53 protein-coding genes (1 of these 53 running past the window's edge) are annotated in these 56,024 nt (G+C 61.8%); 29 read left to right on the plus strand and 24 right to left on the minus strand.

Features of this window, described 5'->3' with window-relative positions:
• Window positions 1–107: 107 nt before the first annotated feature.
• From Q7C33_RS26625 to Q7C33_RS26635, 3 genes are read left to right on the plus strand one after another with little or no spacing between them, the layout of a single operon-like run.
• Window positions 108–896 (plus strand): ABC transporter ATP-binding protein, encoded by a 789-nt coding sequence (locus Q7C33_RS26625; protein ID WP_407684417.1) that lies wholly within the window; start codon window positions 108–110, stop codon window positions 894–896.
• Window positions 893–1,840: an ABC transporter substrate-binding protein gene (locus tag Q7C33_RS26630; RefSeq protein ID WP_407684418.1), complete on the plus strand. Its 948-nt coding sequence runs from the start codon at window positions 893–895 to the stop codon at window positions 1,838–1,840. The genes Q7C33_RS26625 and Q7C33_RS26630 overlap by 4 nt, the downstream gene beginning before the upstream one ends.
• Window positions 1,837–2,847, plus strand: coding sequence for a FecCD family ABC transporter permease (locus Q7C33_RS26635; protein ID WP_030140101.1), 1,011 nt, complete (start codon window positions 1,837–1,839; stop codon window positions 2,845–2,847). The genes Q7C33_RS26630 and Q7C33_RS26635 overlap by 4 nt, the downstream gene beginning before the upstream one ends.
• Here the strand turns inward: Q7C33_RS26635 and Q7C33_RS26640 are convergent.
• Entirely contained in the window at window positions 2,822–4,357 is a 1,536-nt protein-coding gene (locus tag Q7C33_RS26640) for a class I SAM-dependent methyltransferase (protein WP_407684419.1), read from the minus strand. The genes Q7C33_RS26635 and Q7C33_RS26640 overlap by 26 nt on opposite strands.
• A 273-nt stretch (window positions 4,358–4,630) precedes the next feature.
• Here Q7C33_RS26640 and urtA point away from each other — a divergent pair, with 273 nt between their 5' ends.
• The 11 genes from urtA to ureC all read left to right on the plus strand — a co-directional run bounded on the left by urtA (window position 4,631) and on the right by ureC (window position 14,882).
• Complete coding sequence (gene urtA, locus Q7C33_RS26645) at window positions 4,631–5,896, plus strand: urea ABC transporter substrate-binding protein (RefSeq protein WP_025211599.1); 1,266 nt, start codon at window positions 4,631–4,633, stop codon at window positions 5,894–5,896.
• Window positions 5,897–6,057: 161 nt separating this feature from the next.
• Window positions 6,058–7,560, plus strand: coding sequence for an urea ABC transporter permease subunit UrtB (urtB, locus tag Q7C33_RS26650; protein WP_407684420.1), 1,503 nt, complete (start codon window positions 6,058–6,060; stop codon window positions 7,558–7,560).
• Window positions 7,560–8,636 (plus strand): urea ABC transporter permease subunit UrtC, encoded by a 1,077-nt coding sequence (gene urtC / locus Q7C33_RS26655; RefSeq protein ID WP_407684421.1) that lies wholly within the window; start codon window positions 7,560–7,562, stop codon window positions 8,634–8,636. The genes urtB and urtC overlap by 1 nt, the downstream gene beginning before the upstream one ends.
• On the plus strand, window positions 8,636–9,496 hold the full coding sequence (gene urtD / locus Q7C33_RS26660) for an urea ABC transporter ATP-binding protein UrtD (protein ID WP_407684422.1): 861 nt from the start codon (window positions 8,636–8,638) through the stop codon (window positions 9,494–9,496). Before urtC ends, urtD begins: the two co-directional genes overlap by 1 nt.
• Before the next feature lie 118 nt (window positions 9,497–9,614).
• Window positions 9,615–10,313 carry an urea ABC transporter ATP-binding subunit UrtE gene (gene urtE, locus Q7C33_RS26665; RefSeq protein ID WP_030140107.1) on the plus strand — a complete coding sequence of 233 codons (699 nt, stop codon included), beginning with the start codon at window positions 9,615–9,617 and terminating at the stop codon, window positions 10,311–10,313.
• A gap of 30 nt (window positions 10,314–10,343) precedes the next feature.
• Window positions 10,344–11,186: an urease accessory protein UreD gene (locus Q7C33_RS26670; RefSeq protein WP_407684423.1), complete on the plus strand. Its 843-nt coding sequence runs from the start codon at window positions 10,344–10,346 to the stop codon at window positions 11,184–11,186.
• Between the two features lie 168 nt (window positions 11,187–11,354).
• Window positions 11,355–11,657: an urease subunit gamma gene (gene ureA, locus Q7C33_RS26675; protein ID WP_003197350.1), complete on the plus strand. Its 303-nt coding sequence runs from the start codon at window positions 11,355–11,357 to the stop codon at window positions 11,655–11,657.
• A gap of 9 nt (window positions 11,658–11,666) precedes the next feature.
• Window positions 11,667–12,200, plus strand: coding sequence for a GNAT family N-acetyltransferase (locus Q7C33_RS26680; RefSeq protein ID WP_407684424.1), 534 nt, complete (start codon window positions 11,667–11,669; stop codon window positions 12,198–12,200).
• Window positions 12,201–12,205: 5 nt separating this feature from the next.
• The gene (locus Q7C33_RS26685; protein ID WP_198797194.1) at window positions 12,206–12,739 is read left to right on the plus strand and encodes a GNAT family N-acetyltransferase; all 534 of its coding nucleotides are present in this window, start codon (window positions 12,206–12,208) and stop codon (window positions 12,737–12,739) included.
• Window positions 12,736–13,041, plus strand: a complete 306-nt coding sequence (locus Q7C33_RS26690) for an urease subunit beta (protein ID WP_407684425.1) — start codon at window positions 12,736–12,738, stop codon at window positions 13,039–13,041. The genes Q7C33_RS26685 and Q7C33_RS26690 overlap by 4 nt, the downstream gene beginning before the upstream one ends.
• Window positions 13,042–13,181: 140 nt before the next feature.
• Window positions 13,182–14,882, plus strand: coding sequence for an urease subunit alpha (ureC, locus tag Q7C33_RS26695; RefSeq protein WP_198797196.1), 1,701 nt, complete (start codon window positions 13,182–13,184; stop codon window positions 14,880–14,882).
• Window positions 14,883–15,029: 147 nt separating this feature from the next.
• Here the strand turns inward: ureC and Q7C33_RS26700 are convergent, their stop codons facing one another.
• Entirely contained in the window at window positions 15,030–15,329 is a 300-nt protein-coding gene (locus Q7C33_RS26700) for a chaperone modulator CbpM (protein WP_030140113.1), read from the minus strand.
• 51 nt (window positions 15,330–15,380) lie between these two features.
• The gene (locus Q7C33_RS26705) at window positions 15,381–16,319 is read right to left on the minus strand and encodes a DnaJ C-terminal domain-containing protein (protein ID WP_030140114.1); all 939 of its coding nucleotides are present in this window, start codon (window positions 16,317–16,319) and stop codon (window positions 15,381–15,383) included.
• Between the two features lie 296 nt (window positions 16,320–16,615).
• On the opposite strand from Q7C33_RS26705, the gene Q7C33_RS26710 reads away from it, so the two are divergent.
• On the plus strand, window positions 16,616–17,881 hold the full coding sequence (locus Q7C33_RS26710; RefSeq protein ID WP_217861135.1) for an Hsp70 family protein: 1,266 nt from the start codon (window positions 16,616–16,618) through the stop codon (window positions 17,879–17,881).
• Window positions 17,882–18,026: 145 nt separating this feature from the next.
• Here the strand turns inward: Q7C33_RS26710 and Q7C33_RS26715 are convergent, their stop codons facing one another.
• The 4 genes from Q7C33_RS26715 to Q7C33_RS26730 form a co-directional block, all read right to left on the minus strand.
• Window positions 18,027–19,040 carry an AI-2E family transporter gene (locus tag Q7C33_RS26715; RefSeq protein ID WP_030140118.1) on the minus strand — a complete coding sequence of 338 codons (1,014 nt, stop codon included), beginning with the start codon at window positions 19,038–19,040 and terminating at the stop codon, window positions 18,027–18,029.
• Window positions 19,041–19,179: 139 nt separating this feature from the next.
• A complete protein-coding gene (locus Q7C33_RS26720) occupies window positions 19,180–19,476 on the minus strand; it encodes a PsiF family protein (RefSeq protein WP_030140119.1) in 297 nt (98 codons plus the stop codon).
• Window positions 19,477–19,692: 216 nt separating this feature from the next.
• Window positions 19,693–20,583, minus strand: coding sequence for an esterase/lipase family protein (locus tag Q7C33_RS26725; RefSeq protein WP_030140120.1), 891 nt, complete (start codon window positions 20,581–20,583; stop codon window positions 19,693–19,695).
• A gap of 101 nt (window positions 20,584–20,684) precedes the next feature.
• Window positions 20,685–21,323 carry an FMN-dependent NADH-azoreductase gene (locus Q7C33_RS26730; RefSeq protein WP_217861132.1) on the minus strand — a complete coding sequence of 213 codons (639 nt, stop codon included), beginning with the start codon at window positions 21,321–21,323 and terminating at the stop codon, window positions 20,685–20,687.
• A gap of 129 nt (window positions 21,324–21,452) precedes the next feature.
• Between Q7C33_RS26730 and Q7C33_RS26735 the strand changes: the two genes are divergently transcribed.
• Window positions 21,453–22,394 carry a LysR substrate-binding domain-containing protein gene (locus Q7C33_RS26735; protein WP_407684426.1) on the plus strand — a complete coding sequence of 314 codons (942 nt, stop codon included), beginning with the start codon at window positions 21,453–21,455 and terminating at the stop codon, window positions 22,392–22,394.
• 56 nt (window positions 22,395–22,450) lie between these two features.
• Window positions 22,451–22,981: a ferritin-like domain-containing protein gene (locus tag Q7C33_RS26740; protein ID WP_030140123.1), complete on the plus strand. Its 531-nt coding sequence runs from the start codon at window positions 22,451–22,453 to the stop codon at window positions 22,979–22,981.
• 130 nt (window positions 22,982–23,111) lie between these two features.
• Here the strand turns inward: Q7C33_RS26740 and Q7C33_RS26745 are convergent, their stop codons facing one another.
• Entirely contained in the window at window positions 23,112–25,187 is a 2,076-nt protein-coding gene (locus Q7C33_RS26745) for an AsmA family protein (RefSeq protein WP_198797200.1), read from the minus strand.
• A gap of 390 nt (window positions 25,188–25,577) precedes the next feature.
• Here Q7C33_RS26745 and Q7C33_RS26750 point away from each other — a divergent pair, with 390 nt between their 5' ends.
• From Q7C33_RS26750 to Q7C33_RS26780, 7 genes are all read left to right on the plus strand, one after another.
• On the plus strand, window positions 25,578–26,030 hold the full coding sequence (locus Q7C33_RS26750; RefSeq protein WP_407684427.1) for a hypothetical protein: 453 nt from the start codon (window positions 25,578–25,580) through the stop codon (window positions 26,028–26,030).
• Between the two features lie 155 nt (window positions 26,031–26,185).
• On the plus strand, window positions 26,186–26,818 hold the full coding sequence (locus tag Q7C33_RS26755) for a TetR family transcriptional regulator (RefSeq protein ID WP_030140126.1): 633 nt from the start codon (window positions 26,186–26,188) through the stop codon (window positions 26,816–26,818).
• 272 nt (window positions 26,819–27,090) lie between these two features.
• Window positions 27,091–27,591: an urease accessory protein UreE gene (ureE, locus tag Q7C33_RS26760; RefSeq protein ID WP_030140127.1), complete on the plus strand. Its 501-nt coding sequence runs from the start codon at window positions 27,091–27,093 to the stop codon at window positions 27,589–27,591.
• Window positions 27,588–28,262 carry an urease accessory protein UreF gene (locus Q7C33_RS26765; RefSeq protein ID WP_407684428.1) on the plus strand — a complete coding sequence of 225 codons (675 nt, stop codon included), beginning with the start codon at window positions 27,588–27,590 and terminating at the stop codon, window positions 28,260–28,262. The genes ureE and Q7C33_RS26765 overlap by 4 nt, the downstream gene beginning before the upstream one ends.
• A 9-nt stretch (window positions 28,263–28,271) precedes the next feature.
• A complete protein-coding gene (gene ureG, locus Q7C33_RS26770) occupies window positions 28,272–28,886 on the plus strand; it encodes an urease accessory protein UreG (RefSeq protein ID WP_003197309.1) in 615 nt (204 codons plus the stop codon).
• Window positions 28,887–28,918: 32 nt separating this feature from the next.
• Window positions 28,919–29,491 carry a HupE/UreJ family protein gene (locus tag Q7C33_RS26775; protein ID WP_407684429.1) on the plus strand — a complete coding sequence of 191 codons (573 nt, stop codon included), beginning with the start codon at window positions 28,919–28,921 and terminating at the stop codon, window positions 29,489–29,491.
• Between the two features lie 181 nt (window positions 29,492–29,672).
• Window positions 29,673–30,806 carry an AGE family epimerase/isomerase gene (locus Q7C33_RS26780; RefSeq protein ID WP_407684430.1) on the plus strand — a complete coding sequence of 378 codons (1,134 nt, stop codon included), beginning with the start codon at window positions 29,673–29,675 and terminating at the stop codon, window positions 30,804–30,806.
• Between the two features lie 137 nt (window positions 30,807–30,943).
• On the opposite strand, the gene Q7C33_RS26785 is transcribed toward Q7C33_RS26780, so the two are convergent.
• The 8 genes from Q7C33_RS26785 to amaB form a co-directional block, all read right to left on the minus strand.
• Window positions 30,944–31,708 carry an SDR family oxidoreductase gene (locus tag Q7C33_RS26785; protein WP_030140131.1) on the minus strand — a complete coding sequence of 255 codons (765 nt, stop codon included), beginning with the start codon at window positions 31,706–31,708 and terminating at the stop codon, window positions 30,944–30,946.
• A gap of 851 nt (window positions 31,709–32,559) precedes the next feature.
• On the minus strand, window positions 32,560–33,276 hold the full coding sequence (locus tag Q7C33_RS26790; RefSeq protein WP_030140132.1) for an ABC transporter ATP-binding protein: 717 nt from the start codon (window positions 33,274–33,276) through the stop codon (window positions 32,560–32,562).
• Window positions 33,273–34,145 (minus strand): ABC transporter ATP-binding protein, encoded by an 873-nt coding sequence (locus Q7C33_RS26795; protein ID WP_030140133.1) that lies wholly within the window; start codon window positions 34,143–34,145, stop codon window positions 33,273–33,275. The genes Q7C33_RS26790 and Q7C33_RS26795 overlap by 4 nt, the downstream gene beginning before the upstream one ends.
• A complete protein-coding gene (gene livM, locus Q7C33_RS26800; RefSeq protein WP_030140134.1) occupies window positions 34,142–35,422 on the minus strand; it encodes a high-affinity branched-chain amino acid ABC transporter permease LivM in 1,281 nt (426 codons plus the stop codon). The genes Q7C33_RS26795 and livM overlap by 4 nt, the downstream gene beginning before the upstream one ends.
• Window positions 35,423–35,424: 2 nt before the next feature.
• Entirely contained in the window at window positions 35,425–36,339 is a 915-nt protein-coding gene (locus Q7C33_RS26805; protein WP_030140135.1) for an ABC transporter permease subunit, read from the minus strand.
• Window positions 36,340–36,502: 163 nt separating this feature from the next.
• The gene (locus Q7C33_RS26810; RefSeq protein ID WP_030140136.1) at window positions 36,503–37,639 is read right to left on the minus strand and encodes a branched-chain amino acid ABC transporter substrate-binding protein; all 1,137 of its coding nucleotides are present in this window, start codon (window positions 37,637–37,639) and stop codon (window positions 36,503–36,505) included.
• A 370-nt stretch (window positions 37,640–38,009) separates the two neighbouring features.
• On the minus strand, window positions 38,010–39,293 hold the full coding sequence (amaA, locus tag Q7C33_RS26815) for an L-pipecolate oxidase (protein ID WP_030140137.1): 1,284 nt from the start codon (window positions 39,291–39,293) through the stop codon (window positions 38,010–38,012).
• 92 nt (window positions 39,294–39,385) lie between these two features.
• On the minus strand, window positions 39,386–40,876 hold the full coding sequence (amaB, locus tag Q7C33_RS26820; protein WP_407684431.1) for an L-piperidine-6-carboxylate dehydrogenase: 1,491 nt from the start codon (window positions 40,874–40,876) through the stop codon (window positions 39,386–39,388).
• A 180-nt stretch (window positions 40,877–41,056) separates the two neighbouring features.
• Between amaB and Q7C33_RS26825 the strand changes: the two genes are divergently transcribed.
• The 3 genes from Q7C33_RS26825 to nadE all read left to right on the plus strand — a co-directional run bounded on the left by Q7C33_RS26825 (window position 41,057) and on the right by nadE (window position 44,139).
• Window positions 41,057–41,965, plus strand: coding sequence for a LysR family transcriptional regulator (locus Q7C33_RS26825; protein ID WP_407684432.1), 909 nt, complete (start codon window positions 41,057–41,059; stop codon window positions 41,963–41,965).
• A gap of 115 nt (window positions 41,966–42,080) precedes the next feature.
• Window positions 42,081–43,307 carry a nicotinate phosphoribosyltransferase gene (gene pncB / locus Q7C33_RS26830; protein WP_030140140.1) on the plus strand — a complete coding sequence of 409 codons (1,227 nt, stop codon included), beginning with the start codon at window positions 42,081–42,083 and terminating at the stop codon, window positions 43,305–43,307.
• Between the two features lie 4 nt (window positions 43,308–43,311).
• Entirely contained in the window at window positions 43,312–44,139 is an 828-nt protein-coding gene (gene nadE / locus Q7C33_RS26835; RefSeq protein ID WP_030140141.1) for an ammonia-dependent NAD(+) synthetase, read from the plus strand.
• 184 nt (window positions 44,140–44,323) lie between these two features.
• Here nadE and azu read toward each other — a convergent pair whose 3' ends face one another.
• On the minus strand, window positions 44,324–44,770 hold the full coding sequence (gene azu, locus Q7C33_RS26840) for an azurin (RefSeq protein WP_030140142.1): 447 nt from the start codon (window positions 44,768–44,770) through the stop codon (window positions 44,324–44,326).
• Window positions 44,771–45,111: 341 nt separating this feature from the next.
• Between azu and Q7C33_RS26845 the strand changes: the two genes are divergently transcribed.
• Window positions 45,112–45,699, plus strand: a complete 588-nt coding sequence (locus tag Q7C33_RS26845) for a TIGR00730 family Rossman fold protein (RefSeq protein WP_407684433.1) — start codon at window positions 45,112–45,114, stop codon at window positions 45,697–45,699.
• Between the two features lie 69 nt (window positions 45,700–45,768).
• Complete coding sequence (locus Q7C33_RS26850; RefSeq protein WP_198797208.1) at window positions 45,769–45,954, plus strand: hypothetical protein; 186 nt, start codon at window positions 45,769–45,771, stop codon at window positions 45,952–45,954.
• Window positions 45,955–46,038: 84 nt separating this feature from the next.
• Here Q7C33_RS26850 and Q7C33_RS26855 read toward each other — a convergent pair whose 3' ends face one another.
• The 7 genes from Q7C33_RS26855 to Q7C33_RS26885 all read right to left on the minus strand — a co-directional run.
• On the minus strand, window positions 46,039–46,416 hold the full coding sequence (locus Q7C33_RS26855) for an NUDIX hydrolase (protein ID WP_030140145.1): 378 nt from the start codon (window positions 46,414–46,416) through the stop codon (window positions 46,039–46,041).
• A gap of 72 nt (window positions 46,417–46,488) precedes the next feature.
• Window positions 46,489–47,382, minus strand: a complete 894-nt coding sequence (locus Q7C33_RS26860; RefSeq protein WP_030140146.1) for a transglutaminase family protein — start codon at window positions 47,380–47,382, stop codon at window positions 46,489–46,491.
• Window positions 47,382–49,868, minus strand: a complete 2,487-nt coding sequence (locus Q7C33_RS26865; protein WP_407684434.1) for a circularly permuted type 2 ATP-grasp protein — start codon at window positions 49,866–49,868, stop codon at window positions 47,382–47,384. Before Q7C33_RS26865 ends, Q7C33_RS26860 begins: the two co-directional genes overlap by 1 nt.
• Window positions 49,869–50,092: 224 nt before the next feature.
• Window positions 50,093–53,386, minus strand: a complete 3,294-nt coding sequence (locus Q7C33_RS26870; protein ID WP_407684435.1) for a transglutaminase family protein — start codon at window positions 53,384–53,386, stop codon at window positions 50,093–50,095.
• 176 nt (window positions 53,387–53,562) lie between these two features.
• Window positions 53,563–54,024 (minus strand): hypothetical protein, encoded by a 462-nt coding sequence (locus tag Q7C33_RS26875; protein WP_217861125.1) that lies wholly within the window; start codon window positions 54,022–54,024, stop codon window positions 53,563–53,565.
• Window positions 54,021–54,947: a hypothetical protein gene (locus Q7C33_RS26880; protein WP_030140150.1), complete on the minus strand. Its 927-nt coding sequence runs from the start codon at window positions 54,945–54,947 to the stop codon at window positions 54,021–54,023. Before Q7C33_RS26880 ends, Q7C33_RS26875 begins: the two co-directional genes overlap by 4 nt.
• Before the next feature lie 301 nt (window positions 54,948–55,248).
• Window positions 55,249–56,024: the end of a YgiQ family radical SAM protein gene (locus tag Q7C33_RS26885; RefSeq protein WP_030140151.1), read on the minus strand. The gene runs 1,537 nt beyond the window's last position; 776 of the gene's 2,313 nt are visible here — the last part of the coding sequence; the start codon falls outside the window, past its right edge; the stop codon is at window positions 55,249–55,251.

Here is a 56,024-nt window from a genome sequence, read left to right on the forward strand (position 1 = left end):
CGCGAATGCGGTGTGTCAGTCAGCATTTATATGTCTGACACACCGCATTCGCGAGCAAGCCCGCTCCCACAGGGGCTGTGTGTCGATCCGATAATTTGAGTAACCGCATGACCTCCCTAACCCTCTCCCACCTCGCCTGGACGCCCTTGGGCCATGGCCACTGCCATCACCAGTTCCAGCTGCGTGACGCCACGCTGCAGGTGACGGCCGGGGAGTTTGTCGGCTTGATCGGGCCCAACGGCAGCGGCAAGACCAGCCTGTTGCGCTGCGCCTATCGCTTCAGTCGACCGGAACATGGCGAGGTCAGACTCGAACATCACAACCTCTGGAAACAGTCCGCGCGTTGGTGCGCCCAGCGCATCGCGGTGGTGCTGCAAGAATTTCCCGACGCCTTCGGCCTGACCGTTGAAGAAGTCGTCGCCATGGGCCGCATGCCTCACAAGGGTTTGTTCGACAGCGACAACCATGAAGACCGCCGGCTGGTAAACCAGGCATTGGCATCGGCCGGGCTCGAAGGCTTTGGCGACCATGCCTTCGCCACGCTCTCGGGCGGTGAGAAGCAACGGGTAATCCTCGCCCGCGCCCTCGCCCAGCAGCCGCAATTGCTGATCCTCGACGAACCGACCAACCACCTCGACCCGCGCTATCAATTGCAACTGCTGCAACTGATCAAGGGCCTGGGCATCGGCACCCTCGCCAGCCTCCACGACCTGAACCTGGCTGCCGCTTTCTGCGATCGCCTGTACGTGATCGAACACGGGCGCATCGTCGCCAGCGGCACGCCCAAGGATGTCCTCACCGCCGAACTGTTGCGCGAGGTGTTCGGCGTCGAAGCCCTGGTGGACGAGCATCCGCTGTCCGGCTACCCACGAATCACCTGGATAACCCAACCATGACCTTGCGTTTCCTGCTGTTGCTGCCCCTGCTGCTGGGCAGCGCCGATGCCCTGGCCGAAGCCACCCGCTACCCGTTGACGATCCAGAGCTGCAACCGCCAGGTGGTATTCAATCAGGCCCCTCGCCATGCCGTCAGCCATGACATCAACATGACCCAGATGATGCTCGCCCTGGGCCTCAAGCCCCGCATGGTCGGCTACAGCGGCATCAGCGGCTGGAAATCGGTGACGCCCGAGATGGCCAGGATCCTCGACGGCCTGCCGGAACTCGCCGCCAAATACCCCTCGGTGGAAACCCTGCTCAATGCCAACGTCGATTTCTTCTTCGCCGGTTGGGACTACGGCATGCGCGTGGGCGGCGACCTGACGCCGCAGACCTTGCGGCCGCTGGGCATCAACGTCTACGAGTTGACCGAATCCTGCGCGTTCGTAATGAAGCGCCCGGCGGCCTCGCTGGAGGACACCTACAACGACTTGCGCAACCTGGGGAAAATCTTCGACGTGCAGGATCGCGCCAACGCGCTGATCGCCACGATGCAGGCCCAGGTGGCCGAAGTGCGCAAGCACCTGCCAGCCGACCAGCCGCGGGTGTTCCTGTATGACAGCGGCGAAGACCGCGCCATGACCTCCGGTCGCCTGGGCATGCCCCAAGCCCTGATCGACGCGGCCGGCGGGCGCAACATCCTCGATGACGTGGAAACCAGCTGGACGCGGGTGAACTGGGAAAACGTGGTCGAGCGCAACCCGCAGGTCATCGTGATCGTCGACTATGGCGAAGTCAGCGCCGAGCAGAAGCAGCAATTCCTGCTGGACAACCCGGCCCTGCAATCAGTCGATGCGATCAAGCACCGGCGCTTCATCGTGATCCCCTACGTGCAGGCCACCCCGGGCATCGACAACGTGCTGGCGGTGCAAACCCTGGCACGGGGTTTCCACGGCCAATGAACAACCGTCGCTACGCCGCCCTGCTGACGGTCCTCGGCGCGCTCCTGCTGGTGTCGTGCGTGGTCTCCCTCGGCTTCGGCCCGGCCCGGGTGCCAGTGGCTGTGGTCTGGGACATCCTGTTGAGCAAGACCTTGGGGGTCGGCGAGGTCCATTGGACAGCCGGCCAGGAACATATCGTCTGGCTGATCCGCGTCCCTCGCCTGTTACTCGGTGCCTTGGTCGGCGCCGGGCTGGCGTTGATCGGCGCGGTGCTGCAAGCGGTGACGCGCAATCCGCTGGCTGATCCGCACCTGTTGGGCGTCACTTCCGGCGCGACCTTGGGGGCGGTCATCGTGGTGTTGCATGTCGGTGAGGTCATTGGCCTGCTGACCCTGCCCCTCGCCGCCTTCATCGGCGCACTGCTGAGCATGTTGCTGGTGCTGGCGATCGCCGCCCGCCAGGGTCGTCTGGAGAGTGATCGGCTGTTGCTGTGTGGCGTGGCGGTGTCCTTCGTGATGATGGCGGCAGCCAACCTCTTGTTGTTCCTCGGTGACCATCGTGCCAGTTCGGCGGTGATGTTCTGGATGCTAGGCGGCCTGGGCCTGGCACGCTGGGAACTGCTGGCCGTACCGGCCGCCAGTGTGCTGCTGGGATTGGTGTTGCTGCTGGGCATGGCCCGGCCACTGAACGCGCTGATGGCCGGTGAACAGACCGCCGTGACCCTGGGCCTGAACGCGGCCAAGGTGCGGTTGTGGATCTTCTTGATCGCGTCACTGATGACCGGCGTGCTGGTGTCCATCAGCGGCTCGATTGGCTTTGTCGGGTTGATGGTGCCGCACATTGCCAGGCGCCTGGTGGGCGCCGAGCATCGCCGACTGCTGCCAGCCTGCGTGCTGCTGGGCAGCCTGTTCCTGGTGTGGGTGGACGTGGCAGCCCGCACGCTGATTGCGCCGGAGGACCTGCCGATTGGGGTCGCTACGGCAGCCATCGGCGGGTTGTTCTTTATTGGCCTGATGCGCCGTCGTTGAAAAGATGCTTTTTCTTGTAGACGCCGAATAGCTCGGTCCCAAGGCCTCCATTACGAAAATGTTCAAGCTCCGCTCGAACCAGATCAATGATCAACGCCCGGTCTTCAGCTTTTTCAAGGTTGAAATTCCCGCTGTAGGCAAGGTTGACCATTCGCCAGAGGAAGCAATTGGTTCGGTAAACATCGACGGGCGTCAGCCAACGTTCGAGGAGCGCGGTAATTTCCTCGCTTCGAATCCCCTCGAAGCACCCAATTGAGTGGTCCTTGTCTGGAATGACAGCATCGACCACCTGAGTATCGGCATTCAATCGGTAACGCGCCGGCAAGGTCGAGAACGCTGCATCGGCGGCAATTATGGCGTCGGGCCACAAGCGATTGCCGTTACGCCCCACGGCCTCACCCACGCTCCAGAACTCCCCGTCATCTTTCAGACTACGGGAGATAAAGAGCATTACTTTTTCCAGCTCTACCAAATGGTGCAATGCCGAAACACACATAATGACATCCCACTGTTCACCGGTAGGCGCCAGGTCATTCGCATCCGCCACGATCAAATCGAGGCAGGTTTGCGGCGAAAACTGTTTTGCCGCGATTTGGAGCAGGTCTTCATTGATATCCAGCAGTGACCATTGCACGCCTTCGGGAATAGCCGCTGAAAAACCAGCCTCTATCCGCGCGGCACCGCTGCAGATGGACAAAACCTTTATCGCCCCGTGGTCAGTGACTTTCTGGCGTAGCCTCGCTTGAAAATCAGGCGGGGTTTGCGGGACGTTCGCCCTCAGGAGACGAGTCGCATAGGAGTAGGCGGCCTCCCCGGCCAACGGTTCCTGAATGACCATGTCGGCCTGCGCATCATGCCCTTGCGCATGGGCCAGTCCATTCAATGGGCGAACCTTGCGAGCGACGCCCCTTGCAGTTTCACTCTGTCGCTGCTGGACGGTTGAGTAGAACTCGCTCCGGTAGACGCTGCTGAAGTGCGCTATCTCGTTTTTCATGCGCATTGAATGATGCGTCCTGGCCAGGAGCGCCTTTCTCTCTCCTTCCCTGGCGACGCATAAATCTGCTATCGCCAGCCAGTCCGCCGTGGGATCGTTCTGCGCCCCGGGCCCACACTCGATCAAGAGGCGGCCACGCTTGCCCGTCAACCAGGCCAGGTCCAAATCCACCGTCCTCCATTCCGGCAGCGGATTTCTTCCGCAGACATGAAACGCTCCAATCTGAAAGTCGGCCTGAGTTTCGTCTTCAAGAAAAATAACTGAACAAGTAAGCCCATCCCTGCTGATGCTGGGTAGAGCGGCCGAAAAACGAAGGAATAACATTGAATCGGCAAACACATTCATCTGGCTGCTTCGAAGGCGCTCCCCAGCGGTGAGAATCAGTGAATACCTTTCTTCCCTCAGATGCGCTACAGGCATCCATTGCGGATGCTCGGCCAGTTTGACTTCAGGCAACACGTCGAAAACCGCCGTCTCATCGAGAAGAAAAAAGCTTGCAACGCCAGAGTCATTCAAACCGGCTTCCCCACTTCAGAATTCAGAAGAACCAGCATAGACGTGCGGTTGAAAATCTCACCTTGGATTAATCCCACTCCGCGCCCCAATGCGGAGCGCCACATTGCACCAGCACCCGCGATACGGTCACTGATGGTGCATCGCCATTTTCCACTCACGCCGCCAACCCCGCGTTTCAAAGCCTTTCTTCAACCGGGCACACCCCTTGCAAAAGCCCCTTCCAGCGTCTGCATCTGCCATCCAGAAAAACATAAAGACCACGGAGATCGCACCATGAAGCGTCGTAGCTTGATCAAGGCTTTTACACTCTCGGCAAGCATTGCCGCGATGGGCATGGCTTGGACCGTCCAGGCCGCCGAGACCATCAAGGTTGGCATCCTGCATTCGCTGTCCGGGACCATGGCGATCTCCGAGACGTCCCTCAAGGACATGGCGCTGATGACCATCGATGAGATCAACGCCAAGGGTGGGGTCAACGGCAAGAAGCTCGAAGCGGTGGTCGTGGACCCTGCGTCGAACTGGCCGCTGTTCGCCGAAAAGGGCCGGCAGTTGCTGACCCAGGACAAGGTCGCCGTGGTGTTCGGCTGCTGGACTTCGGTGTCGCGTAAATCCGTGTTGCCGGTGTTCGAAGAACTCAACGGCCTGCTGTTCTACCCGGTGCAGTATGAAGGCGAAGAAATGTCGCCGAACGTGTTCTACACCGGCGCAGCGCCAAACCAGCAGGCGATTCCTGCCGTGGAATACCTGATGAGCGAAGAAGGCGGCAGCGCCAAGCGTTACTTCCTGTTGGGCACCGACTACGTCTACCCGCGCACCACCAACAAAATCCTGCGTTCGTTCCTGCACTCCAAAGGTGTGGCGGACAAGGACATCGAAGAGGTCTACACCCCGTTCGGCCACAGCGATTACCAGACCATCGTCGCCAACATCAAGAAGTTCTCGGCTGGCGGCAAGACCGCGGTCATCTCCACCGTCAACGGCGACTCCAACGTGCCGTTCTACAAAGAGCTGGCGAACCAGGGCCTGAAGGCCACCGACGTGCCAGTCGTGGCGTTCTCGGTGGGCGAGGAAGAACTGCGCGGCATCGACACCAAGCCACTGGTGGGCAACCTGGCGGCGTGGAACTACTTCGAGTCCGTGGATAACCCGGCGAACAAGAAATTCGTCGATTCCTGGAAAGCCTACGCCAAGGCCAAGAACCTGCCGGGCGCCGACAAAGCGGTGACCAACGACCCGATGGAAGCCACGTATGTTGGCATCCACATGTGGGCCCAAGCGGTGGAAAAAGCCAAGTCCACCGACGTCGACAAAGTCCGCGAAGCCCTGGCCGGCCAGACCTTCGCCGCACCGTCGGGCTACACCCTGACCATGGACAAGACCAACCATCACCTGCACAAGCCGGTGATGATCGGCGAGATCCAGGCCGACGGTCAGTTCAACGTGGTCTGGCAGACCGAAGGGCCAATCCGCGCGCAACCGTGGAGCCCCTTCATTGCCGGCAACGACAAGAAGCCTGACTACGCGGTGAAGAGCAACTGAGCCCATGGGTGTCGGCCCGAGCATGACGCTCAGGTCCGACACAACTCCCTGTGGGAGCGAGCTTGCTCGCGATAGCGGACTCACATTCAACACTGACGTGACTGACCCACCGCCATCGCGAGCAAGCTCGCTCCCACATTGTCCGCGCAAGGCGACTCTCTATGCCCACCGCCCTTTACCGCCTCATTCTCGCCCTGGTGCTGCTGTTGCCACTGGAGGCCCACGCCGGCGACGCCGAAGACTTCGTCGCCGCCAACCCGACCCAGCAGGCCAAGCTCCTGGAAGCCTGGGCTGCGCAGCCGGAGCCTGAGCGCGTCGAACTGATCAACGCCCTGCAACAAGGCCAGTTGACCGTCGATGGCCAACCCAAGACCCTGCGCCTGAACAACCGCTTGCGAGGGCTGATCGAAACCGCCTTGGCCAGCCATCAACTGCTCGCCGTCGATGCCCGCGTACGCCTGGGCGCCGCGCAACAACTGCAGAAAAGCGCCCGCCCGGCGCAACTGGCGTTTCTTGATCGGCAACTGGCCGGCGAGCAGGACGAAGACGTCCACGCCGCCCTGAGCCTGGCCCTGGCGAACCTGCAACTGGTGGACAGCAACCCGAGCGTGCGCCTGGCCGCCGTTCGACTGCTGGGAGAAACCGGCGACCCGCTGGCCCGCACCCGCCTCGAAGGCCTGCTCGAACCCGGCGTTGAAACCGATGCCGCGGTGCGCACCGCCGCTGAGACCAGCCTCAGCCAGGTCAAGCGCAAACTCCTGGTTGGCGAGTTGCTGGGCCAGGCGTTCAGCGGCATGTCCCTGGGCTCGATCCTGCTGCTGGCCGCCCTTGGCCTGGCGATTACCTTCGGCCTGCTGGGGGTGATCAACATGGCCCACGGCGAGATGCTCATGCTCGGCGCCTACTCCACCTACGTGGTGCAGATGCTGTTCCAGCGCTTCGCCCCGAACGCAATCGAGTTCTATCCATTGATCGCCCTGCCGGTGGCGTTTTTCATCACCGCCGCCATCGGCATGGCCCTGGAACGCACGGTGATCCGTCACCTCTACGGGCGGCCGCTGGAAACCTTGCTCGCCACCTGGGGCATCAGCCTGATGCTGATCCAACTGGTGCGCCTGGTGTTCGGCGCGCAGAACGTCGAAGTCGCCAACCCGGCCTGGCTGTCGGGCGGGATCCAGGTGTTGCCCAACCTGGTGCTGCCGTACAACCGCATCGTGATCATTGCCTTCGCGCTGTTCGTGGTGGTGCTGACCTGGTTGCTGCTGAACAAGACGCGCCTGGGCCTGAACGTCCGCGCGGTAACGCAGAACCGCAACATGGCAGCCTGCTGCGGCGTGCCCACCGGGCGCGTGGACATGCTCGCCTTCGGCCTCGGCTCGGGCATCGCCGGCCTCGGTGGCGTGGCCCTGAGCCAGATCGGCAACGTCGGCCCGGACCTGGGCCAGAGCTACATCATCGATTCGTTCCTGGTGGTGGTGCTCGGCGGCGTCGGCCAGTTGGCCGGTAGCGTGTTCGCTGCGTTCGGCCTGGGCATCGCCAACAAGATCCTCGAACCGCAGATCGGCGCCGTGCTCGGCAAGATCCTGATCCTCGCGCTGATCATTCTGTTCATCCAGAAGCGTCCGCAAGGCCTCTTCGCGCTCAAAGGACGGGTAATCGACTGATGAACCAGCCCCTGATGCTCACGGCCACGCAAAAGGCCGGTCCCAAAGTCACTCTCGCCGTCGGCGCGCTGATTCTCGCCGTGCTGTTGAGCCTGCCCTTGCTGTCGTTATTGGCGGCGGACAATCCGCTGCACGTCTCCGCGTACACCCTGACCCTGGTGGGCAAGATTCTCTGCTATGCCATTGTCGCCCTGGCGCTGGATCTGGTCTGGGGCTACGCCGGCTTGCTCTCCCTGGGCCACGGTTTGTTCTTCGCCCTGGGCGGCTACGCCATGGGCATGTACCTGATGCGCCAGGCCGCCGGCGATGGCCTGCCGGCGTTCATGACCTTCCTGTCGTGGACCGAGCGGCCCTGGTACTGGGCCGGCACCGACAGTTTCCTCTGGGCGATGTGCCTGGTGGTGCTGGCGCCGGGTTTGCTCGCGCTGGTGTTCGGCTTCTTCGCCTTCCGTTCGCGGATCAAGGGCGTGTACTTCTCGATCATGACCCAGGCCCTGACGTTCGCCGGAATGTTGCTGTTCTTCCGCAACGAAACCGGGTTTGGCGGTAACAACGGCTTCACCAATTTCCGTTCGATCCTGGGCTTTGGCATCACCGAGCCGGGCACCCGCGCGGTGCTGTTTTTCGCCACAGTGTTGTTGTTGGTGGCGAGCCTGTTCATTGGCTGGCGCCTGGCCCGCAGCAAATTCGGCCGGGTGCTGACCGCCCTGCGCGACGCGGAAAACCGGCTGATGTTCTGCGGCTACGATCCGCGTGGCTTCAAGCTGTTCGTCTGGGTGTTGAGCGCGGTGTTGTGCGGCCTCGCCGGGGCGTTGTACGTGCCGCAAGTGGGCATCATCAACCCCAGCGAAATGTCGCCGACCAACTCCATCGAGGCCGCCGTCTGGGTGGCCCTCGGCGGGCGCGGCACGTTGATCGGGCCATTGCTCGGCGCCGGGGTGGTGAACGGCATGAAAAGCTGGTTCACCGTGGCGTTTCCTGAGTATTGGCTGTTCTTCCTCGGCGCCCTGTTCATCGTCGTGACCCTGTACCTGCCCAAGGGCGTGATCGGCCTGCTGAAGAAAAGGAGCGAATGATGCGCATCACACCCACGGCGGATTTCATGCTCGAACCCATCCTTGAACCTAATAAAGACCAAGGCAGCAGCCGCGACGCCATCGGCCTCGGTCAGGCTGCCGGCGTTGGCCTGAACACCCGCCACGGCACCATCCTTACCCTGGAAGACATCAGCGTCAGCTTCGATGGCTTCAAGGCGCTTAACGATCTGAACCTGTACATCGGCGTCGGCGAATTGCGCTGCATCATCGGCCCCAACGGTGCCGGCAAGACCACGTTGATGGATGTGATCACCGGCAAGACCCGCCCCAGCCACGGCAAGGCCTGGTTCGGCGAGACCCTCGACCTGACAACGATGAGCGAAGTGCAGATCGCCCAGGCCGGCATCGGTCGCAAGTTCCAGAAGCCGACGGTGTTCGAAGCCCTGAGCGTGTTCGAGAACCTGGAGCTGGCGCTCAAGACCGACAAATCGGTGTGGGCCAGCCTGCGGGCGAAACTGACCGGCGAGCAGCACGACCGCATCAGCGAAGTGCTCGAGACAATCCGCCTCACCACCTCCGTCAACCGCGCCGCCGGGCTGTTGTCCCACGGCCAGAAACAGTTCCTGGAGATCGGCATGCTGCTGGTGCAGGACCCGCAACTGTTACTGCTCGACGAGCCGGTGGCGGGCATGACCGACGCCGAGACCGACTTCACCGCCGAGCTGTTCAAGTCCCTGTCGGGCAAGCATTCGCTGATGGTGGTAGAGCACGACATGGGCTTCGTCGGCGCGATCGCCGACCACGTCACCGTGCTGCACCAGGGCAGCGTGCTGGCCGAAGGGTCGCTGGAACAGGTGCAGGCCGATGAGCGGGTGATCGAGGTGTATTTGGGTCGATAAATCGGCCAGCGCCAAGCCGCAAGCTTCAAGCGGCAAGTTGAAAGCAAAGCCGTACACCATCCTGCTCTTACTTGCAGCTTGAAGCTTGCCGCTTGAAGCTCTAAAAAACGGAGTTCAAATGCTACAAGTCCAACACCTCCACCAATACTACGGCGGTAGCCACATCCTGCGCGGCCTGTCGTTCGACGTGAAGGTCGGCGAGGTGACGTGCCTGCTGGGTCGCAACGGCGTGGGCAAGACCACCCTGCTCAAATGCCTGATGGGCCTGCTGCCGGCCAAGGAAGGCGCGGTGAATTGGGAAGGCAAGGCCATCACCACGTTCAAGCCGCACCAACGGGTGCACGCCGGCATCGCCTACGTGCCCCAGGGCCGGGAGATTTTCGGTCGGCTGACGGTGGAAGAAAACCTGCTGATGGGTCTGTCGCGTTTTCCCGGTTCCGAAGCCAAGGAAGTGCCAGCCTTCATCTACGAATTGTTCCCGGTGCTGCTGCAGATGAAACAGCGCCGGGGCGGTGACCTTTCCGGGGGCCAGCAACAACAGCTCGCCATTGGCCGGGCCCTGGCCAGTCGGCCACGCCTGCTGATTCTCGACGAGCCCACCGAAGGCATCCAGCCGTCGGTGATCAAGGAAATCGGCGCAGTGATCAAGAAACTGGCGGCGCGAGGCGACATGGCGATTTTACTGGTGGAACAGTTCTACGACTTCGCCGCCGAGCTGGCCGATCAGTACTTGGTGATGTCCCGGGGCGAGATCGTGCAGCAGGGCCGCGGAGAAAATATGGAAGCCGAGGGTGTGCGCGGGCTGGTAACGATCTAGGCTTAGCGTCCCGACGATAATCAGAAAATCATGAATCTACCTGTTACGTCTTCAGCCCTGTTCACACCCAGCTGGCACGCCGAGCTGGACTTGGGCTATGCCCGCTTCGGCGATTGCACACGCCCGGTACAGCGCCGCCACAAGGGCCCGCTGCGGGTGCAGAAGCACTTGTACGCCGAAGGCCCCGAAGTGTGCCAGCACATCATCGTCCACCCGCCCGGCGGGATTGCCGGTGGGGATCGGCTGGACATCTCGGCCCACGTCGGCCCTGGCGGCTGGGCACAATTGACCAGCCCCGGCGCGGCCAAGTGGTACCGCGCCGTCGGCCCGGCGTACCAGCAACTGACCCTGAGCGTGGCCCCCGGCGCGACCCTGGAATGGCTGCCCCAGGAAACCATCGTCTTCAGCGCGGCCCAGGCCGAACTCAGCACAAGCATTGACCTGCTGGGCGATGCCCGGTTGTTCTATTGGGACATGGTTGCCCTCGGCCGGCCAGCCAGTGGTGAGCGATTCGACCTGGGACATTTCCAGTCGCGGCTGGACATCCGCCGCGACGGCCAGTTGTTGTGGCATGAGCGCCAGCGCATCGTCGGTGGCGATGGGCTGCTGGACTCGCCCATCGGCCTGGGCGGTGATCCGGTATTCGCCACGTTGCTGGTGACCGGCGAGATCGACAGCGAATTGCTGGAACGTTGCCGATCCCTGGGCCATGCCGTGCGCGGCGACCTGAGCCAATTGCCCGGTTTGCTCGTGGCCCGCTGCCTGGCGAGCGAGGCGCTGCTGGCGCGGGGGTGGTTGATTGAATTGTGGCGGCTCCTGCGCCCGGCGTTGCTTGGAAGAGAAGCCATGCCACCAAGAATCTGGAGCACCTGAATTTGCTTTTCCTGTGGGAGCGAGCTTGCTCGCGATAGCGGTGTATCAGCCAACGGTTATGTTGAATGTTCGATTGCTATCGCGAGCAAGCTCGCTCCCACAGAGGATCCCCCACAAGGGGACCTGTGTTTACCGCAAGAAATTTTTATCTGCCCTTATGGATTGCACATGGACCTGACCCCACGCGAAAAAGACAAGCTGTTGATCTTCACCGCCGGCCTCGTCGCCGAACGACGACTGGCCCGGGGCTTGAAACTCAACTACCCGGAAGCCATGGCCTATATCTCCGCCGCGCTGCTCGAAGGCGCCCGTGACGGCCAGACCGTGGCCGAGCTGATGCACTACGGCACCACGTTGCTGAGCCGCGAGCAGGTGATGGAAGGTATCCCGGAGATGATCCCGGAGATTCAGGTCGAAGCGACGTTTCCCGACGGCACCAAACTGGTCACCGTCCACCAGCCCATCGCCTGAGGCCACGCCATGACTGCCCATGTTCGTGACGCACAGCCCGCCGACCTGGCGGCGATCCGCGAGATCTACAACGACGCCGTGCTCAACACCACGGCGATCTGGAACGAGCAGGCCGTGGACCTGGGCAACCGCCAGGCCTGGTTCAGCGCCCGGCAAACCCAGGGCTACCCGGTGCTCGTCGCCGTTGACGCCGAGGACAACGTGCTCGGCTACGCTTCCTTCGGCGACTGGCGGCCATTCGATGGCTTCCGCCATACCGTGGAGCATTCCGTGTACGTGCGCAGCGACCAGCGCGGCAACGGCCTTGGCCCGTTGCTGATGGCTGTCCTGATCGAGCGCGCCAGGTCCTGCGATAAACACGTCATGGTCGCGGCCATCGAGAGCGGCAACGCGGCCTCGATTCGCCTGCATGAGCGGGCCGGTTTCGTCACCACCGGGCAGATGCCGCAGGTGGGCACCAAGTTCGGCCGCTGGCTGGACCTGACTTTCATGCAGTTGGACCTCAATCCCGGGGCGCCACCGCCCGCTATCGACAAGGAGTGATACCGATGAACGCCGCCCAGTTGCGTCGAGTCCACGCTGAAAGCTTTGCGCACTATCGCCAGGGCCTGATCGATCTGTTGCTCGACGCCGTGGGTTATGGCGCCAGCGTCGGGTTCATGGCCGACCTCGATGCGGTCCAGGCCCGGACCTATTTCGATGAAGTCCAGGCCAGTCTCAACCAGGGCCACCTGCTGTTGTGGGTTGTGGTCAAGGATGAGCAGGTGCAGGCCAGCGTCCAGCTTGCCCTGTGCCAGAAGCCCAACGGCCGCAACCGCGCCGAGGTGCAAAAGCTGTTGGTGCGCGGCGAGGCCCGCCGCCGGGGCCTCGGCCAGCAGTTGATGAGCGCCCTGGAGCTTGGCGCCCGCCAGCACAAGCGTGGCCTGTTGTACCTCGACACCGAGGCCGGCTCCGAGGCCGAGGCGTTCTACCGCGCCATGGGCTACACCCGCGTCGGCGAACTGCCCGACTACTGCCAGAGCCCGGACGGGACCTACACCCCGACCGCCATCTACTACAAGCTTTTGGGGCAACCGCAATGATTCCAGGGCAATACCAGGTCCAACCCGGCGACATCGAGCTCAACGTCGGCCGCCGCACGCTCACGTTGAATGTCGCCAACAGCGGCGACCGACCGATCCAGGTCGGCTCGCACTATCACTTTTTCGAGACCAACGACGCCCTCGCCTTCGACCGCGCCGCCAGCCGTGGCATGCGCCTGAACATCCCGGCGGGCACGGCGGTGCGCTTCGAGCCGGGGCAGAGTCGGGAAGTCGAACTTGTCGAACTGGCCGGGCATCGCCGGGTGTTCGGGTTTGCCGGGCGGGTCATGGGCGACCTTTAAGTCATGGGGGCCTGTACTGGCCTCATCGCGAGCAAGCTCGCTCCCACAGTTGATCGCGGTCCCCTGTGGGAGCGAGCTTGCTCGCGATGAGTGAGCGCAGCGAACGGTTTCAAAATTCAATTGAGTTTCAAGGCGAGCACATGAAGATTTCGAGACAAGCCTACGCCGACATGTTCGGCCCCACCGTCGGCGACAAGGTCCGCCTGGCCGACACCGAGTTGTGGATCGAAGTGGAGAAGGACTTCACCACCTACGGCGAAGAAGTGAAATTCGGCGGCGGCAAGGTGATTCGCGACGGCATGGGCCAGAGCCAATTGTTGGCCGCCGAGGTCGTCGACACGCTGATCACCAACGCGCTGATCATTGACCATTGGGGCATCGTCAAGGCCGATGTCGGCCTCAAGGACGGGCGCATCGCGGCGATCGGCAAGGCCGGCAACCCGGACATCCAGCCCGACGTGACCATCGCCATCGGCGCCAGCACCGAAGTGATTGCCGGTGAAGGCATGATCCTCACCGCTGGCGGGATCGACACCCATATCCACTTCATCTGCCCTCAGCAGATCGAAGAAGCGCTGATGAGCGGCGTCACCACCATGATCGGTGGCGGCACGGGCCCGGCCACCGGGACCAACGCCACCACCTGCACCTCCGGGCCGTGGCACCTCGCGCGGATGCTGCAAGCCGCCGATGCCTTTGCGATGAACATCGGCTTCACCGGCAAGGGCAACGCCAGTCTGCCGGAGCCGCTGGTCGAACAGGTCAAGGCCGGCGCCATCGGCCTGAAGCTGCACGAAGACTGGGGCACCACCCCGGCGGCCATCGACAACTGCCTGAGCGTGGCCGACCAGTACGACGTGCAGGTGGCGATCCACACCGACACCCTCAACGAATCCGGTTTCGTCGAGACCACCCTGGCCGCGTTCAAGGGCCGCACCATCCACACCTACCACACCGAAGGCGCCGGTGGCGGTCATGCGCCGGACATCATCAAGGCTTGCGGCTTCCCTAACGTGCTGCCCAGCTCCACCAACCCGACCCGGCCGTTCACCCGCAACACCATCGATGAACACCTGGACATGTTGATGGTCTGCCATCACCTGGACCCGAGCATCGCCGAGGACGTGGCATTCGCCGAAAGCCGCATCCGCCGCGAGACCATCGCCGCCGAAGACATCCTCCACGACCTCGGCGCCTTCTCGATGATCAGCTCCGACAGCCAGGCCATGGGCCGTGTCGGCGAAGTCATCACGCGCACCTGGCAGACCGCCGACAAGATGAAAAAGCAACGCGGCGCCCTGCCCGGCGACGGCGAAGGCAACGACAACTTCCGCATCAAGCGCTACATCGCCAAATACACCATCAACCCGGCGATCACCCACGGCGTCAGCCATGAAGTGGGTTCCATCGAGGTGGGCAAGTGGGCCGACCTGGTGCTGTGGCGCCCGGCGTTCTTTGGGGTCAAGCCGACGCTGATCCTCAAGGGCGGGGCGATTGCCGCGAGCCTGATGGGCGACGCCAACGCCTCGATCCCGACGCCACAACCGGTGCACTACCGGCCGATGTTCGCCAGCTTCGGCGGCTCGCGACACGCCACCAGCCTGACCTTCATCAGCCAGGCTGCTGCCGAGGCCGGGTTGCCGGAACAGCTTGGGCTGAAGAAAAAAATCGCAGTGGTCAAAGGCTGCCGCGATGTGCAGAAAACCGACCTGATCCACAACGACTACCTGCCGAGCATCGACGTCGACCCCCAGACCTACCAGGTCAAGGCCGACGGCGTGCTGTTGTGGTGTGAACCGGCGGAAGTGTTGCCGATGGCGCAGCGCTATTTTCTGTTTTGAGGTGATTCAGGCTTGATTCGCTGGATGGGCACATAACCTTGTGGCGAGGGGATTTATCCCCGTTCGGTTGCGCAGCAACCGCAAAAAAAGCAGGGCCGCTGCGCAGCCCAACGGGGATAAATCCCCTCGCCACAGTTTTTTAACAATCTACTCCACCAACCGCCCCAACCGCTGCTTGAGCATGCGGTTTTCACTGCGCAGTTGCTGGACTTCTTCCAGCAGGTCCAGCGCCAGGGCGACGCCTTCCCATTCCAGCTCCAACTCCCGGCGCAGCTTGGCTGCACGCCGGGCCAGGACCAATTCGTAATCAGTAAAGCGCCAGTCCGTGGGGGCCGTGCCGTGAGGTTCGAGGATGCCATGTTCGACGATTTCGATTACATGGACATCGGCCAATGCGGCGGCCTCACAGAATTCCATCAGGTTCAGTTCAATGATCGGGTTGTTCATGGTCTGCTTCTCCCAATGCTTCAGCTGTCGAGTCTAGCCATGATCCTCGGTTCAGAAGTTCTCCCGCGGGTCGAACGCGGCTTTCTTCGCCAGCTCGGCCCACAATGCCTTGACCGACTCATCGCTGGCCTTGGGCATCACGGCCTTGAGCTGAACAAACAAATAGCCGCGCTCACCGGCCTTGTTGCGCAAGCCGTGGCCCTTGGCGCGCATGCGCTGGCCGTTCTGGCTGCCGGCCGGGACCTTGAGGTTGATCTTGCCGGTGAGGGTCGGCACTGCCACCTCCGTGCCCAGCGCCAATTCCCATGGCGCAAGGGGCAAGGTGATGATCAGGTCCTGGCCTTCGACGTCGAACTTGGGGTGCGGGGCGAAACGAATGGTCAGGTACAAGTCGCCATTGGCACCGCCGCCGATGCCCGGCGCGCCCTGGCCCTTGAGGCGGATACGCTCGCCGTCGGTCACCCCCAGCGGGATCTTCACGTTCAGGCTCTTGCTGGTATTGCTCACGTGCTGGCCCGCCGCGTTGTATTGCGGCACCTGGAAGCTGACCTTTTTCGATTCGTTCGACAGGGTTTCTTCCAGGAAGATCGGTAATTCCATTTCCACGTCTTGTCCCCGACGGCCGGCACTGCGACCCGATTGTCCGCCGCCGAAACCCGGCCCGCGATTACCAAAGATCGAACTGAAGAAGTCCGAGAAATCCCCGGTGTCCTGGCCACCAAAACCGCCACGGCTCTGCCAACCCGGTGGGCCCTGGAACGGCTGGCCGTGCTGGCCGTACCGGCGCAAGTCGTCGTATTCGGCGCGCTTGTCAGCGCTTTTCAGCGCTTCATAGGCTTCGGAGACGTCCTTGAATTTGGTCTCGGCGTCTTTCTCCTTGCTCACGTCCGGGTGGTATTTGCGCGCCAACTTTCGATAGGCGGCCTTGATCGTGGCATCGTCGGCCGTCGGCTCGACACCCAGGATCTTGTAATAGTCTTTGAAGTCCATCTTAAGCATCACCATCCGTTATCGATGTTGCACCGCCACGCACAGCATGCCCGAATGTCCGGACAAGGGGTTGACCGGCCTCAAGAGTGTGACCGGACGGTGCATCAGAAGTTTATCGGCAGCGGGTGGCGGTTCTTGTGTCCGCCCGATGGCTGCCAGGCTCATGCCAGCAAGTTTGGGGGTGTGACGTCGTCTTTCAAGGCCAGTGTTTGCGAATTAGCGGATAACCGGCCTTCGAATCCGCTTCGCACTGGCATACACTGCGCGGCCGTTTTTTCGACCGGAACCTGAAAGACATGAAAAACGTATCCCCGGCCCGTGCCTGCGGCATTGACTTCGGCACGTCCAACTCCACCGTCGGCTGGCTGCGCCCCGGCATGGAAACGTTGATCGCGCTGGAGGACGACAAGATCACCCTGCCCTCGGTGGTCTTTTTCAATCAGGAAGAGCGCCGTCCGGTGTACGGCCGCCTGGCCCTGCACGAATACCTGGAAGGCTACGAAGGCCGGCTGATGCGCTCGCTCAAGAGTCTGCTGGGCTCCAAACTGATCAAGCACGACACCAGCGTCCTTGGCACGGCCATGCCGTTCAAGGACTTGCTGGGATTGTTCATCGGCCAGTTGAAGAAGCGTGCCGAAGCCGCCGCCGGTCGGGAATTCGAGGAAGTGGTGCTGGGCCGCCCGGTATTTTTCGTCGATGACGATGAGCTGGCGGACCAGGAAGCGGAAAACACCTTGGTCGACGTGGCCCGCGCCATCGGTTTCAAGGAAGTCTCCTTCCAGTACGAGCCCATCGCGGCGGCCTTCGATTATGAATCGACCATCGAGAAAGAAGAGCTGGTGCTGATCGTCGACATCGGCGGCGGTACATCGGACTTTTCCCTGGTGCGCCTGTCGCCCGAACGGCGCATGCACGACAACCGCCACGCAGACATCCTCGCCACCGGCGGCGTGCACATCGGCGGGACCGACTTCGACAAGCAACTCAGCCTGCAAGGCCTGATGCCGCTGTTCGGCTACGGCAGCCGCATGAAAAGCGGCGCCTACATGCCCACCAGCCACCACATGAACCTGGCGACCTGGCACACCATCAACGCGGTGTATTCGCAGAAATCCACCCTGGCCCTGGGCAGCATGCGCTACGACATCGAAGACACCGGCGGCATCGACCGGCTGTTCAAGTTGATCGAACAGCGTGCCGGGCATTGGCTGGCGATGGAAGTGGAAGAAACCAAGATCCAGCTGACCCACGCCGACCAGCGCCACGTGGCCCTGGACCGGATCGAACCGGGCCTGAGCGTGGACCTGAGCCGAGCCTTGTTCGAGTCGGCCATCGATGGCCTGCTTGAGCGGGTACGCGGCAGCGTCACGCAGTTGCTCAACGATGCCAACGTGCGGGTTGATCAGGTCGATACGGTGTTCTTCACCGGCGGCTCCAGCGGCATCCCGGCGCTACGCAACAGCGTCTCGGCGATGCTGCCCCAGGCGCGGCATGTGGAAGGCAATATCTTCGGCAGTATCGGCAGCGGGTTGGCGATCGAGGCGATGAAGCGGTATGGGTGAGGGGCAGCTTTGAGCTTTGAGCTGCAAGCTTCAAGTAAGAGCGGTCAGGCGGTGTGGCTGGCTTCACTTGAAGCTTGCAGCTTAGCCAAGCGACACGGATTAGCTTTTACTTGCCGCTTGAAGCTCAAAGCTTGCAGCTGCTCCTCTACACCATCCCCACCTGCTTCAACTCACTCTTGAGATACGCATAGTAGATAGGCCCCGCCACCACCCCCGGCAGGCCGAACGCGGCTTCGAACACCAGCATTGCCATGAGCAATTCCCACGACTTGGCGCTGATCTGCCCGCCGACGATGCGGGCGTTGAGGAAGTATTCGAGCTTGTGGATCACGATCAGGTAACCCAGCGCCGCCACCGCCACCCAGATCGATAGCGACAGCGCGACGATGGTGATCAGCGTGTTGGACATCAGATTGCCGATCACCGGCAGCAGCCCCAGCAGGAACGTCATCACGATCAGCGTCTTGGTCAGCGGCAGGTGGATACCGAACAGCGGCAGCACCACCGCCAGGAAGATCCCGGTGAAGAACGTGTTGAGCATGGAAATCTTGATCTGGGCGAATACGATGTTGCGAAACGCCTTGACCAGCAGGTTCAAGCGATCGAACAGCGCGGCGGCCAGGGGTTTGCGCTTGGTCAGGTCGGGGATGCGCTGCAAGGCAATGATCGCTCCCAGCACCATGCCGATCAGCAGCGTCACGAACATGTGGGCCGCGTCCTTGCCCACCAACTGCAAGTCGCTCAGGTGTTTGCTCACCCAATCACTGATCGCCACCCGGAACTCGGCCGCGCTGGCCGGCAGGTAGGCATCGATGAACGGCGGCAATTGGCCGCGGGCGCGGTCGACCACGCCCATGAATTTATCGAGGGATGCGCCTGGGTTCTCTGCTTCATGCAGCAGGAAGCTGATGGCTCCGGCGAAGATCAGCGACAGCACGCTCACCACCAGCGTGCCCAGCAAGGCCACCGCCAGCCAGCGGGCACGCCGGCCTTCGATCAGTCGTTGCAACTGCGGGGTGAGCATGTTGACCAGTTCGAACACCAGCAACCCGGCCAACAGGCTCGGCAACAGGCGCAGCGGCAACACCAGCAACAACCCACCAAAAATGATCACCCAACTGATCACCAACAACACATGACGCTGAGAAAACGTTGGCATACAGCCCCAGGACAAAAAACGGCGTGAAAGGATTGGCAGTCTGCCAGCGATCCACTGGCAGCACTAGGGATTGTATCGGCCGACCTTGGTCGCAGTTCAGGTGTTTTTTTGCAGTGGCTGTGCCGGCCCCACGAATCGATTATTTTTTCTTCAGGCACTCGCTCATGAACGTCTTGCGAGCGTCACCCTTCAGCGCCTGCTCGGTGGCGGTGGCGTTGCAGGACTTCATGCGCTCCTGGGGCGTGCTAGGGGTAGCGGCGGCCGGAGCGGCCTTCAGGCAGTTGCTCATGAATGCTTTGCGTTCGTCGCCCTTGAGCGCCTTGGCGGTGGCGTCCGCGTTGCAGGTGGTCATCTTGGTTTGCTGGGCCGTGGCGGCGAAGCCTTGGGAACAGAGCAGCAAACCGATCATCAACAAAGGCACGCGGAGCATCTTCATGGTGTTTCTCCTGGTTGCCGCACAAGGGTACGGCGATGGGGTGCAGTGTAGACAAAGCCTGTTACACCTTCATCCATCTCATTGTTCGGTGCCAGGTCCATCGCTTTCGCGAGCAGGCTCGCTCCCACAGTTTGAGCGCGTTTTTCCAGACAGAACGCGGTCATCTGTGGGAGCGGGCTTGCTCGCGAAGAACGATAACGCGGTCCTCCTGACGATCTACACCCCAGCAGCCTTCAACCGCTCGGCATGCTCGACAAACAACCGGATCGGCTCCGCCCCCCGGCCCACCAACCCCAGAGACTGATTGACGATGTCGAAATGGTCCAGTGGATAGTCATCACGAATCACCGTGCCCAGGTGCGAACTGTAGCGCCCGACCATGCCATCACACTGCCCCGCCTCGCGCACGAAGGTCCGGGCAAACAGCCGGCAACTTCGGTTCGTGCCGTCGAACAGGTTGCGGCCCCTGTCGGTCTTGCCCGGCTGCAACGTTCCGGACCAGGAGTAATAACGCACGCCATTGACCTCTTCCGGGCCGTGCCCACCCCAAGTGGAAGGCAAGCCCTGTGGATAACGTTCATTGAACAGCGCCACCCCGGCGGTTGTCAGCGACGCGTGGGAGGCATCGAGGTCAGCCGGCAATCGTGGCCCGCGATAGCCGGTGTCCAGCAAGCACATCAGCACGTTGATCAGTCGCAGCAGGGCACTGAGCAACCGCCCCTTGGCGCTGTCGGCCGGGTAGTGGGTCTGCAGGTAATCGGCCAATTCGGAACCGTGGTTGGTGCCGGCCACCGACGTGACCGACGCCACCAGGTCCGGACGCTTGGCGGCGGCATAGCGAGCGGTCAGACTGCCTTGGCTGTGGCCGATCAGGTTGACCTTCTGCGCGCCGGTTTGCTTCAGCACTTCTTCAATCCGCGCCAACAACTGCTCACCGCGCACCTCGGAGGAATGCAGGGGTGAGACCTTCACCGGGATCACCACCGCCCCGCCCCGGCGCAACGCCTCCACGATGCCATACCAGTACGGATACAAGACCAGGCGAATGAAACCGAGCATGCCCGGGACCAGTACCAGCGGGTAGCGAGTGGCACAGCGTTGCGACATGGCGACATCCTTGCGATCAAGAGGGGTCAGCATCAGTACCGATGATGACCAGTCTATGACAGCAATGTCACTTCAGCCCGATCACAGCAGGACCCAGGCCATCAGAACGTCCGGGCCAGCGCCAGCAAGCGCTGCTCGGCCTCGGCGCAGGACCGCGCGAAGCTGTGCTCGGTCGACTCTTCGCCTTCGGCCGCCACCACCGTCACGTCATTGATGCCGATAAAGCCCAGGACGGTTCGCAGCCACGTGTCAGCATGGTTCATGGCTTCCAGCGGACCGCCGGGACCGAAGCCAAAATCGCCACGGCTGGTCACGATCAGCGCCTTCTTGCCCAGCACCAGCGGCTCGTACTGCGAAACACCATTATCCAGGCTGTGATTGAACGTCAGGCCGATGCGCACGATCTGGTCGATCCAGGCCTTCACACCGCTGGGCACGCCAAAGTTGTGCATGGGCGCCGAGATCACCAACCGGTCGTGGGCCTTCAGCTCCGCCACCAGGCTGTCGCTCAACGCCAGGTCGGCCTGCATGGTCAGCGGCCGCGCCTGAGGCTCTGGATAAAACGCCGCGGCGATAAAGGCTTCATTCACCGCAGGCATGACGGTGCGGCCGACTTCACGGCGGGTCGGCAAGGACTGAGGATTGGCGGCCTGCCAGGCCGTTATGAACGCTTCCGTCAAGCGCCGGGAATGGGAACGCTCGCCGCGCGGGCTGCCGTGTACGACAAGAATGCTGCTCATCTGTAACTCCTTGATAGCGACTACAATCGGAACTGCTTGTGGCTTGCAGCTTGAGACGTTGTAGCGCTCAGGCTCAAATGAGCGTTAATTGATCCGGATGAGTTGTATTCATCCATTGGAGATTTTCCGATGTTCGCCACCCTGCCACTCAATGCCTTGCGTGCCTTCGAATCCGCAGCCCGGCTGCTCAGCTTCAAGGCCGCGGCCGAAGAGCTTTCAGTCACGCCAACGGCGATTTCCCACCAGATTCGCTCGCTGGAAACCTGGCTGGGGATGCCATTGTTCGAACGCCTGCCGCGCCGGGTGCGTCTCACCGATGCCGGGCAGCGTTTATTCCAGAGCTTGCACGGGGCATTGCTGGACGTTGCACAAAGCGTCGACAGCCTGCGCCCGCAACGCAGCACGACCCACCTGAGCATCTCCACCACCGCGGCGTTTGCCGCCCTGTGGCTGGTGCCGCGCCTGGGCCGGTTCTATGCGCGCCACCCGAACATCAACGTGCGGCTGGACACCCATTGCGACGTCATCGACCTGCACCAGGACGCCAGCGTCGATCTGGTGGTGCGTTACAGCCTGGACACCTACTCGAACCTGTACGGGCTGTGCCTGTTCGATGAAAGCTTCGGCGTGTATGGCTCGCCGGAACAAGTGGCGCTGGCTACCCGGCAACCGCCGACGTTGATCAGCGTGCGTTGGCACAATTCCAAGTTGTACGCCCATGGCTGGGAGACGTGGTGCGCCCAGGCCGGCGAAACCTGGCTGATCCGCGAGCCGTGTATGCGTGAATACGATGAAGAACACTACGCCCTGCAAGCGGCGATTGCCGGGCAAGGGCTGGTGCTGGCGAGCAATATCCTGGTTTCACAGAGCGTCGCCAGTGGCCTGCTGGTGGGCTATCGCCCGCAGATCCAGATCGACGGTGCCGGCTACAGCGCGCTGTGCGTCCCTGGCCGTGAACGGCATCCGCCGGTTCGGGCATTTTTTCAATGGGTGGAGGAAGAAGCCCGCTTATCCGGGCACACACTGAAAAATCCGGTAAAACTTTTCCAGGATCGCGTCACTCAGAACTAGAGCGACCACGCCAGCAGAGCGTGGCGCCCTACCGGATCAGCCTCCAGGAGAACGAGATGAGCGACATGCACTTATCCGACGTCACCACCCTGCGCGAACGTGCCCGCCAGAACGTCCAGAACGGCGCCGTCACCGAAGGCTACAACGCCGATCGCCAGGAAATCATCCGCCTGCTGAACGAAGCACTGGCCACCGAATTGGTTTGCACGCTGCGCTACAAGCGTCACTACTTCATGGCCACCGGCCTGAAGGCCAGCGTCGCGGCGAGCGAGTTTCTCGAACACGCCAACCAAGAATCCGAGCACGCCGACCGGCTCGCCGAACGCATCGTGCAACTGGGCGGCGAACCGGAGTTCAACCCCGACCTGCTGACCCGGCATTCCCATGCCCAGTACGTGGCCGGTAATACGCTCAAGGAAATGGTGTTCGAAGACTTGGTGGCCGAACGGATCGCCATCGACAGCTACCGGGAAATCGTGCAGTACATTGGCGAAAAAGACCCGACCACGCGGCGCATCTTCGAAGACATCCTGGCCCAGGAAGAAGAGCATGCCGATGACATGGCCGACATCCTGGCCGATCTGTAAGGGTCTTAAGGGGCCCCATCGCGAGCAAGCTCGCTGCCACATTTTGACCGCATTCCTTCAGACAGAATGCGGTCCCCTGTGGGAGCGAGCTTGCTCGCGATGAGGCCAGTCGCCTCACCGCGACATTGAGCTACCGGGTAGGTTTGACCGTCACCGGCGCCTTGCCCGCCTTCATCTGCTCAAGCAACGGCGCGCACTGGTTCGGCTCCCCACCGCTGGGCGCCACCAGGGCCAACAGGCCTGCCGCCGGCGCGGCGATGACGCCCAGGGCAACCATCCCGGCACCGCGCAGCATCAGCGGTACGGCCTTTACCCCGGCGGCGGGCTTGGCAAAGGTGCCCCGCACGTACAGCGGCGAGCGCAGGGAAATCAGCCGCCAGCCCTTGGATTCTGGGGTGACGGTCAAGTCCAACCGCTCGGTCGCCATGTTCGCCGTGCCGTCGATATAGATAATCGCGTTCTCGGTGTCGAACACGAACAGGCGCGTGGTTGCCAGGCCGGTCTTGATATCGAAGTCAGCCGCCGCGCAGTTGATCTTTACCTCCTTGTCGCCAAAGATTTTCCCCACCACGTAGTTGCCGACGTTGAGGCCCGCCAGCTCCATCAGCTCGCGGCTGATCGCGCCGTCGTTGATCAACATCTTCAAGCTGCCGTTGGAGGTGCCCAACAACGCCGCCACCGAATTGCCGCGCCCGGAAATATCCGCGTCACCGTTGAGCTCACCGAAACTGGTCTTCATCGGTTCGAAGCCCGGGAACAGCTGCTTGAGCTTGAAGCCACGCGCGGTCAATTTCGCCTGGCCTTCGAGAGGCTGGGTGTGGCCATTGAGGCGGATCTGCGCGTCCAGCCGGCCGCCGGCCACACCAAAGCGCAAGGGCTCGAGGCTCAACTGGCCATCGTTGAGCACCAGGTGCGTGTAGAGATCGGTAAACGGCAACTGCTCGCTGTGGACGATACGCTTGCCGGTAAATTCAACGTCGGCGTCCATCACGCTCCAGCGCTCGGTGCGAAATTCTTCCACCGGCAAGACCTTGTCGGACGGCTGTTTGCTGGCGCCGCCGCGGGCTTTTTGTTCGGCGTTGGAATCCGCGCCGATCAGCGGCGCCAAATCACTGAACAACAATTGGTCGGACACCAGCGCACCGCTGAGTTTTGGCCGGGGCTGGCTGGCGACGTAAGCCAGGTTGCCATGGATGTCACTGTCGCCGATCTTGCCGTTGAACCCCTCATAGCGAAACTGGGCGCCGTCTGGCTCATGGAGCTTGGCGATCAACCGACCGTCCGTGGAATAAGGCGGCGAATCCGGCAGGGTCACGCCCGTCAGCGGATAAAGATTAGCCAGGCTGTTGCCGGCCAGCTTCAAACGCAAGTCCAAGGCGCCGAGATTCTTCGGGTCGGTCAAGGTACCGGCCAGTTCGACGCGGGTGTCGCCGATCTTCGCCTGGGCCTGCAATGGGAACGGCTGCGACGCATCTTGCAGCGCCAGCAAACCGCCGACCTTGCCGGACCCGCCGAGATTCTGCCCGTGGTATTGCCCGTTGACCTTGAAGGCGAAGGCATAGTCCTGTGGCGTCGCCCCTTGTTCCCGAGCTTTGCTGGCGGCTTTCTCGCCCACGATATCGCTGAACGGAATGGGCTTGCCCAACGGATCGATCACCAGCTCGAGACGGGTCTTGAGTGTCTGATCGTCGAGGGTGACGTGGCCCTTGTCGAAGCCGATGGCGCCGATATCCACCACCCAGCTGGACGGTTCGGCGTCCGGGTCCTTTGGATCGAACTGGAATGTCCAATTGGCGCGCCCATCGGCCAGGCGCTGCAGGCTGGCGTCGGGCCCTGTCAGGTCGATACGCGGGATGGCCACGCGCCGGGCCAGCAACGCCAGGGGCGAAATACGCAACTCCACGCGCTTGAGCGTGGCCATCTGCGCAGCTTTCGACCACTCCGGGTTGCCCAGGCTCAAATCCTCCGCCACCACATGGGGCCATGGCACAAAGGCTCGCCAGCCACCCTCCTGCGGTTCGCGCTGCCAAACCACGGCCAGGTTGCCATTGATCGCGAACGGACGATGCAGCTCCTCGGAAACCTTGGCGTTGAGCGTGGGCTTGAGGCGATTCCAATCGAAGAACGCGATGACCAGCACCAGCACGGCCAACAGGGCGACGAGGCAGGCAAAGCCCCAGGCGAAGATTTTTGAGGTGCGCGTCATGCACAAGGCTCCTGAGGCAAATGGGCGTCCGAACCGCGACGCCGGGGATAGCACGAACCTGTGGCCGGCTCGTTGCGGATGATTGTTGGACAGGCAAAACGGCCGACAGGTTTACCATCAAGGGCGACGAACGGCACTAATAAATGCGCAAGAACCTGACCGATTCGACAGCTACCTGTTACCGCCCCCGCACATTTGCAGGGCACAAGTGAGTACAAACTACCCACTCCGGGGCGAAAACGCTCCTCTGAAAGCCCCGTCCTAGAGCCTTTCCCCAGAACAATCAATTCCGTTGATTATTACCATTGTGTTTATGAACTTTTATATCGACTTATCGAGAGTAGCATTGCCCTCGTACCCACTTTTTAGCCCTCCCAAGGAGCAACGATCATGAAACGCCAATTACTGATGAGCCTGTCCCTTTCACTGCTGGCTTCGACCGCTTTTGCCCTGCCAGCTTCCGAACAAGCCACGCCACAGGTCAAGGACAGCCAGTCTGTCTATAGCCAAACCGTAGCCGAAGGTGGCCGTGACCGCCTGGAGCAAAAAGGCTTGGTCGAAGACGGCTCCGACCGCACCCCACAAGGCCAGACCTTTGCTGCAGATGGCTCCGACCGCACTCCGGGTCAAACCCTGGCCGCTGACGGTTCCGATCGCACTCCCGGTCAAACCCTGGCCGCTGACGGTTCCGATCGCACTCCCGGTCAAACCCTGGCCGCTGACGGTTCCGATCGCACTCCTGGTCAAACCCTGGCCGCTGACGGTTCCGATCGCACTCCTGGTCAAACCCTGGCCGAAGGCGGTGGTGACCGTGTAATCGAACGTAACAGCACAGTGAGCTGAGCCCATGGTGGCCCAGAAAAAAGCCCGATTCCTCGAATCGGGCTTTTGACTTTTAAAGCGCCTCGTTTCCCGCCCGGCCCCGCCCTACCGTTCGACGACGCCAAAGCCTATTTGCTAGAGTGCATCGGTCCCATGACTCGGAAGTCAGTCCTGCAATGCTGCCTCGCGCCGAACAGAAACAACAAACCCGAAACGCCCTGATGGATGCAGCCCGTCATTTGATGGAGTGCGGCAGGGGCTTCGGCAGCCTGAGCCTGCGCGAAGTCGCCAAGACCGCGGGCATCGTGCCCACCGGCTTCTACCGGCATTTCGACGACATGGACCAACTGGGCCTGGCGCTCGTCTGTGAAGTCGGCCAGACGTTCCGCGAAACCATCCGACTGGTACGCCACAACGAATTTGTCATGGGCGGCATCATTGATGCCTCCGTGCGGATTTTCCTCGACGTGGTCCACGCCAACCGCTCGCAGTTCCTGTTCCTGGCCCGCGAGCAATATGGCGGTTCGCTGCCAGTGCGCCAAGCCATCGCGAGACTGCGCGAGGACATCAGTTCGGACCTGGCCGCCGACCTGGCGCTGATGCCGAAACTGCAGCACCTGGACCTTGCCGGCCTGAACGTGATGGCCGATCTCATCGTGAAAAGCGTTTTCGCCACCTTGCCGGACATCATCGACCCGCCCGCCGAAGCACTTCCCGAACACCTCACGCCCCAGGCGAAGATTACCCAGCAACTGCGGTTCATCTTCATAGGCTTGAAGCACTGGCGCGGATTGGGTAGCACTGAGTAACCCGGATGCGGCCAATGTGGGAGCGAGCTTGCTCGCGATTGCGGTTTGTCAGCAGCATTGAAGGTGACTGATACGGCGCAATCGCGAGCAAGCTCGCTCCCACAAGTTTCTTTGTGAGCGCCGCAAAATGGTGCTCAACATCACGAAGCGCACCATGATGACTCACCAGCCAAGCCATCTTGGAAACGCCACGCCAGCCATTTCCTACATACCCTTCTATTGGCAAGCCCCTTGCTCTAAACACAGCATTGTTCATGGCTGGAAGCACTCCAATGCTGGTGATTCACCGCAGAATCGACATTCAACCGGGCTGGGACGCCGAGTTGCACCTGACCTTCGATGCCCGCAGTAAAAGCCGCCTGCGCTGTTTCAGTGCCGAGGGAGAAGACGTCGGGCTGTTTCTCGAGCGAGGCCAACCGCCGCTGCATGACGGCGAGTACCTGCAAGCCGAGGATGGGCGCATCGTGCGGGTCTGCGCTCGCCCCGAGCAGTTGCTGCATGTCACCTGCGCCAACGCATTCGAACTGACCCGGGCGGCCTACCACTTGGGCAATCGCCATGTCGCCCTGCAAGTGGGCGATGGCTGGCTGCGCCTGTTGGATGATTACGTGCTCAAGGCGATGCTCGAACAACTGGGCGCCACCGTTGAATCCATCGAGGCCCCGTTCCAGCCGGAACACGGCGCCTATGGCGGCGGCCATCATCATTCCCGGCACGGCGACGAGGACTTCAACTACGCGCCGCGCCTGCATCAATTTGGCGTGCGCACATGAACCCGGCCTGGGCGCTGCTGCGCCTGGCCAGCCCACAATTGCCAATTGGCGGCTACAGCTATTCCCAAGGGCTGGAAATGGCGGTGGATAACGGCCTGATCAAGACGCCCGACGACGCACGCCGCTGGATAAGTGACCAGATGCTGCTGAACCTCGCGCGGTTTGAAGCGCCCTTGCTCCTGGCCCATTGCACCGCAGCCGCGGCGAACAATTGGGACGCGCTGCTAGGACTTTGTGAACAGCACCGTGCCAGCCGGGAAACCCGCGAGCTGTACCAGGAAAGCCGGCAGATGGGCTACTCGTTGCAGCAACTGCTCACCGGCCTGCCGGAACTCGACAGCGCGGCACGCGGTTTTCTCCAGCAACGCAGCGAACCACACCTGGCCCTGGGCTGGGCACTGGCGGCCCGCGCCTGGAATATCACGCCAGAAGACGCCCTTGCCGCCTGGTTGTGGAGCTGGCTGGAAAACCAACTGGCGGTGCTGATGAAAACCCTGCCCCTGGGCCAGCAAGCCGCCCAGCGCCTGACCAGCGAACTGCTGCCGCTGCTGCAACAAGCCCAGCACATCGCCTCGACTATCGACCCCGACCATTACGGCAGCGCCGCGTTTGGCCTGTCCCTGGCGTGCATGGCCCATGAGCGCCAGTACAGCCGCCTGTTCCGTTCCTAGGAGACACACATGAATACACAACCCTTGCGCGTAGGTATCGGCGGCCCAGTGGGCTCCGGCAAGACCGCGTTGACCCTGGCCCTGTGCCTGGCCCTGCGGGAACGCTACAACCTGGCGGTGGTGACCAACGACATCTATACCCGTGAAGACGCCGACTTCCTGGTGCGCAACGAAGCCTTGGCGCCGGAGCGGATCATCGGCGTGGAAACCGGCGGCTGCCCGCACACGGCGATTCGCGAAGACGCTTCGATCAACCTGGAAGCGGTGGACCAGTTGAACCGGCGCTTTCCCGGCCTGGACCTGATCCTGGTGGAATCCGGTGGCGACAACCTGTCGGCAACCTTCAGCCCCGAGCTGTCCGACCTGACGATCTATGTGATCGACGTCTCGGCCGGCGACAAGCTGCCACGCAAGGGCGGGCCAGGCATCTGCAAATCCGACCTGCTGGTGATCAACAAGATCGACCTGGCACCGCTGGTGGGGGCGTCCCTGGAGATGATGGACAGCGACACCCGGCGGATGCGCAACGGCAAGCCGTTCGTGTTCAGCAACCAGAAGACCGGCCAGGGCCTGGACGACATCATCGCCTTCATCGAACGCCAGGGCCTGCTGACCGCAGCCTGATTTTTTCCAACGGATAACAAGGAAGCTCATTCATGACATTCAAACGCCTCTTCGGCGCGCTCGCGCTACTGCTCACCCCGGCCCTGGCCTTCGCCCACCCCGGTCATGGCGACAATGGCCTGATTGCCGGCCTCGGCCACCCTATCGGCGGGCTCGACCATTTGCTGGCGATGCTCGCGGTCGGCTTGTGGGCTGCACAACAACAAGGCGCCGCGCGCTGGGCGCTGCCGTGCACCTTCGTCGGCACGATGCTGCTTGGCGGCCTGCTGGGTTTTGAAGGCCTGGACCTGCCGGCACTGGAAAGCGGGATCGCTGCCTCGGTGCTGGCCCTGGGCCTGGCGGTGGCGCTGGCGGTGCGCCCACCGTTGAGCCTGGCGGTCGGCGCGACGGCGCTGTTTGCGCTGTTCCACGGCGTGGCCCATGGCTTGGAATTGCCGGACATGTCGAGTCCTTGGGCCTACGCCATCGGGTTTGTCGCAGCGACAGCGGCGCTGCATGGCGCCGGCTTCGCGCTGGTGCGGCTGCTGCCACGCGCGGCGGCGCCATTGGTGCGGTTGGCCGGGGCGGCTTCGGCGGCGACTGGGGTCTGGTTGCTGGCGGGTTGATTCTCTAGCGCCCAGCCGGCCCTCATCGCGAGCAAGCTCGCTCCCACACATTGATCGGTGTGCGCCCCACCCTGTGGGAGCGAGCTTGCTCGCGATGACGGACTTACAGGCGTCATCTCTCTGGAGTCGGTCACTCTGCTACCATGTCGCGCATTCGCCCCCGCTGTGACGACGTCCGCCAATGCCCGATGCTTCCCGCTCCGCCTCTTTGCCTGAACTGACCACCTTGTTCACCACGGTGCGCCAGCATTTTCACGACGTGATCGTGCCAATGTGGCAAGGCCCGGGCTGGAATGCCGAACTGGCGTTGCCCTATGAATCCCTCGATGCGGAACACACGCCGCTACCGCCCCAGCGCTACCGCGCCATGGCCTGTGCGCGGCAGTTGTATGTGTTCGCCAGCCTGATTGGCGAAGTGCCACGGGCCGAGGAACGGGCAAGCGCACTGTTCCGCTCGCTGCAGCGACATTTCCACGATGCCGAGCATGGCGGCTGGTTCTACAGCATCGACCCGCAAGGTGCGCCGCTGGACACCGGCAAAGACCTCTACACCCACGCGTTCATCCTGTTCGCCTGCGCCCACTACTGGGGCAAGGTTCGCGAGCCGTTGGTGGAATCGACGTTGAACGCCGCGCTGGAAGTGATCACCCGACGTTTCGCCACTGGCGACGGCCTGTACGAAGCCAGCCTTGGACGAGACTGGTCGACCTGCCAATCCGGCCCCCTGCAGAATCCGCTGATGCACTTGGCTGAAGGCTTCCTTGCGGTCCTTTCGGTGCGCGACGACGCCCATGTTCGCCAAGCCTTGCTGAACCTGTGTGACGCCATGTCCAGGCAGTTCGTGGAACCTGGGCAGAAGGTCATGATGGAAAAACCGCTCAAGGCTGTGGATAACTGGTTCGAGCCGGGCCACCAGTTCGAATGGTATTTCCTGCTGGCGTCATCGCCCTTGTTGCGCGGCGGCAAACTGCACGCGGCGCTGGAGTTCAGCTTCAGCCTTACTGAAGAACAAGGTGTCGATCCGGATTGCGGCGCCGTCTGTGCGATGCTGGGCCTGGCGCCGCAGACAACCCCACGCGACGCCACTCAACGCATCTGGGCCCAGGCGGAATACCTGCGGGCATTGACGTTGCGTTCGGGGAGCGACAGCGCCTTGCTGCGACAGCTGCAAGCGTTGCAGCAGCATTTCCTGCATCCCCGTGGCTGGAATGAATGCCTCGACGCCGATGGCAATGTCAGTCGCCGGGACATGCCGTCCACCACGCCGTATCACCTGCTGACCTGCTATCGCGGGCTGGCCGACTACCTGGCGTAACACGTTCCGTGGCGAGGGAGCTTGCTCCCGCTGGGCCGCGTGGCGGCCCCAAAAAGCTTACGACTGCTTCGCAGCCGAGCGGGAGCAAGCTCCCTCGCCACAACAGCTCATCATTTCCAACTCAAGTACGTCAGCGGTCAGGCCTTGTTGCGCTCAATGGCGAACCCGGCCCAGGTCTGGCTCACCGGCATCAGCTCCAGGCTGTTGATGTTGATGTGCGCCGGCGTGTTGAGTACCCAGAAAATCGTATCGGCGATGTCCTGTGGCTGGATCGGCTCCGCGCCCGCGTAAGTCGCGTTGTAGCGCTCCTGGTCGCCGCCAAAGCGCACCAGGGAAAACTCACTCTCGCACAGGCCCGGCTCGATGTTGCTCACCCGCACGCCCGTGCCCTGCAAATCGCAGCGCAGGTTGAGGGAGAACTGCTTGACGAACGCCTTGCTCGCGCCGTACACGTGGCTGCCCGGATACGGGTAGTTGCCGGCAATGGAGCCCAGGTTGACGATCCCGGCCCCACGGCCATGGGCGATCAGGCGCGGCAGCAGCAGGCGCGTGCTGTAGATCAGGCCTTTGACGTTGGTATCGACCATGGTGTCCCAATCGTCGAGGTCGCACTTGGGCGCCGGGTCGACGCCCAAGGCCAGGCCCGCATTGTTGATCAGCCCGCGCAGTTTGGCGAAGGATGGCGGCAGGTTGGCGATGGCCTCTTCCATGGCCTTGCGATCCCGCACATCCAATACCAGGCCATGGACTTCGGTCTGCTTCGACAGCTCGGCACAGAGGGCATCGAGGCGCTCTTCACGACGGCCGGTCAGCACCAGCTTCCAACCCGCCTCGGCAAAACGACGGGCACAGGCCTCACCAAAACCGGACGTCGCGCCAGTGATAAACAGGGTGTCAGACATCGTGTTCTCCTTGCTTGGGCTTCAAACAGCCATTGAATGGAAATCGGCCCACAGCATGCCCGGCCTGGCCCGCCAGGGGCAAGGCTTGATCAATCGCTTTAGCGCCTTGCTGTTCAAAAAACGATCAACCAGGGCCAGGCCTTGCCCAGCAAGGGCCGCAGCGGATTGCCCGCACGTTATCCACAGGCACGTCCACAGTAATCGGGGGCAACTGCAAATGCTGGAAGCCGCTGTGCATAAGGCTTTGCGGCGGTTTTGGAAAGTTTTTTCGCTTGACCTGGCAAGTAAGGTTGTGCGGCACGAGTTATCTGCTATAAGCCTGCGCTCAATGCTAGATGGCTCCAAGCCAGTAAAGACGGCACTCAGCGAGGTCTTTCCAGAGTTTAATCACAGACTTATCCACAGCCCTGCCCGCAGACTTTCAATCCCATTTCCCTGCTCATAAAACTGTTGACAACAGCTACTCTCGCTTGACCAAAAACACCTGATCAAAAAACGATCACAGCCTTGAAAGCCACGTATTCAAAGGCCTCCAGCCAGCTACTCCCACGTTATTCACAGCCAGCTCCACAGCAAACGGGGACAAGTCAAAACCGTGACAAAACAACTATTTGCGGCGACTTTATGTCGCGGTTTCGCAGGGGGCTGGGATTGTTGTCCACAATTCTGAGAACTGTATAAATTCCCTGTGGGAGCGAGCTTGCTCGCGATGGCGGTAGGTCAGCCGACATTGACGTTGACTGAACCGCCGCTATCGCGGGCAAGCTCGCTCCCACAGAGGGTTGGTGGTGTTTGGGAGGGATAAAAAAACCGGCGATTCACTCGCCGGTTTTTTTATTGCTTCAACCGTCCTAATGCCCGCCCAGATACGCGTTGCGCACCTCTTCGTTGGCCAGCAGTTCCTTGCCGGTGCCGGTCAGGCGGATTTCGCCGTTGACCATCACATAGGCCCGATCCGACAACTTGAGCGCATGGTTGGCGTTCTGCTCCACCAGGAAGATAGTCATCCCGGTGGACGCCAGTTCACGCAGGGTCGCGAAGATCTGCTTTACCACGATCGGCGCCAGCCCCAGGCTTGGCTCATCGAGCAGCAGCAACTTCGGCCGGCTCATCAACGCCCGGGCAATGGCGAGCATCTGCTGCTCGCCGCCGGACATGGTCATGGCCCGCTGGTTGCGTCGTTCCTTGAGGCGTGGGAACAATTCGAACATGCGCTGCATGTCTTCGTTGGCGTATTTGTCACCGATGGGAATGGTGCCCATCAGCAGGTTTTCCTCGACCGTCATGTCCGGGAATACCCGCCGCCCTTCCGGCGATTGCGCGATGCCGTTGGAGGCAATGTAGTGCGACGATTTGTGGGTAATGTCCACGCCCTGGTAGATGATCTGCCCGCCCGCCGCCCGCGGCTGGCCGAAGATCGACATCAACAGCGTGGATTTGCCGGCGCCGTTGGAGCCGATCAGGCTTACGGTCTCGCCTTCGCCAATGTGCATCGAGACTTTCTTCAGGGCCTGGATCGGCCCGTAGAACACGTCCAGCTCCTTGAGTTCGAGGATAGGTCCACTCATACCAGTTCCTCTTCATCGGCACCCAGGTAAGCCGCGATCACCTTCGGATCGTTGCGAATCGCCTCGGGACCGCCCTCGGCGATCACGTTGCCGTGGTCCAGCACCACGATGTGGTCGGAAATGCTCATTACCATGCCCATGTCGTGTTCGATCAGCACCACGGTCAGATCATGCTCGTCGCGCAGCAGCCGGATCATCGCGCTCAGCGCTTCGGTTTCCTGAGGGTTGAGGCCAGCCGCTGGTTCGTCGAGGCAGATGATCTGCGGACGGGTGCACATCGCCCGGGCGATTTCCAGACGGCGTTGCTGACCGTAGGAAAGCTCCCCGGCCAAGCGGTTGGCGCAATCCACCAGGTCCACCACCTCCAACCAATAAAAGGCATGGTCGAGGGCATCGCTTTCCGCCTTGCGGTAGCCCTTGGTATTGAGGATGCCCGCCACCAGGCTGCGGTTGACCCACATGTGCTGGGCCACCAGCAAGTTCTCCAGCACCGACATTTCCTTGAACAGGCGAATGTTCTGGAAGGTGCGCGCCAAACCGGCGCGATTCACCAGGTGGGTGCCACCGAACATTTTGTAGTACAGCCGGCTGGCAAAGGACCTCGGCGAGACGAAGTCGGTCGGGCGAAACGCTTCGCCCAGCAGCTTGATCACGTTGGTCTGTTCGCCACGCACGTTGAGCTCGATCTTGCCGCCCGAGGCCTTGTAGAAACCGGTCAGGCAGTTGAACACCGTGGTCTTGCCCGCACCGTTGGGGCCGATCAGGGCGAAGATCGAGTTGCGCTTGACCTGCAGGCTGACATCGCTGAGGGCCTTGATGCCACCGAACTGCATCATCAGGTTTTCAACTTTGAGTACGACTTCGCTCATGGCGCTACCCCCTTGCGCGGCGTCACACCGGTACGGCTGATACGGATCAAGCCGCGTGGGCGCCAGATCATCATCAACACCATCAACACGCCGAACAGCAGCACCCGGTATTCAGAGAAGCTGCGCAAAAGCTCCGGTGCCACGGTGAGCACAAACGCGGCAATCACCACGCCGACCGTCGAGCCCATGCCGCCCAGCACCACGATCGCCAAGATCAACGCCGACTCGAAGAAGGTGAACGAAGACGGGTTGACGAAGCCCTGATAACTGGCGAAGAACACCCCGGCCAGGCCAGCCGTGGACGCGCCGATGGTAAAGGCCGAGAGCTTGACCAGCACATGGTTCAGGCCCATGGAGCGGCAGGCGATCTCATCTTCGCGCAAGGCTTCCCAGGCGCGACCGACCGGCATGCGAGTAAGGCGATGCTTGATATAGAGCACCAGCAGCACGGTGATGAACAGCACAATGTAGATGAACAGGAATTTGATGTTGGGGTTGTAGTCGAGGCCGAAGAACTCATGGAACGGCACCCCGCCGTCCTTCGCGCGCCTGCCGAATTCCAGGCCCATGAATGTTGGCGAAGGCACCGGCATGCCATTCGGCCCGCCGGTGAACGACAGCCAGTTGTTCAGCACCAGCCGGATGATCTCGCCGAAGCCCAGGGTCACGATGGCCAGGTAGTCACCGTGCATTCGCAACACCGGGAAGCCCAATATGCACCCGGCCATCGCCGCTGCGATGGCCGCCAATGGCAATACGGTCCAGAAACCCAGGCCCAGGTATTGGTAGCCCAGCGCAAGACCATAGGCACCGATGGCATAGAACGCCACATAACCCAGGTCGAGCAGCCCGGCCAGGCCGACCACGATGTTCAAGCCCAGGCCGAGCAGCACGTAGATCAGTCCGAGGATGACCACCGTGAGCACGTACTTGTTGGCGAAGAACGGAAACACGATGGCAATCACGATGAGCGCCGGGATGATCCAGCGCAGCCGCGACTTGTAGTCCGGTGGCAGCACATGCACGCCGGATCCGGTGCTCTCGAACCCCTGGAGAATCTTCAGTCCCTTGGGGGTCTGCAGGAACAGGCTCAGGGCAAAGCGCCCGACCATCACGATCGCCACCAGCCAGCCCACGCGGGCCGGTTGCAGGTTGAAACTGTAGCCGTCGAGCACGACGCCGACGATCGGCCCGAACACGATCAGCGAGATCAAGCCGGCCAGGATCGCGTCGATGACACTCTTTTTGATATCAAGCGGTTTATTGGCAGCAGACATACTTACACCTTCGCCACGAGTGGGCGACCCAACAGGCCTTGGGGACGGAAAATCAGAATCAGCACCAGCAGCGAGAAACTGAACACGTCTTTGTAGTCGGAGTTGATCAGACCGGCGAACAGCGACTCGGAGATCCCGAGGATGATCCCGCCGAGCATCGCCCCAGGCAGGGAGCCGATGCCGCCGAGTACCGCCGCGGTGAACGCCTTGATGCCAATGATGAAACCGGCATAGAAGTCGAACGTGCCGTAGTTCATGGTGATCAGCACACCGGCGAGGGCCGCCATGGCTGCACCGATGATGAACACGTAGGAAATCACCCGGTCGGTGTTGATCCCCAGGATCGAGGCCATCTTGCGGTCTTGCTGGGTGGCGCGGCACATGCGGCCGAGCTTGGTGTACTTGATGATGTAGGTCAGCAGCGCCATGCCGGCGAATGCGGCGACCAGGATGAAGATCTTGGTGTAGGTGAGCTGTACGAAACCGCTGCCGATGTCGACGCGCATGGCGCCTTCAAGCAGCGTTGGTACACCCTGCTGGCGGGCGCCCTGGCTGATCTGTGCGTAGTTCTGCAGGATCAGCGAGATGCCGATGGCGCTGATCAGCGGTGCCAGGCGGGTTGAGTTGCGCAGGGGTTTGTAGGCGACGCGTTCGATGACCCAGCCGTATACCCCGGTGACCACGACCGTGAACACGAGGGTGCCGAGGATCATTAGCGGAAAGGATTCAATACCGAAGTAAGCCAGCAGAGCCAGACTGATTGCCGCGAGGTAAGCGGAAATCATGTAAACCTCGCCGTGGGCGAAGTTGATCATGCCGATGATGCCGTAGACCATTGTGTAGCCGATGGCGATCAGACCATAGACCGACCCGAGGGTCAGGCCATTGATCAGTTGCTGCAGGAAAATACCATCCATAACGCAATCTCACGCAGTGAGAACCTGCACACCCAAGGGCGCGCGGTTCTTCTAAGGAAAATACAGATTTACGTCGGAGCAATGTCAGGCGCGACCGGCACGCGCCCCTGGGAAACCGGGAAATGCCCGGCCTCCAGAGGGGCTTGGACGGTCGCTTCAGCCCTTACTTCTGTTTTTCCAACTGGTGGTATTTGCCTTCCTTGTCCCACTGGTAGACCACGTAGTCGGAGACTTTCAGGTCGCCCTTGGCATCCCAGGTTTTTTCGCCCATGACGGTTTTCACCGGGTTGGCTTTCAGCCACTTGGCAGCGTCTTCGCCCTTGTTGGACTTGGCGCCGTTGAAGCCGGCGGCCAGGGCCTGGACCGACGCGTAGGCGTACAGGGTGTAGCCTTCAGGCTCGACGCCCTGGGCACGGAACGCGTCCACCACAGCCTTGCTGTCCGGCAGCAGGCGTGGGTCGGCGCCGAAGGTCATGTACACGCCATCGACGTATTGCGCGCCGCCAGCGGTGGTGACCAGTTCGTCGGTGACGATGCCGTCATCGGACATGAACTTCACGTCCTTGAGGCCTTGCTCGCGCAACTGGCGAACCAGCGGGCCGGCTTCCGGATGCAGGCCGCCGAAGTAGACCACGTCGGCACCAGCCGAACGGATCTTGGTGACCACTGCGCTGAAGTCTTTCTCGCCACGAGTCAGGCCTTCGTACAGCACCGGGGTCACGCCACGCTTGGCCAACTGCGCCTTGGTGGCATCCGCCAGGCCTTGGCCGTAGGTGTCCTTGTCGTGCAGCACGACGACTTTCTTGCCCTTGAGCACGTCGACGATGTAGTCGCCAGCCACGATGCCTTGCTGGTCGTCACGACCGCACATGCGGAACATCGCGCTCAGGCCACGCTCGGTCACGGCCGGGTTGGTCGAACCGGGGGTCATGGCAATGATGCCGGCTTCGTCATAGACCTCGGAGGCCGGGATGGTGTTGGACGAGCAGAAGTGCCCAACCACACCGATTACCTTGTCCTGGTCAACCAGGCGGTTGGCCACGGCCACGGCCTGCTTGGGTTCGCAGGCGTCGTCACCGGCAACCAGTACAATCTTCTCACCGTTGATGCCGCCCGCTTTGTTGATGACATCGGCCGCTGCCTGCGCACCTTTCATGTACTGCTCGCCAAACGCAGCGTTGGCACCGGTCATCGGCCCCGCCACACCCAATTTCACATCAGCTTGAGCAAACGCAGAAACACCCAGCGCAGTTGCCACTGCGAGGGCCAGGAAACCTTTCTTGTAAAACGTCTGGGACATGAGGTGGTGCTCCAAGGTTTTTTTTAGTTGGCACTGCGACTTCACTTCACTGAAAAGCTCAGAGCAAGGGCCGTGCCATCGGTTTTTTATTCTGAAAAAAGTCGCTGCTTTATTGTTATTTCGACTGTTTCGGGCCCTTTTTCACAGGGCGTGCAACCGTCTAAACCGCACGAGGTGCAACCTTATTTACAAGTAGGTGAAACCCTCCATGAGCCATCATTGCAACCGCTGCGCGAAACGGCGTGCAACCACTGTGTAACAACCGGCGTCACCGAACTGCACACTGTCGGTGCAGGGCTGCTACAACCCGCACCATAACAGGCTAGACGCTGGGCGGGAAAACGCCGCAGACCGTAACACTTTTCAACAATCAGATGACGATCCGCAAGCACTGGCCCGCGTGATACAGCGAAAAGCCGGCCTCATAGAGGCAACTGCGCAAGCCAACCCCGACCAACGGCTGCATGGGCGCGAAGGGAATCGGCAAGGCCTTGGCGTCGCCATGGCACAGGTAATCGGCAAAGGCCTTGCCGACCACGGTGCCGGTGGTCACTCCCCGGCCGTTGTAGCCAGTAACGGCCACTAGGCCGGGCGCCGGCTCGAACAGGCGCATCAGGTGATCGGGGGTAAAGGCAATGCAACCGGTCCAGGTGCATTCCCACTCCACCGACTTGAGATAAGGGAAATAGTGCTGCTGCACCCGATCGGCCCAAGCCTTGAGGAACCAGGTGGGCTTGCGATTGCCGTTGCCCAGGCTGCCCAGCAGCAAACGACCGTCCTTGTCCCGGCGAATGCTGCTCAACACCTGGCGGGTGTCCCAGGAGCCCTGCCCGCCCGGCAGGATGCGGCGGGCGGCCTCGTCGTCCAGCGGCACCGAGGCAACCTGGTAGTAATAGCCGGGGAAGAAGTTACGCCGCAGTTCGGTCCAGTCGCCCTCGGTGTAGGCGTTGGAGGCGACCACGACTTGCTCGGCCAGCACCGAACCCTCGGCGGTCTGCACCGACCAGCGTTGGCCTTGGCGTTCCAGCCGCGTGACAGGCGAGTGATCGAACATCTGGGCGCCATGATCCTTGGCAGCCTTGGCCAATCCACTGGCATAGGCCATCGGATTGAGCGTGCCGGCCCGTCGGTCAAGCAGCGCGGCGGCGATCTTGTCGGTGCCGGTGGCATCGGCACAGGCTTGACCCGTGAGCAATTCAACCGGGGCGCCACGGCGTTTCCACTGTTCCTCGCGGCTGCGCAGGTCCGCCTCGCCCCGGGCGTTATGGGCCATGTGCAAGGTGCCTTCGCGGCGCAGTTGGCAATCGATGTCGTACTTGTCGACGAGGCTGAAAACCAACGCCGGCGCGGCGCCCAGCATACGGTTGAGTTGGCTGCCCACCGCCTCGCCGAACCCGGCTTCAATGTCGTCCGGCGGGATCCACATCCCGGCGTTCACCAGCCCGACGTTGCGCCCCGACCCACCGTGCCCGGCCCGATGCGCCTCCACCACCGCGACACGCTTGCCCTGCTCCAGCAAATGCACCGCCGCCGACAGCCCGGTGAAGCCGGCGCCGATGATGCAGACATCCACCGTGACCTCGCCGGTGAGCGCAGCGTTTTCAGGCCTTTGTGGCGTCAGTTTTTCCCACAGACATTCTTCGCGTAACGGCATTGCCAGCTCCTGGTCAGGAGCAGCTGCAAGGGGCAAGCCACAAGCTGCAAGCTGATTTTGCTTGAGGCTTGCAGCTTGTGGCCTGAAGCTGCTTAATCGAAAGTAATCCCCTGCGCCAAAGGCAACTCCAGCGAGTAGTTCACGGTGTTGGTCTGGCGGCGCATGTAGCCGCGCCATGCATCGGAGCCGGATTCGCGACCGCCGCCGGTTTCCTTTTCGCCACCGAAGGCGCCGCCGATTTCCGCGCCGCTCGGGCCGATGTTGACGTTGGCGATGCCGCAGTCGCTGCCCACCGCCGACATGAACTGCTCGGCTTCACGCACGTCGGTGGTGAAGATGCATGACGACAGGCCTTGGGGCACGGAGTTGTTCAGGTGCAGCGCTTCGGCGAAATCCTTGTAGCCGACCACATAAAGGATCGGCGCGAAGGTTTCGTGGCGCACCACGTCGCTCTGCTCCGGCATCTCGACGATGGCGGGCGAGACGTAATAGGCATTCGGGAACTGGGCTTCGAGCTGGCGTTTACCACCGAACACCCGCCCGCCCTCGCTCAGCGCCTGCTCCAGCGCGTCCTGCATGTTCTCGTAGCTTTGCTTGTCGATCAGCGGCCCCACCAGGTTGCCTTCCAGTGGATGACCGATGCGCACCTTGGAATAGGCGGCCTTGAGGCGGGTGACGATTTCTTCCTTCACCGACTCATGGGCGATCAGCCGGCGCAAAGTGGTGCAACGCTGCCCGGCAGTGCCGACGGCGCTGAACAGGATGGCGCGCACGGCCATGTCCAGGTCAGCGCTCGGGGCCAGGATCATGGCGTTGTTACCGCCCAGCTCGAGGATGCTGCGGGCGAAACGCGCCGCGACTTTCGGCGCCACTTCGCGCCCCATGCGAGTACTGCCGGTGGCGCTGATCAACGCCACGCGCGGGTCGTCGACCAAGGCTTCGCCGGCATCGCGGCCGCCGATGATCACTTGGCTCAGGTACGGCGGCGCATCACTGAAATTGTTCAGCACGCGCTCGAACAGCGCCTGGCACGCCAGGGCGGTCAGCGGCGTCTTTTCCGAAGGCTTCCAGATCACCGAGTTGCCGCAGACCAGGGCCAGCGTGGTGTTCCAGGCCCAGACCGCCACAGGGAAATTGAAGGCGCTGATCACACCGACCACGCCCAACGGGTGCCAGGTTTCACGCATGTGATGCCCAGGACGTTCGGACGCGATGGTCAGGCCGTATAACTGGCGCGACAGGCCGACGGCGAAATCGCAGATGTCGATCATCTCCTGCACTTCGCCCAGGCCTTCCTGGGTGATCTTGCCCGCTTCCCACGACACCAGCTCGCCGAGGTCGGCCTTGTATTCACGCAGCAGGTCGCCGAACTGGCGCACCAACTCGCCACGACGGGGCGCCGGCACCTTGCGCCACAGGTCGAACGCATGCTCGGCCCGACTGACCTGCTGCTCGACTTCAGCAGCGCCTTCCCAGCTCACCGCACCGATGCGACTGCCATCGATGGGCGAATGCACAGGCTGTGTGCCGTTCTGGTACAGGGCCGGGGCGACGCCGAGACGATCAAGCAATGCAGCAATCATGGGGAAATTCCTCAAGCGAAAGACAATGGGTTGGCAGCCGGATGAACACGGCTGATCAGACCTGTAGTTGTAGCTGGCCCGAGACTTGCCAACAAACGACCTTTAAGCGAGATATCATTCCGTTTATTCATGCTGACCTGATCACGGGACAAGCAGAGCGACCAGAACCAAGGCCCCGTCATGCTCAATAAACGTTATTTGCCGTCGATTACAGCATTGCAGTGCTTCGAAGCAGTGACCCGCCACCTGAGCTTCACCCGCGCCGCCGAAGAGCTGAACTTGACCCAGAGCGCCGTCAGCAAACAGGTCGCGCAGCTGGAAGAGCTACTGCAGCACCTGCTGTTCCGGCGCGTGCGTCGACGCTTGCAGCTGACGCCTGCTGGGGATCTGTATTTGGGCGAAGTACGAAAAATCCTCACCCAAGTGGAGATGTCGACTCATTACTTGCGATCCTACGGAGGCGACACCGAAGTACTACGAGTCTCCACGCCGCCGACATTTGGAGCCCGCTGGCTGGTCCCTCGCCTCAAGGGTTGGCGCCTGCGTCATCCGAGCATTCACTTGGATCTCTGCAGCGAGCAGGAGGCCGACGACTTGCAGCAGGGGCGCAGCGACCTGGCGTTCTATTTCGGCCAGGCCTCACGGCCCGGGACTGAGTCCTTGAAGCTGTTCGGCGAAGAACTGGTGCCCGTCTGCGCACCGGGCAGCCTGCCGGAGCAGCCTTTCACCGATCCTACGCAACTGGCCGACCTGGTCCTGTTGCAAAACGCCTCGCGACCCCAGGCCTGGCACGACTGGTTCGATGACCAGGGCTACCACACCGAACACAGCTACCATGGGCCGCGCTTCGAAACCTTTTACATGTGCATCCGCGCCGCCCAGGTCGGCTGCGGCGTTGCGTTGCTGCCGAGGTTCCTGGTGGAGGAAGAACTGGCCGACGGAAAACTGGTCATCCCCTGGCAACATGCGATGCCCAGCACCAACGCCTATTACCTGGCGTATCCGGAACATTCGGCGGAGGTGCCCAAGGTGCGGCTTTTTGTGGAGTGGATGCTTGAGCAGATCGACAATGCTGATGCACCGCAATAGACGCCTCGCCACAAAAAAACACTGGCAATACCTATGAGGGTTATGCGCCACTAGCCCTTTCACCATGAACTGCCGTGCCGCTGCCGCCGCAGCTACTTGTCTGGAGATTGCCGTTATGAGCGAGAGCGTGTTTGCCGATCGCATCGTGCAGAACCTGCTCGACACCGACTTCTACAAACTGACGATGATGCAGGCGGTGCTGCATAACTACCCTAACGTCGAAGTGGAATGGGAGTTTCGTTGCCGTAATAGCGAGGACCTGCGTCCGTACCTGGCGGAGATCCGCTTCCAGATCGAGCGCCTGGCCGAGCTGAGCCTGAGCGCAGACCAGTTGAGCTTCCTGGAGCGCATCAGCTTCATGAAACCGGATTTCCTGCGTTTCCTGGGCCTGTTTCGTTTCAACCTGCGCTACGTGCACACCGGCATCGAAAACGGTGAGTTGTTCATCCGTCTGCGCGGGCCGTGGTTGCATGTGATCCTGTTCGAAGTGCCATTGCTGTCCATCGTCAGCGAGGTGCGCAACCGCTATCGCTACCGTGAAATCGTGCTGGAGCAGGCGCGGGAACAGCTTTATCGCAAGTTCGACTGGCTGAGCGCCAACGCCAGCGCCGATGAACTATCCGAGCTACAAGTGGCCGACTTCGGTACCCGCCGTCGGTTCTCCTACCGAACCCAGGAAGAAGTGGTGAACGTGCTCAAGCACGACTTCCCCGGACGCTTCGTCGGCACCAGCAACGTGCATCTGTCCCGGGAGCTGGACATGAAACCCCTGGGTACCATGGCCCACGAGTGGATCATGGCCCATCAGCAACTGGGCCCTCGGCTGATCGACAGCCAGATCGCCGCGCTCGACTGCTGGGTCCGCGAATACCGAGGCCTGCTGGGCATCGCACTGACCGATTGCATCACCATGGACGCCTTCCTCAAGGACTTCGATCTGTTCTTCGCCAAGCTGTTCGACGGCTTGCGCCATGACTCGGGCGACCCGGTGATCTGGGCGGAAAAAGCCATCGCCCACTATCACCAGTTGGGCATCGACCCGATGAGCAAGACCCTGGTGTTCTCCGACAGCCTGACATTGCCCAAATGCCTGGAGATTTTTCGGGCGTTGCGTGGTCGCATTAATGTGAGCTTCGGTATCGGGACCAACCTGACCTGCGACATTCCAGGCGTGGAGCCCATGAGCATCGTGCTTAAAATGATCAGCTGTGACGGGCAACCCGTGGCCAAGATTTCAGACGAGCCCGGCAAGACCCACTGCAAGGACCCGAATTTCGTCGCCTATATGCGACATGTTTTCCAAGTACCTGCCGCCCTTACTGGCACATCAAGCAAGGAGTGAATTCATGCAAGCCGTACAGCGTGAGATAGCTGAACAGCTCAACGTCCAGCCACCGTTCGCCGATGACGCCGCCCTCAAGGCCGAAGTCGCTCGCCGGGTGAGCTTCATCCAGGATTGCCTCGTCAATTCAGGGCTCAAGAGCCTGGTGCTGGGTATCAGCGGCGGCGTTGATTCGTTGACCGCAGGCCTGTTGGCCCAACGTGCCGTGCGTGAGCTGCGGGAGAAAACCGGCAACGCGGCGTACAAGTTCATCGCCGTGCGCCTGCCGTATGAAACGCAGTTCGACGAGCACGAAGCCCAGGCTTGTGTCGATTTCATCGAGCCGGATGAGCGCCACACGGTAAACATCGGCCCGGCGGTCAAGGCGCTGGCCAAGGAAGTCCTCGCATTCGAAGGCAAGGGGCCCGGCTCGCGGGATTTCGTGCTGGGCAATACCAAGGCGCGGATGCGCATGGTGGCGCAATACACCATCGCCGGCGCCGAGCAAGGCCTGGTGATCGGCACCGACCATGCGGCTGAAGCGGTCATGGGTTTCTTCACCAAGTTCGGTGACGGCGCCTGCGACCTGGCCCCGCTGAGCGGGCTGGTGAAAAACCAGGTTCGGGCCATTGCCCGTGACTTTGGCGCGCCAGAATCATTGGTGGAAAAAGTCCCCACCGCCGACCTCGAAGACTTGTCGCCGGGCAAGCCGGACGAAGCTGCCCATGGCGTGACCTACGGCGAGATCGACGCGTTCCTGCACGGCCAACCGATCCGCGAAGAAGCCGCGAAGATTATTTGCGACACCTATCGCAAGACCGAGCACAAGCGCGTGATGCCGTACGCGCCGTAATCACCGCGACGGTGTGACAATCCCTGTGGGAGCGAGCCCGCTCGCGAAGGCGTCGCATCAGCGACATCATTGCTGACTGACACACCGCTTTCGCGAGCAGGCTCGCTCCCACAGGGGTCGATTTTTTGCCTGGTATGAAAAAAGCGCCCTGCATGGGGGCGCTTTTTTTGTGCCTGAAAATTGATTACTTCAGGGTAACCGTGCCTTTCATCATCGAGATATGGCCTGGGAACGAGCAGAAGAAACCGTACTTCTCGGAAGCGCTGAGTTTCGACACGTCGAAGGTCACCGAATCTTTCTCGCCGGCACCGATAATCTTGGTGTGGGCAATGATGCGGGCATCGCCTTCCTTGAGGTAGTTCTTGTCGATACCAGCGCCCAGGCCATCGGTGGCAATCGGCTGCATGTCAGCCTCTTTGCTCAGCACCCAGTTATGGCCCATGACATTCTTCGGCAAGCTGCCGGAGTGAGTCAGCTCAACGGTGAAGGTCTTGCAGCTCTTGTCGATCTCGATGGCCTTGGTGCTGAAGGACATCTGGTCGGTCGAATCGATGGTGGTCGTGCACTCCGCTGCCATCAGTTGGCTGCTAGCCAGCGTCAACAGGGATACTGCTACAAGTTTGGCGAACATCATGAATCTCCAAGGCATGGTTAACAAAATTCCGTCAAAGGGGAAGACTGCCTGATTTTCCGACAAGTTCCTATGACCTGTGTCAAAGATTGTATACAACTTAAGCCTATCAGCCTGATGGACAGAATCAACCAGCCATAAGTATGACGCGCCCCTATGATCAGCCCCATCACCTACTGGAGCGATCGTCATGAACTTCAACAGCCTGTTGTGCAGCTTGCTTGCCGCCTACGCCTGCGGCGCCAGCGGCACCTATGAAAAACCCCGCCGCGAGGTTTGATTTCCTTGCGCATTAGCGGGCAGGCTTTACTCTGGACCGGTTACCGACCATGGAGTAAAGCATGTCCATCGCCTCTGTTTGTGTATTTTGCGGCGCCAGCACCGGCAGCCACCCAGTTTATCGCGAAGCCGCCCAGGCCCTGGGGCGGGTGTTGGCGGAACGAAAGCTGACCCTGGTCTATGGCGGTGGCGCGGTGGGCCTGATGGGTATCGTCGCCGATGCGGCCCTCGCGGCGGGCGGCGAAGTGATTGGCATCATCCCGCAGAGCCTGAAGGACAAGGAAATCGGCCACAGTGGCCTGACGCGCCTGGAAGTGGTGGACGGCATGCACGCGCGCAAGGCCCGCATGGCCGAACTCAGCGACGCCTTCATCGCCCTGCCTGGCGGCCTCGGCACCTTGGAAGAACTGTTCGAAGTCTGGACCTGGGGCCAGCTCGGCTACCACGGCAAACCGCTGGGTCTGTTGGAAGTGAACGGCTTCTACAGCAAGCTCACCGGCTTTCTGGATCATATCGTCGGCGAGGGTTTCATCCGTGCGCCCCATCGTGACATGCTGCAAGTGAGCGACTCACCGCAAAACCTGCTCGACGCGCTGGACGAATGGCAGCCATCGATCCAGCCGAAGTGGGCCGAACAAAAACCCAACTAACGTCTCGACCCCGATACAGGGCAGAATACGCGCCGCTCAAACCTCACCTTCGACCCCAGAGGATCGCCCATGGCCAAACCCAATTATTCCTTCGCCAAACGTCAGAGAGACTTGGCCAAGGAGCAGAAGAAAGAGGAAAAGCTCCAGCGCAAGAAAGCCAGCGCAGAAGAAGCAGCACTGAACCCGGATGCCGAAGGCGACGTGGCGGCAGAAGCTGATGTCGATGCACCGAAAGATCAGGCACCCGACGCCTGAAATCCCCACTTGGACCGATGATCGATCCGGTCCAACGGTTTGTGTCCAGGGCTGGCAGCCTCGCTGCCGGCCCTTGCAAACCCCCTATATCCCCAACGCCTTGACGATCGACAACCGATAGCCTTCAGGCAAATTGGCCGGCAATCGCCCCGGTTCGAACATCCCGATCTCCTTGTGCTCGTGACTGATCACCGGCACGAAACCGCCCAGCAATTGGCAGCGGTAGGTGGAGATGAAAACGTGCTTGCCTGGGATCACCTCGAACAGATACGAATCCAGTGGCTCTCCTACGCTGACCTCGACCGCCAGTTCCTCGGCAATCTCCCGGGCCAGGCATTGCGGCGCCGTTTCACCCAGTTCGATCCGCCCGCCGGGCAGTTCCCATTCGTCCCGCTCGTTGAGCATCAGCACAACCAGGCCTTCTGGGGATTGCAGCACACCTTTGATCGATACCGGGAACATGGGTAAACCTCATTCATCCATGTGACACATAACCTGTGGGAGCGGGCTTGCTCGCTCCCACAATGGGTCCCCTTATGACTCCAACGGCATCACGGTCACCCGCACTTCGGGATCATGGGTACCGCCCCCCAGGATTACCCCGCGCAACGGTGACACATCGGAAAAATCCCGGCCCCAGGCCAGAGTGATGTGTTCCAGGGCCGGCTGCACATTGTTGGTCGGGTCGAAGTCCACCCAGCCCAACACCGGGCAGAACACCGACACCCAGGCGTGCGAAGCATCGGCGCCTATCAGGCGGGCCTGGCCGGGCGGTGGCTGGGTCAGCAGATAGCCGCTGACGTAACGCGCCGCCAATCCGCGGGATCGCACACAAGCCAGCATCAGGTGGGCGAAGTCCTGGCAGACGCCGCGGCGTCGCTCCAGCACTTCCACCAACGGCGTCGCGACCTGGGTGGCCTCGGCGTCGAAGGTGAACTCTTCGAAAATCTTCTCCATCAATGCCTGGACCCCGACCATCAGCGGTCGTCCCGCCGGAAAACAGCTTTCCGAGAATTCCACGAAGCTGCGCTTGAGGTGCACATAGGGCGATTCGAAACGGTAGCGACAGGCGTCCAGTAACCGCGCCGTCAGCGGTCGGCCGCTATAGGTCAACGCGTCACGGGTCGAATCCCAGGCCGGCGACAGATTGAAATCCAGTTCAGGGCGCGCCAGCACCTCGACGCTCAGGCGGGCATTGACCAGCAGTTCATCGTGAGGCCGCTCGAAGGCCAGGCGGGTCAAAGGATTGCCGAACACGTCCTGCTCATCCCGACGGGTCGTCGGCTCCGGACTGATCAGCAACTGCTGTTCGGTGCAACGCTGCCAATCACAGGCCCGTGGCCACAGATGGGCCAGTTGCTGCGCCAGGGACACTGGGCTGTCGTAGTGGTAATGGGTGTCGTGGAGGATCTGGTAACGAGCATTCATCAGACGGACACCGTGCGTTGGCTGACGTCATCGACGTGGGCAAAATGGCGCAAGGCCAGGCGATCGGACACCTGGCCGCTGACATCGGCCACTTCCTGCAACAGCTCGGCCAGCCCGTCGAGTGCCGCGCGCAGGCTGGCTTCGCCGAACAGCGGGTTTTCCAGGCAGCGCAGGTCGAAGCGCGACAGGCGCGTCACCAACTCCGGCAACGCGGTATCCCTGGGCGCGCCAAAATCATCGTTCAGGCGCTTGAGGGTGCGGGCCACCAGTTTCAATTGGAAGAGCACCGCATGGGGGTTCTGTTCGTCCAGCAGCAACAGGTCGAGCACCGGGATCAACTGCGCCACCGCCAGGTAGCGCGAGCGGTAGGTGATGCTGCTGTTGCCCAACTCCAGCAGCCACTCCAGCCCGGCCTGATCGAACACCGCTTCGCCCCGCAAGAACGCCGCCAGGCTGGCGCTGAGAAACTGCAGGCGCTCCAGGCGCCGGCCGATCATCAGGAAGCGCCAGCCCTCGTCGCGGGTCATGTCGTCCAGGGCGAACCCGGATAACGCCGCCAGGGACATCACCAAGCGATTGAGGAAATCCAGCAACTCACCGAAATCCGGTTCACTGGTTTCCAGTTCCACGGCTTCGCGCTGCAGCTCCACCAGCGCCTGCCAGTTTTCCCGCGACAGCTTGCCGCGAACCTGCGAAGCCGCCCACTGCAAGCGCTGCAGGTTGGAACGCAGGCTGAAAGACCAGTCATCGCCGAGCATGGCCGCCATCAGGCGTTCGGGCAGCTCGCCCTCTTCGGGCAACAGCATCAGGCTTTCGCCCAGGGAGACCGCCGATTGCAGCGCCTGTGGGTCATCACCGTCGACATACCGCGCCAGCATGATCCGCAGGAGGCGAGCGCTGTCGTCGCAGCGCTCGCAATAACGACCGAACCAGAACAGGTTCTCGACGACTCGCGACGGCAAGTACGGATCGCGGCGCACCAGGTCATGAACGCCGACGGTGCGCTGGGCCTTCCATTGCTCGCCGCCGGGCGCTTGCTCGCCAAGCACCCACGTGTCCTTGCTGGCACCGCCGCGCTGCATCGACACCACCTCGGCATCGGCCTCGGCGGCCACGCGGGTCAGGCCACCGCGCAGCACGCGATAATCGTTTTTCCCGGACACGGCGTACACGCGCATGCCGATGGCCCGGGGCTGGATCAAGCCATCCTCGGCCTGCCACACCGGCGCCTGGGAAAGCTGCGCCAGCTCCTGGGCGACATAGGCATAAGGCCGCGCCTGCATACGTGCCGCCAACTGAGCGCGCTGGTTCTCGTCCAGGTCTCGGCCGAACACCGGTGTGAAGCTTTGGGAAGGAAACGCCGGCTTGATCAACAGCTGAGGTAGTTTCTCCAGGGCCTGGGCCAGCACTGGCGGTTCACCGCACCACCAGGTCGCGATGGAAGGCAGCATCAGTTCTTCGCCGAACAGATACTGGTTGATCTTCGGCAAGAACCCCAAGAGCCCTGGCGATTCCAGCACACCGCTGCCCAGGGCATTGGCCACCAAGACTCGGCCCTGGCGCACCGCTTCCAACAACCCGGGCACGCCCAGGGCCGAATCGGTGCGCAACTCCAGCGGGTCGCAGAAGTCATCGTCGAGCCGGCGCATGATCGCGTGGACCCGACGCAACCCGCTGAGGGTCTTGAGGTAGACCGTGGCGTCCCGGACGGTCAGGTCACTGCCCTCCACCAATGGGTAACCGAGCTGGCGCGCCAGGTAGAGATGCTCGAAATAGCTCTCGTTGAAACGCCCGGGCGTCAGCAGCACCACCAGCGGCGGCTCGCCGTCACTGGGCGCCTGCCGTGCCAGCGTCTCTTGCAAGGTCCGGAAGAAACCGGACAGGTGCTGCACCTTCAGGTCGCGATAAAGATCGGGAAACGCCCGGGACACGATCGTGCGGTTTTCCAAGGCATAACCGGCCCCGGAAGGCGCTTGGGTCCGATCCGCAGTCACCCACCAGCGACCATCGGGCGTGCGCGCCAGGTCCACGGCATACAGGTGCAGAAAGTCGCCATCCGGCGGCGTGATGCCTTGGCAAGGCCAGAGGAAATTGTTGTGGCCGAACACCAGCTCCGCCGGCAGCAGCCCTTCGCTGATCAGCCGCTGCGGTCCGTACAGGTCGGCCAGTACCGCATTGAGCAGACGCGCGCGCTGGGCGATGCCGGCCGACAGCAGCTTCCATTCCTGGGCATCGATGACATGGGGCAGCAGATCCAGCTCCCAAGGCCGATCGGCGCCCTTCGGGTCCGCATAGACGTTGTAGGTGACGCCGTTTTCCTGGATCTGCCGGGCCAGCAATGCCTGGCGCTGGAGCAGTTGTGCCGGCGTACTGCGCTGCAATTGGTCGAACAGCCGCCGCCAGTGCGCACGCACCGCACCGCTGTCGTCCAGCAATTCGTGATAGGTGCCCGTCGTCAGCGGGTAACGGTCAAGCAGGTCAGGCATGGAAAGCTCGGCAGGACGGCAATGATAGGTGAGACTAGCGCAAGCGTATGACGCCCGGATAGGTGTGTTTGTGTTGGATCCAGCCTGGGTTTGCACGCTGCAATCCTTGTGGCGAGGGAGCTTGCTCCCGCTGGGGCGGTCCGACGTCTCGGGCGCAGCAGCCCCGAGATCTTACGGTCGCTGCGCAACCGAGCGGGAGCAAGCTCCCTCGCCACAAGGTCCAGCTAGCTTTTTGAGGTCCCGTGAAAGCGCCGCAGATCGAGCGTGAAGGGGAACTCGTCATCCGTTGCCAGATCGGGGATCGGAAGTTTCCCCGGCGTGTGTCCGATACGGAAGAATCGCGCCATCCGCCGACTCTCCGCTTCGTTGGCGTTCACGGGCAGGCTGTCATAGTTGCGCCCGCCCGGATGCGCCACGTGGTATTGGCAGCCGCCCAGGGAACGTTGCATCCAGGTGTCGAGCACGTCGAAGACCAGCGGCGCGTGCACCGGGATGGTCGGCTGCAAGCAATTGAACGGTTGCCAGGCGCGGAAACGTACCCCGGCGACGAACTCGCCTACGCGACCGGTGGGCTGCAACGGCACCGGCACGCCATTGCAGGTCAGCATATAACGTTGCGGTGTCAACCCCGTGAGCTTGATCTGCAAGCGCTCCAAGGACGAGTCCACATAACGCACCGTGCCGCCCGCCGAGCCCTCTTCGCCCAACACGTGCCAAGGCTCCAGCGCCTGGCGCAACTGCAGCTCGATACCGTTGACGGCGTAATCGCCCACTTTGGGAAAGCGGAACTCGAGATGCGCGGCGAACCACTCGGCACGCAATGGATAACCGGCGCCATTGAGCTCCTCGATGACCTCGGCGAAATCCTGCTCGATGAAGTGCGGCAGCAGGAAACGATCATGCAGCTCGGTGCCCCAGCGCGCCAGTTTGGCCGGCGCATAGGGCTCACGCCAGAACCGCGCCACCAGCGCCCGCAACAGCAATTGCTGGGTCAGGCTCATGCGGGCGTGGGGCGGCATTTCGAAAGCGCGCAACTCCAGCAAGCCGAGACGCCCGGTGGCGCCGTCCGGCGAATAGAGCTTGTCGATGCAGAACTCGGCGCGGTGGGTGTTGCCGGTTACATCGATCAACAGGTTGCGCAGCAGCCGATCGACCAACCACGGCGGGCATTCCTCGCCGGGCTGGGGCATTTGCGCGAAGGCGATTTCCAGTTCGTACAACGCGTCGTTGCGCGCCTCGTCCACCCGCGGAGCCTGGGACGTCGGGCCGATGAACAACCCGGAAAACAGGTAGGACAACGACGGGTGGTTATGCCAGTAGCTGATCAGGCTGCGCAGCAAGTCCGGACGTCGCAGGAACGGTGAGTCAGCCGGTGTCGCGCCACCCAGTACGAAATGGTTACCGCCACCGGTACCGGTGTGCCGGCCATCGATCAGAAATTTCTCGGTGGTCAGTCGGTTCAGTCGTGCTTGCTCGTAAAGAAACTCGGTGCGCTCGACCAACTCATCCCAGCTCGCCGAAGGCTGCACGTTGACCTCGATGACACCCGGGTCCGGCGTGATGCGGAAGTTGCTCAGGCGCGGGTCGCTCGGCGGCTCGTAGCCCTCCAACAGGACAGGGCAATCCAGCTCATGCGCGGTCGCTTCGATGGCGCTGACCAGTTCCAGGTAATCCTCGACCCGTTCCAGCGGCGGCATGAACAGGTACAGCCGCCCTTCCCTGGCCTCGGCGCAGAAGGCGGTGCGGGTCAGCCAATCGGCCGATTCGTCGATCTTCGGCACGCGCTCCTGTTCCAGTGCCGGCTCGCCGTGACGGTTCAGTTGCTCGGTACCGGGCAACTCGGGCAAGTCCTGGTTCGGGTCGGTGGGATGGATGAACGGATATTCGGCCGCCGTCACCCAGGGCTGGGACGCCAGTGGCAAGCGGTAGCCCAAGGGCGAATCCCCCGGTACCAGCCGGCAATGATCGTCGCGCAAGTACCAGCGCCCGCTTTGCCATTGGTCGCCCTTGGCGGTTCGGGCCAGCGGCAGGACCTGGCCGATCACTTTACCCAGCCCCTGGCTGAAGACCTTGCGCAACCGCACACGCTCCAACGGGTCTTCCAACCGGGAATCCTCGGCCGTCACGTTCGAAGGCAACGTGCCTTCGCGCCAGAGATAATGGAAATTGTCTTCGTAGGCGGGAAACACAAACCGCGTAGGAATCTTCAAGCGTTCAGCGACACTTGCCAGAAAACGACCCGCCAACTCGCCATCGGCGCCGCAGTCCTTCTGCTCGTCGGCAATCAATGCGCTGTCATGCCAGATCGGCACTCCGTCGCGCCGCCAATAGCAGTTGAGCGACCAGCGCGGCAATTGCTCGCCGGGGTACCACTTGCCCTGGCCGAAATGCACCAGCCCTTGCGGCGCGTAATGCTCGCGCATGCGCTGGAACAGCTCGGCGGAAAGGCGGCGCTTGTCCGGCCCGAGGGCAGCGGTGTTCCACTCGGCGCCGTCCGGGTCGTCGATGGACACGAAAGTCGGTTCACCGCCCATGGTCAGGCGCACGTCACCGTCCTGCAGGTCGGCATCGATCTGCCGGCCCAACGCCTGGATCGCCAACCATTGTTCTTCGGTGTAGGGCTTGGTGACCCGCGGCGCTTCCCAAATCCGCTCGACGGACATTTCGTGGCTGAACTGACACTCGCACGGCTCCACCAAGCCACTGATCGGCGCCGCCGAGGACGGATCAGGACTACACGCCAAGGGAATATGCCCTTCGCCCGCGAACAACCCGGACGTGGCATCGAGGCCGATCCAACCGGCGCCGGGCAGGTAGACCTCGCACCAGGCATGCAGGTCAGTAAAGTCCACTTCCGTACCAGACGGGCCGTCGAGGCTTTTCACATCAGCGGTCAACTGGATCAAGTAACCCGAGACAAACCGCGCCGCCAGGCCCAAGTGACGCAACAGCTGCACCAGCAACCAGGCCGAGTCACGGCATGAACCGGACGCGTGCTCCAACGTATGTTCTGGCGTCTGCACGCCGGGTTCCATGCGGATCAGGTAGTTGATGTCTTCGCTCAGGCGCTGGTTGAGCGCCACCAGAAAATCCACCGCCGGCAGCGGCGTGCGGTCGATGCCGTCCAGGTAAGCCTTGAACTTCGGCGTCAGCGGAAGCTTTTCCAGGTAGGGCATCAGCTCGTGTTTTTCGTCAGCCGCGTAGGTGAACGGGATTTTCTCGGCGTAGGGCTCGAGGAAAAAATCGAACGGATTGAACACCGCCATCTCGGCGACCAGATCGACCTCGACCCGCAGCTCATTGGTTTTTTCCGGGAACACCAGCCGCGCCAGGTAATTGCCCTGGGGATCCTGTTGCCAATTGATGAAATGCTGATCGGGCGAGACTTTCAGGGCATAGGAAAGAATACGCGTGCGGCTGTGGGCCGCCGGGCGCAGGCGAACGATCTGCGGACCGAGTTCGACAGCGCGCTCGTAGCGATAGTGTGTGACATGGTGCAAAGCGACATGAATCGACACGGCGTGCCTCCTGCGGAGCCTGGGCGTTATCGAAAGCGGCGCAAGACTTATGCCATGCAGGCAGGCCGGACACTTTCAACGTCTACTCAGGGCAGTAGAGCACTAAAACCGCGCGATGCCTGTACTGATCTGCAAAGGCCGCACATAAATGCGGCGCGGGGCGGTAGCGAATCGACTCAGCGGCGCGGGCGCGAGGCCTTGGCGGACTGGAGGATGCGTTCGCGTTGGTGGCGGATTTCGATGAGTTTGCTGCGCATTTCCCGGTGGCGTTTGCTGTTGAGCAGCAGGAGTCCCAGTAGCGGCAACAGCACCGCAAACACGTACACACCTTGATGCGGCCCATAAGCAAACGTCGGCAACACCGCCGCCAGACAGGCGAGGAAATAACCCGCCACCCACCAGATCGCCCAGGCGCGTCCGCGTGCGATCATGAGATTGCCCAGGACCAAGACACTCACCAGAGCCAACGTGCCGAGCCCAACATAGTTGCTCCTGACGGAAGGCTCCAAGGCACGCCAATAAGTGCCTCCGGACAAAACCAGCAGCGCAGATCCGGAAAAGCAGCCCAGAAAGATCGTCCCCATGAACACCGGAAAATAACGGGCGAGGAACTGCTTCAATGATCCGCCGCCGATCATTCCGTGAACTCCTCATACAACCCGACGGCAACAGTCTTCACAGCACCATCGCCGGTATAGCTGCCAATGATCCCCAAAGCGCCGCCGAGAGAATCCTTTATTTGAGTCAGCGTGGCGTGCCTGATTTCAGCGGAGGAGTAACGCTTGGGCAAGGCGCCCGCTCGTTGCTGCAGTTTGAGCAGCTTGGCGGTAAGACTCGGATCTTTCAGGGTCAACAATTCCTTTGTCAGTTTGCTGCGCTCCTGACGACTCAGGCCCTTGAGCAACTGATACCAACTCTTCCCGGTACCGGCTGCTTTGCTGGCCTTCAGCAGCCGAACAGTCGTAAGCGCCGAGCCACCGACGCCCACAAGGGAAACACCGTCGAGAATGGGGCTTACGATGTTGTACCAATCGGCGTCGTTCATTTCATCGTTGCCAGTAGGATTGGTTAACTCATTCGCCACCCGCATCCCGCCTATGACGCATTGCGCAGTGCTGGCCGTCGCCGCAGCGGCGCCCAGGGCAACGACAAAGGCACTGGCTCCAGCCGTAAAGGGCACAGCGACGCTTCCGCTGAATACCACCACCCAACCGATGACAGCGGCGACGCAGGACAAACCGGCATTCATCGACTCAGTCCCGAGTTTTGACTCACGCGGACTGCTTTTTACCTGATCGATGAATTGCTGCGGGGCGATGTATTTCTTGGCCTCGCGCAAAATGATTCGCTTGGGCGCGATGCTGCAAATCGGCTTGAATTCGCGCAGCGTCACCACGTTGTACTCGGAATCGATGTACACCACGCCCGCACCGGCGATGTTGGGGTCGGCATCGATGGCTGCGAACAGACGCGGCAAGTTGACTTGGCTTTCGATGCGTTTGCGGGCCATGAACTGGGAAAAGCTCAGGTCCATGCCAATGCCCGTTGAAGCGCTGCTCATATGAATCGTCCTTGAGAATCGGAAAGTGGGGCTTTATCCACACTGAACACCCGTGGCGAGGGAGCTTGCTCCCGCTCGGCGGCGAAGCCGTCGTAAACCGGCCGGCACGGTCTGCCTGGGAACATTGCATGGGATTGTTTGGGGCCGCTTCGCAGCCCAGCGGGAGCAAGCTCCCTCGCCACAAAAGCGATGCATCCGCCGTCACGCCGTTGGCGGTCGCCACGATAACAAACAGCCAGCACGCCCGCTAGAAAGCAAAACGCCAGCACTAAGGCTGGCGTTTTGCGAGGTGGCGGGGTGATCAGCGCGGTACGACAGGCTTGCGCGCCGGCTTCGGTCCCTTGCCCTTGGCCGCGTCCTTGCGCTCCTTGGCGGCCTTCTGGTTGCGGGCGAACGCGGCGGCCTTGGCTTGCTCGCGCTTGTCCCAGGCATTGCCGCCGTCGCTGGCACGTGGGGGCAGGCCGGTGTGCTGGGTCAGGATCTTGGTAGTTTCCTTGGCCACTTTATGGCTGCCAGCCGGCGTCGAGTTCTTGCGACGGGCGCTCTGGTAGCTGTCGGTGGCCGGCTGGTGCAACGGAATCAACTGGTGCTTGCCCGGCCCGATCAGGTCAGCGCGACCCATGCGGGTCAGTGCTTCGCGCAGCATCGGCCAGCCTTTCGGGTCGTGATAACGCAGGAACGCCTTGTGCAGGCGGCGCTGTTCTTCACTCTTGACGATGGTCACCGCGTCGCTCTTGTAGGTGACCTTGCGCAGCGGGTTCTTGCCCGAGTGGTACATGGCGGTGGCCGTGGCCATCGGCGACGGATAGAACGCCTGCACCTGGTCGGCCCGGAAGCCGTTGCCCTTGAGCCACAGCGCCAGGTTCATCATGTCTTCGTCAGTGGTACCCGGGTGAGCCGCGATGAAGTATGGAATCAGGTACTGCTCTTTCCCGGCTTCCTTGGTGTACTTCTCGAACATGCGCTTGAACTTGTCATAGCTGCCGATGCCCGGCTTCATCATCTGGTTGAGCGGACCTTCCTCGGTGTGCTCCGGGGCGATCTTCAGGTAACCACCGACGTGGTGGGTCACCAGTT

Source organism: Pseudomonas sp. BP11-1-1 (assembly GCF_052112105.1).
Taxonomy (GTDB): Bacteria; Pseudomonadota; Gammaproteobacteria; order Pseudomonadales; family Pseudomonadaceae; genus Aquipseudomonas; species Aquipseudomonas alvandae.

What these genes read in the sequence shown, in the direction of transcription:
- Q7C33_RS26625 (WP_407684417.1), top strand. Translation starts at nt 108, where the DNA reads ATGACCTCCCTAACCCTCTCCCACCTCGCCTGGACGCCCTTGGGCCAT.
- Q7C33_RS26630 (WP_407684418.1), top strand. Translation starts at nt 893, where the DNA reads ATGACCTTGCGTTTCCTGCTGTTGCTGCCCCTGCTGCTGGGCAGCGCC.
- Q7C33_RS26635 (WP_030140101.1), top strand. Translation starts at nt 1,837, where the DNA reads ATGAACAACCGTCGCTACGCCGCCCTGCTGACGGTCCTCGGCGCGCTC.
- urtA (WP_025211599.1), top strand. Translation starts at nt 4,631, where the DNA reads ATGAAGCGTCGTAGCTTGATCAAGGCTTTTACACTCTCGGCAAGCATT.
- urtB (WP_407684420.1), top strand. Translation starts at nt 6,058, where the DNA reads ATGCCCACCGCCCTTTACCGCCTCATTCTCGCCCTGGTGCTGCTGTTG.
- urtC (WP_407684421.1), top strand. Translation starts at nt 7,560, where the DNA reads ATGAACCAGCCCCTGATGCTCACGGCCACGCAAAAGGCCGGTCCCAAA.
- urtD (WP_407684422.1), top strand. Translation starts at nt 8,636, where the DNA reads ATGCGCATCACACCCACGGCGGATTTCATGCTCGAACCCATCCTTGAA.
- urtE (WP_030140107.1), top strand. Translation starts at nt 9,615, where the DNA reads ATGCTACAAGTCCAACACCTCCACCAATACTACGGCGGTAGCCACATC.
- Q7C33_RS26670 (WP_407684423.1), top strand. Translation starts at nt 10,344, where the DNA reads ATGAATCTACCTGTTACGTCTTCAGCCCTGTTCACACCCAGCTGGCAC.
- ureA (WP_003197350.1), top strand. Translation starts at nt 11,355, where the DNA reads ATGGACCTGACCCCACGCGAAAAAGACAAGCTGTTGATCTTCACCGCC.
- Q7C33_RS26680 (WP_407684424.1), top strand. Translation starts at nt 11,667, where the DNA reads ATGACTGCCCATGTTCGTGACGCACAGCCCGCCGACCTGGCGGCGATC.
- Q7C33_RS26685 (WP_198797194.1), top strand. Translation starts at nt 12,206, where the DNA reads ATGAACGCCGCCCAGTTGCGTCGAGTCCACGCTGAAAGCTTTGCGCAC.
- Q7C33_RS26690 (WP_407684425.1), top strand. Translation starts at nt 12,736, where the DNA reads ATGATTCCAGGGCAATACCAGGTCCAACCCGGCGACATCGAGCTCAAC.
- ureC (WP_198797196.1), top strand. Translation starts at nt 13,182, where the DNA reads ATGAAGATTTCGAGACAAGCCTACGCCGACATGTTCGGCCCCACCGTC.
- Q7C33_RS26700 (WP_030140113.1), bottom strand. Translation starts at nt 15,329, where the DNA reads ATGAACAACCCGATCATTGAACTGAACCTGATGGAATTCTGTGAGGCC.
- Q7C33_RS26705 (WP_030140114.1), bottom strand. Translation starts at nt 16,319, where the DNA reads ATGGACTTCAAAGACTATTACAAGATCCTGGGTGTCGAGCCGACGGCC.
- Q7C33_RS26710 (WP_217861135.1), top strand. Translation starts at nt 16,616, where the DNA reads ATGAAAAACGTATCCCCGGCCCGTGCCTGCGGCATTGACTTCGGCACG.
- Q7C33_RS26715 (WP_030140118.1), bottom strand. Translation starts at nt 19,040, where the DNA reads ATGCCAACGTTTTCTCAGCGTCATGTGTTGTTGGTGATCAGTTGGGTG.
- Q7C33_RS26720 (WP_030140119.1), bottom strand. Translation starts at nt 19,476, where the DNA reads ATGAAGATGCTCCGCGTGCCTTTGTTGATGATCGGTTTGCTGCTCTGT.
- Q7C33_RS26725 (WP_030140120.1), bottom strand. Translation starts at nt 20,583, where the DNA reads ATGTCGCAACGCTGTGCCACTCGCTACCCGCTGGTACTGGTCCCGGGC.
- Q7C33_RS26730 (WP_217861132.1), bottom strand. Translation starts at nt 21,323, where the DNA reads ATGAGCAGCATTCTTGTCGTACACGGCAGCCCGCGCGGCGAGCGTTCC.
- Q7C33_RS26735 (WP_407684426.1), top strand. Translation starts at nt 21,453, where the DNA reads ATGTTCGCCACCCTGCCACTCAATGCCTTGCGTGCCTTCGAATCCGCA.
- Q7C33_RS26740 (WP_030140123.1), top strand. Translation starts at nt 22,451, where the DNA reads ATGAGCGACATGCACTTATCCGACGTCACCACCCTGCGCGAACGTGCC.
- Q7C33_RS26745 (WP_198797200.1), bottom strand. Translation starts at nt 25,187, where the DNA reads ATGACGCGCACCTCAAAAATCTTCGCCTGGGGCTTTGCCTGCCTCGTC.
- Q7C33_RS26750 (WP_407684427.1), top strand. Translation starts at nt 25,578, where the DNA reads ATGAAACGCCAATTACTGATGAGCCTGTCCCTTTCACTGCTGGCTTCG.
- Q7C33_RS26755 (WP_030140126.1), top strand. Translation starts at nt 26,186, where the DNA reads ATGCTGCCTCGCGCCGAACAGAAACAACAAACCCGAAACGCCCTGATG.
- ureE (WP_030140127.1), top strand. Translation starts at nt 27,091, where the DNA reads ATGCTGGTGATTCACCGCAGAATCGACATTCAACCGGGCTGGGACGCC.
- Q7C33_RS26765 (WP_407684428.1), top strand. Translation starts at nt 27,588, where the DNA reads ATGAACCCGGCCTGGGCGCTGCTGCGCCTGGCCAGCCCACAATTGCCA.
- ureG (WP_003197309.1), top strand. Translation starts at nt 28,272, where the DNA reads ATGAATACACAACCCTTGCGCGTAGGTATCGGCGGCCCAGTGGGCTCC.
- Q7C33_RS26775 (WP_407684429.1), top strand. Translation starts at nt 28,919, where the DNA reads ATGACATTCAAACGCCTCTTCGGCGCGCTCGCGCTACTGCTCACCCCG.
- Q7C33_RS26780 (WP_407684430.1), top strand. Translation starts at nt 29,673, where the DNA reads ATGCCCGATGCTTCCCGCTCCGCCTCTTTGCCTGAACTGACCACCTTG.
- Q7C33_RS26785 (WP_030140131.1), bottom strand. Translation starts at nt 31,708, where the DNA reads ATGTCTGACACCCTGTTTATCACTGGCGCGACGTCCGGTTTTGGTGAG.
- Q7C33_RS26790 (WP_030140132.1), bottom strand. Translation starts at nt 33,276, where the DNA reads ATGAGTGGACCTATCCTCGAACTCAAGGAGCTGGACGTGTTCTACGGG.
- Q7C33_RS26795 (WP_030140133.1), bottom strand. Translation starts at nt 34,145, where the DNA reads ATGAGCGAAGTCGTACTCAAAGTTGAAAACCTGATGATGCAGTTCGGT.
- livM (WP_030140134.1), bottom strand. Translation starts at nt 35,422, where the DNA reads ATGTCTGCTGCCAATAAACCGCTTGATATCAAAAAGAGTGTCATCGAC.
- Q7C33_RS26805 (WP_030140135.1), bottom strand. Translation starts at nt 36,339, where the DNA reads ATGGATGGTATTTTCCTGCAGCAACTGATCAATGGCCTGACCCTCGGG.
- Q7C33_RS26810 (WP_030140136.1), bottom strand. Translation starts at nt 37,639, where the DNA reads ATGTCCCAGACGTTTTACAAGAAAGGTTTCCTGGCCCTCGCAGTGGCA.
- amaA (WP_030140137.1), bottom strand. Translation starts at nt 39,293, where the DNA reads ATGCCGTTACGCGAAGAATGTCTGTGGGAAAAACTGACGCCACAAAGG.
- amaB (WP_407684431.1), bottom strand. Translation starts at nt 40,876, where the DNA reads ATGATTGCTGCATTGCTTGATCGTCTCGGCGTCGCCCCGGCCCTGTAC.
- Q7C33_RS26825 (WP_407684432.1), top strand. Translation starts at nt 41,057, where the DNA reads ATGCTCAATAAACGTTATTTGCCGTCGATTACAGCATTGCAGTGCTTC.
- pncB (WP_030140140.1), top strand. Translation starts at nt 42,081, where the DNA reads ATGAGCGAGAGCGTGTTTGCCGATCGCATCGTGCAGAACCTGCTCGAC.
- nadE (WP_030140141.1), top strand. Translation starts at nt 43,312, where the DNA reads ATGCAAGCCGTACAGCGTGAGATAGCTGAACAGCTCAACGTCCAGCCA.
- azu (WP_030140142.1), bottom strand. Translation starts at nt 44,770, where the DNA reads ATGTTCGCCAAACTTGTAGCAGTATCCCTGTTGACGCTGGCTAGCAGC.
- Q7C33_RS26845 (WP_407684433.1), top strand. Translation starts at nt 45,112, where the DNA reads ATGTCCATCGCCTCTGTTTGTGTATTTTGCGGCGCCAGCACCGGCAGC.
- Q7C33_RS26850 (WP_198797208.1), top strand. Translation starts at nt 45,769, where the DNA reads ATGGCCAAACCCAATTATTCCTTCGCCAAACGTCAGAGAGACTTGGCC.
- Q7C33_RS26855 (WP_030140145.1), bottom strand. Translation starts at nt 46,416, where the DNA reads ATGTTCCCGGTATCGATCAAAGGTGTGCTGCAATCCCCAGAAGGCCTG.
- Q7C33_RS26860 (WP_030140146.1), bottom strand. Translation starts at nt 47,382, where the DNA reads ATGAATGCTCGTTACCAGATCCTCCACGACACCCATTACCACTACGAC.
- Q7C33_RS26865 (WP_407684434.1), bottom strand. Translation starts at nt 49,868, where the DNA reads ATGCCTGACCTGCTTGACCGTTACCCGCTGACGACGGGCACCTATCAC.
- Q7C33_RS26875 (WP_217861125.1), bottom strand. Translation starts at nt 54,024, where the DNA reads ATGATCGGCGGCGGATCATTGAAGCAGTTCCTCGCCCGTTATTTTCCG.
- Q7C33_RS26880 (WP_030140150.1), bottom strand. Translation starts at nt 54,947, where the DNA reads ATGAGCAGCGCTTCAACGGGCATTGGCATGGACCTGAGCTTTTCCCAG.